Genomic DNA, 57,671 nt, shown 5'->3' on the forward strand with positions numbered 1-57,671 from the left:
TGTGTTAGGCGCTGTATCTGCACCCGCCGTTTCTGTTGCGGGTTGCGCAACTTGAGACTCAACAGTTGGGCGTGTTTCGCCTTCTGTCGCAACTGTTGCGCCGTCAAGTTCGAGCACTGCTGTATCTGTAGGTGGCGTCAAGTCTTGGTTGAACTCGCTCAGGCCTTCGGGCGCAACATCGCTTGCGGCTATCTCGTCGCCTCGGTTCAACCACAAAGCGCCAGCCGCGATGAGAGCAGAAGCGGCCACAAGCCCCCACAGCAATGCAGGGGGACGCTTTTTGTTTGGCTCGCTATTGGCGCTTTGTGCTTCGTGTTCCGTTATCTCTTGCTCATCGGCGTGTCCGCCAAGGCTCTTCGCAAGAGCCGCAGTGTCTGGGAGGGCAGTATCCGTTCCGCCAACTGCTTCACTTTCGCTTTCTGTATGTGTGCCGGTCTCGCTTACAACGATCGTGGGCTTTAGGACACTAACTGGCGGCTCTAAATCAGCGTCATCTAGAGATTTAGCACCGATATCTTCATTGGAAGAGCTGGTTTCCGCTTCTGTGTCGGGCGCTGGGGCATCTTCTTGTGCCTGCCACTTTTTGCCGAAGTGAACCGCCGAAGCCAATGTGGCGAATTTCTTGCCCGAGCTGTCTTCTGAGGACTTCTTAGGCTCTTTTCCTTCGGGCTTTTCGGGCTCCGCAGGTTTCTGCGTGTCTTCTATGATATGTCGAAGTTCTTTCGGTGGCGCTCCCAATTCTGTTGGGCGTTGAGCCGGCCCAAGACTTGGAGCGTTGTTGCGCACCGATTTAAACGGCGAGTCTTTTGCTTCATCCTGCTTGGCAGCAACTTCTGCGAGGTCATCGGGGAGCGCAGTTGTTCCTTTTGCGTTTGCAAACTCTGGTGGTAACGGCGGAACGACAACCTCGGGCGCAGCGTTTGATGATTTGCCGCGCTCTGAAATGAATTGCTCAAGGTCGATTTCCGCTTTAGTGAGGTTAGTTGAGGGGCACTCTTCCTCTTCCTCATCTGCTACTTCATCAATAAGGTCTTCGGACTGAGAGTCTTCCAGTTCATCGAAGGTGCTTATTTCCTCACTCTCTAAAGGTGCTTCATCTTCGGGCTGGTCTTGCGCCTCTGCGCTTGCTGGGACTTCGTCCAACGTCGATTCATCGTCATCAGCAGCTTCCTCTACGTCTATCTCAGCTGTGTCTGGATCAACGAGAGGGGGTTCCTCTGTTTCATCCACATCGGCCCAGAAGTTCTGTTCTGTCCCTTTGTCCAATATTTTGATGGCTTCGGAGTCTGGCTCTACGATGTCACCGTCATCAAGGATTGCTTCAGAATATTTGGATGGACCGAAGAACGGTTCGCCTTTGAATGTGCCCTCTTCAGGGATGGCGACGAATGACAGTGGATTGAAACGGTGGTCACACGCGAAAGCTTCAGCCTCTTCGAGCGTTTCATTCGCGACAGCAGCAACCTGCACGAGGTCGCCGTTCTCCCGCCAATCAAATGTTAGTTCGTCCACGGGATAGGGCGTCATGCCCTCAAGAGAGCTGCGAATTTGTTCGGCGCGGGTGGCGTCATCTGGACCGGGTGCGGTGACGCTTGTGTAAAGAATTTGAGCGTTCGGAATAACGAGTTTGGTGGTTACGCCATTTGCGGAAAGGCGACCGGCTTTGTCGCGAAGATAGGCGAGAGCATCCTTCAGATCGCCAGACTCGAAATCTGTTTCGCCTACGCTCCGCCAACCGCCGGATGCGCGCGACAAAAGTCGGATTCCGTCGAGGGAGAATAGAAGTGCAAAACTGGATTTCATTGTCCTGATCTATCGCATATTTTGGCGTTCTGGTCACCTGATTGGCGATTAAACACGCGCCTCTGGCGGTATATTGCCGTTACTTTTACTGCTTCTGTTATCGAATGGGCAAATCAATTGCCCACTCGTTTTTGTTTTCTGATTATTGAGCCTTTGCGAGGGCCTGATCAAGGTCTGCTTTCAAATCATTTACATCTTCGATGCCAATTGACAGCCGAACCACGTTCGGAGAGGCGCCAGCTTTGATCTGTTGCTCCTCGGTCAATTGGCGGTGCGTTGTCGAGGCCGAGTGAATAATCAGGCTGCGTGTGTCGCCGAGATTGGCGACGTGGCTGAATATCTCGAGATTGTCCACAAGTTTGATGCAGGCGTCATAACCGCCTTTGAGCGCGACTGTGAACAGCGCCCCGGCGCCCTTCGGACAAACCGTTGCAACCCGATCATTGTAAGGCGAGGAGGGGAGACCAGCGTAGGTCACAGCCTCAACACGCGGGTCTTTTTCAAGCCAGCTTGCCAGTTCCATTGCGTTCTCGACATGACGTTCCATGCGAAGTGAAAGCGTTTCGATGCCCATCAAAGTGTAATGTGCGCCTTGCGGGTTCATAGTCATACCAAGATCACGCAGGCCGATCGCGATGGAGTGGAAGGTGAAGGCCATTGGACCAAGCGCTTCGTGAAAGACCAATCCGTGATAGGCGGGTTCCGGTTGCGAGAGGGATGGAAACTTATCGCTCGCAGACCAGTCGAACTTGCCGCTGTCGACAACGCAACCGCCTGTGACCGTACCGTTGCCTGTGAGGTATTTGGTTGTCGAATGAACAACCAACGTCGCGCCGAGTTCGATTGGGTTACAGAGGTATGGCGTTGCCGAAGTGTTGTCGACAATCAGCGGAAGGCCTTTTGCATCTGTGATTTTAGCGATTGCGGGAATGTCAGTGATGTAACCGCCAGGGTTCGCGATACTTTCGCAGAAGACAGCACGTGTATCCTCGTCGATTGCATCCGCAACCGCAGCCTCGTCGTCGAAATCAACAAACTTCGCGGTCCAGCCGAAACGTTTAATGGTTTGGCTGAATTGGGTGATTGTCCCGCCATAAAGGCGCGTTGAGGCAACAACGTTTTTGCCTGGACCCATGAGCGGGAAAAGCGCCATGATTTGCGCCGCGTGTCCGGAAGAGCAGCAAACCGCTCCAACGCCGCCTTCTAGGGTGGCGATGCGTTCGGCAAGTACAGCAACGGTCGGGTTGGTCAGGCGAGAATAGATGAACCCGACTTCTTGAAGATTGAACAGTTTGGCAGCGTGTTCCGCATCGCGAAATGCATAAGCCGTGGATTGGTAAATGGGCGTCTGGCGAGCGCCGGTTGTAGGGTCCGGCGTTGCGCCAGCGTGAATTTGCAATGTGTTGAAGCCGAGCTGTTTTGCGTCGCTCATAATATCCTCCGGTTTGTAATGCCCAGAGCCTAAGCTATTCCCGCTACCGGCAACAACGCTTTATTGTCACAGCGCAGTTCTTCTATCGAAGCCAAAAGCCGTTGCGCTTAAGCGCATTTCGTATGGCTGCTTCGCGTTTGGGGAGGCTATTCTGATCAAAAAGCGCTCGTGCTTTACGGCCTCTTCCCTGATAAATCATGCGCTTAAATGGGTCATATTGCTTTAGTCGCTTCTTAAGCTTGTTTGGTGCTGCGACCTGTTCCAGAAGATCAACTACGCGATCACTTTCCCTTGCGTAGAGAAGCGGCATCAATCGATAGTGGCACGATACCTCGCCATCCAGCAGCCCATGCGGAATCGTATCCCGGCCTCCGCCCAAAGCATGAACGACAAGAGGAAGTGCAACCTGGTCCAGCCAAGGATCCAGCGGCTGGCAGATCAGCTCTTCTGGCGCGTCGTCCCGTATGGCGAGCGCATATTCCAAAAACTTGGCACCAAATCGTTGCGGGCACTCATAAAAGAACCATCCCGCATTGAAGTAGAGGTAGCGCTCCCAAAATTCATCCGGTTTTGCAAGGTCAAGCGAGCTCTCGAAATCAAGGCCGAACTTGTCATAGAGAGACTTCCAGGTTTGAGTATATCCGGGGCCGTACAACTCTTGCTTGGGCCAAGTGTCCTCGCGCTGCATGGAGGCGCTTGGTTTGGCGAAGTCGAAGGGGATATCGGTGATCTCTCCCGTGATGAGCGTATCGGTATCAAAAAATATGAAGGGTTCACCCTCGGGCATGGCAAGCAGAGCTTCGATTTTGTTGCCATAGGGATAATCCGCCCCAAAATGGTGTGCCACAAAGGGGATGATCTCTGCGCCGTATTCTTCCAACCCGTCGCGGATATGCGGTGGCAGGCGTGTGTCTGTGCCGCTCCATTTAGCTTCGGGTTGAGGTTCTGCGACGAGCAGCCTGCCTACAAAGGCTGGCGAATGGGCACGTAGACTTGCCGCAAACAGCAGCGCTTCGTAAGCAAGTCGACCGTTTTGGCCGATTATGACGATGTTGAAATCTTGGCTGTGTTGCGCGCGACCTGTCATTCAATCTGCTTCCGATCTTGGCCCGTTTGGGGCTGTTTTCGCGAATTATAGAGTTTGGCTAGACCAACGAACAGCGGAAATACAGCTATGGCAAAACAGAAAGCCAGAAGCCGATTGTAAGGATCGATGTTGCCGTTGCAATCAGCACCGTCGAAGCTGCCACCCGTTTGGCAACTCCGTACATGTTGGCGAAGATATAGGTGTTAACGCCCGGTGCCATCGCTGCGGCCAATGTAGCGGAACGCAGGCTTGCGTCTGGTAGCTCGAACCAGTTCCCAAGCGTGAAGGTGATCGCCGGATGAAGGACCAGAGATAGAGAAATCGCATAGAGAATAACCCGCATATCACCTTCGGGCTTATATCGAAACAGAACGCCGCCAAGGCCGAACAACGCGGCGGGAAGGGCGGCTCTCGCGATCAAATCGGTTGCCTCATAGACCATTCGCGGAACAGGGATATCAAGCAGATTCGTCGCGAGACCGAGCATGATCCCGATGACCAAGGCATTGCTGAAAATCGCTTTCAGAACCGAACCAAGCGTTGAAATCACACCGCTCTTTTTGTTGCGAACAAATTCCATGACTGTAATGCCAACCGCATAGCAAAACGGGGAGTGAAACGCGATAATTGCATAGTTGGCGCTTAATGAGTCTGGCCCAAAGGCTCGCTCGGTTATCGGCAGCCCGAGCAGCACAAGATTGGAGAACAGCCCGCAAAATCCGATAGCTACGCAATCTTGCCAAGGGCGGACAAACAATAGGCGCGCTCCGTAAATTCCGGCCAAAAAACTAACCGTCGCGCCGGTATAAAAACTGGCCAGCAATCCAAAGTTGATTGTCGCGGCGAGATCCAAAGTCGAAATTACCGAGAAGAGCAAACAAGGGATTGCGAACTTCTGGGTGAAGGTCATCAGGGCGTCGACATCGCGGTCGGAGAAAAGATTGCGCCAAACAACGAGATACCCAGCTCCTATAATCAGGAAGACGGGGAGGGTGACGTGGAGCGCCGCTTGCACCTAACTCTCCAGAGACAGCACCATCCCGTCAAAGGCGGGTGCAATATGTTCGGGCAGTTCGTTGCGTAGAGTCTCGTAGTCCAGATCGATGTGCATGTTCGTGAGCACCGCGTTTTGCGGCGCCACTTTCGCAATCCATTCAAGCGATTTTTCAAGATGGATATGGCTTGGATGTGGTTTGCGGCGCAACGCGTCTAGCACGAATAACTCAAGCCCTTGAAGCCGGTCCCACGTTTGTTCGGGCATGTCGGACACATCGGGAATATATGCGAGATCTTCAATGCGGAAGCCAAGCGCATCAATCCGTCCGTGTATGACAGGAAGGGGCAGGAACGTGATTTCACCGCCAGCGCCAGAAACAGAAAACGGATCATCGCCAATCGCGTTGAGTTCGCAAATCGGAGGGTAATCGCTACCTTTGGGTTGTACGAAGGCATAGCCAAACCGCGAGATAAGCGCCTCTGTTGTGTCGCTATCTGCCCAAACGGGCATGCGGATGCGGGTGTTGAAAACGATCTGGCGGATGTCATCAAGCCCGTGCATGTGATCGGCGTGTTGGTGCGTGAACACCACGCCGTCTAGCGTTCCGACGTTTGCGGCAAGAAGTTGCGCGCGCATGTCAGGAGAGGTGTCGATCAGCGCACGGGTGATACCGTTCGGCCCGATACGTTCCACCAGCATAGAGCAACGTTGACGACGGTTTTTGGGGTTGGCGGGATCGCATTCACCCCAATTGCCGCCAAGGCGTGGCACACCACCAGAAGAGCCACAGCCCAATATGGTGAAGCGATAACTCATGCCGCGCGCCACTCCGCCGCTTTTGTGAATAGCCGCTCGAAGTTTTGTTCGGTTTGCGCGGCAAACTCTTCAACCGACAAGCCGAATACCTCCGCTCCAACTGCGCCTGTGAGCGCACTATAGGCGGGTTCGTTTCGTTTGCCGCGATGTGGCGGTGGGGCAAGATATGGGGCGTCGGTTTCGACAAGGATACGATCAACGGGGGCCGCGGCGAATATCTCGCGCAACTCGCTCGAGCGGGGGAAGGTCGCAATGCCGGACATGGACAGATAAAACCCAAGATCGATCGCCACACGGGCAAGCTCTGCCGAGCTAGAGAAGCAATGCATAACACAGGAATAGGACCCGTTTGCGTACTCTTCGCTCAAAATGCGCGCCATATCTTCATCGGCTGCGCGAGCGTGGATGATTAGAGGCAGGCCCGTTTCCCGTGCTGCATCGATATGAATGTGCAAGCTCTCTTGCTGCACGTCTTTGCTTTCGGCGGTGTAATGATAATCAAGTCCAGTTTCGCCAATGCCGACAAATTTCGGGTGCTTTGCCAATTCAACAAGATCATCAACTGTTGCCATCGGCTCTTCGGCGGCACTCATCGGGTGCGTCCCGCCTGCCCAGAAAACTTGGTTATACGCCTCGGCAATGTTGCGCACCTGATCCGCGTTGCGCAAACGAGTACAGATTGACACCATGCGCGTTACGCCAGCTTCTTTGGCGCGTTCTACAACTTGCGGCAATTCTTCAGCGAAATCAGGGAAATCGAGGTGGCAATGGCTATCCGTAAACCTTGGCGTCATGTCGTGTCCGTTATTGCGATCAGGCCGCCACTTCAGCCGCCGTTTGGTCCATCTTTAAAAGCATATCAAGGATGAGCGCCGCAGGGTCAAGGTTAACTGCACGACCATGTCGAACGCGCGCGCTCAGGCTTTGCTGTAATTCGGCCCATCTCCTGCCGTGTCGCGGGGTTGGTGCGAGCTTGGCGAAGAGCGCGATTTCGCCCTTAGCGGCTTCAATCACAGGCGGCCCCGATACGCCAGCGCGCGCCATACGGCTAAGGAACAGGTCAAACATATCCAGCAGTAACTCATAGCGTTCGGCATTCTTCTTGCCAACGGCGCTTTCGGCCATGGCGAGCGCGCGCGGGCGGTCAAGGCCGGGGGCAGCATGAAACAGATCGCACAATGTCTGGTATGTTTGGTGCCCGCCCAGCGTCACAAGGCGCATTGCCTCGCCAACACTTCCTGCTGCCAGCGCAGCCAGCACTGTCGGGTCGGAAATCTCCTCAACACCCGCAGTGGCCAGAGCCGTTGCCAAGTCATCGGGCGAAAGCGGCGCGCAGCGCAATTCTCGGCAGCGCGATTTTATTGTTGGGAGCAAACCGCTGGGCTGGTGGCTGACCAATAAAAGGATCGTGTCATCTGGCGGCTCCTCAAGCAGTTTTAGGAGTGCGTTGGCGGCGGATACGTTCATCTCGTCGGCGGCATCAACAATCACGACGCGGCGCCCACCATCAGTTGCCGAAAGCGATAGGAAGGATTTCAGCCGCCGCACTTCGTCGACGGTAATAACCGTTTTCAGCCCGTCACCTTTGTCATTCGCGGCGCGGCGCAAAAGGAATAGTTGCGGTTCGGAAAGTGCCGCTATCCGCTGTGAGACGGGATGATCGGAACTGATATCCAAACTTGTTGGGGCAGGGGGCGCGTCGCAAAACAAACCGCTATCACCGCCTGCGGGCGGTTGCGCAATCAGGAAGCGCGCAATGCGCCATGCCAGTGTGGATTTTCCAACGCCACGTGGCCCAGTAATGAGCCAGCCATGATGCATACGGCCCGTGTTAAAGGCCTCCAGAAATGCCGCCTCTGCCTTTGCCTGACCCAGCAGTTTTGTTGTCTCACGCGGATGCGGCGCGCCAGCAATGCGATCCGGCTCTGGAAGGTCACTCATGCCAGTATCTCTTGAGTTTTGCGTAGAATGTCTTGGTTGACCTCGCCAAGGTCGCGCGCGCCGTCAATAACAACGCAGCGCTCGGAGAATTCTTTTGCGAGTGCAAGGAAACCTGCGCGCATTTTGACCTGAAAGTCATTGCCGAAATCTTCGAAGCGCTCTTCGGACGTTTGGCGAGCCTTCGCGCGCGCCAGACCGATGGCAGGGTCCATATCAACAATGAAGGTCACATCCGGTTCGCGGCCAATCATAAGGCTATGGAGATCATCAACGACGGTGCGTAAATCTCCACGGCTTATGCCTTGGTACATGCGAGTTGAATCCGCAAACCGATCACAGATCACGATTTTTCCTGCTCTCAAGGCGGGTTGGATTGTTTTCTCAAGGTGGTCACGCCGCGCGGCAGTAAACAGAAGAATTTCCGTTTCCGCAGACCAGCGGTCAGGATCGCCTTCAAGAACAAGGCTTCTGATTTGCTCTGCACCAACGGATCCACCAGGCTCGCGGGTCAGGATGGTTTCATATCCTGCTTTTCCCAACGCTTCGGCAAGCAGCCTTGCCTGCGTGGATTTGCCGGACCCGTCAATGCCTTCAAAGCTGATAAACAGCCCACCCGCGGGTTTTCCGTTCATAGAGACAGGCCCAGTGCTTCGCCGATGTACCGTTGAAACAGGATGGCGAACGCTGTGCGGAACCGTGGCAAAACACCCCCACCTTCAATGCTTTGCTCCGCTACGAGTGGGACGCGCATCTCGGCCATGTCTGGCAGATTCAAAACAAGTTCACCCACCTCTTGGCCTTCGGCAATCGGGGCTTCAAGCGGACCTTCGTAAACGACTTCGCCTTTGATTTCGCCTTGCACCAATGCAGGGACAAGTAAATTCAGGTCTTCGGACAACACAAGCCCGACAGTGGTTTCATTCCCCATCCAAACCTTTGCATCCGCAAGTTTTTCACCCGCCGGAGCATAGTTTTTCATAACAAATTGGCGAAAAGCCCAGTTAACAATTCGCTCGGCCTCTTCGGCGCGCTCTTTCTCGCTTGTTAACCCGGTAATGACGAATACAACGCGGCGCTTCCCTTGAACGGCGGACCCGACAAGCCCATAGCCAGCTTCACTTGTGTGGCCCGTCTTGAGGCCATCAGCACCGATCCCGAGTTTGAGCAACGGATTTCGGTTGAAGCGGTTGTCCGGTGAGCGACCGTCAAACCCGAATTCTGTTTCACCAAAGAAGCCATAATATTCAGGGAGCTCGACGATAAGGCGCTCGGCAAGAATTCCGAGATCTTTCATACTCATGCGTTGGTTTGGATCCGGCCAGCCTGAGGCATTCGCGAAAGTCGAGTTTTCCATGCCAAGATCAACGGCGCGCTCATTCATAAGCCGTGCGAAGGCCTCTTCCGTTCCGGCCAGACCTTCGGCAACAACGACACAGGCGTCATTTCCCGACAGTACAATAATGCCGCGAATAAGGTCTTTGACGGTTGGACGGTCTGTTTCGTCAAGAAACATCGTCGATCCGCCCATGTTTTTGGCGCGCGTCGATACGGCAAAGGTCGTGTCCATCGTGACGCGCCCATCTTTGAGCGCCTCAAACAGCATGTTGAGCGTCATCAGCTTGGACATACTTGCAGGCGGCAAAGGAACATCCGCGTTCTTTTCCATCAGCAACGTGCCAGTTGTGACGTCAACCACGTAAGCGCCCGTCGCCCGCGTTTCGAATGCGTTCGCCGTAGATGCAATACTAATCAACGCTAAAAGCAGCGCCGCGATCAATGTACGTGAATAGGAAACCAGAGCTAGTCCAAGACGCATAGCGCCCCCTTTACTTGTTTACGAAAAACGCGTCGCTATAGCCCATACCGACGACCTTTTTCTTAAGCGCATCTTTATCGGCAGCACTGGAAACAGGGCCGACAATAACACGCCAGTATTGCTTTTCTTCGTTCGAAAACGTTGTGACTTTTGGCGTCGCGCCAGCTTTGCGCATTTGATCCGCAACCGAGTTGGCGTTGGCTTCAACGCTGAAAATGCCGATCTGGATATACTGCGACTTGCCGGACGAGTCTGCTGCGCTCGCAACATTCGTTGGCTTTCCGGCGTCTTCTACAGCGTCCAAAGCCGCAGCTGCGCTTGCAATCGGATCAAGCGTTGTCTGTTCAACTTCGTTAGCCGCAATCGGCGCGACCTCACCGTCGATAGGCGCATCGCTGGTGGCTTTTTCCGCTTCGACCGGAGCTGGTGCTGGCTCCACGACAATTTCCTTGCGGCGCATCGCAACGACCGAAAGTTCCTGAGGAGAGCCAGCAATCATACCGATTGCTTCTGCGGCCTCCGATGAAACTTGTAATTTCGGACCTGGCGTTTCACGTTCCTTACGGAAGAGGGCGCCAATAACAGATTGCCCGTTTGCTTCGTTGCGGATCATCACGCGTTCTGGATCAACCGCAGTTGGATGCGCAACCCAAATGCCGCCAAGCGACGGGCGCCCATCCCAAAGACCGACTTCCTGCACACTAAAGACTTCCGGCGCTTCAACGTCTTTTTCGACAACCTTCGCTCCCGATTCTGTCGTCGTTACGTCTCCGTCTTGAGACAGAAAGCTGCCGGCCCCTTCCTGACACGCAGAAAGTCCGACCACTGCAGATACACATACCGCGACCTTGAAAAACGAAGATACTGCCATGTTTTGCCCTCACAAATTCGCGCCGCTCAGCGCTCTGCCATTTAATGGCTATTATTTTCAGTGGCTTACGCCTTGTGTGTCCGGCTGCACGTGTTGGCAGTTCCGTCACTATTCCCCACGTCCGTCAATCGAAATTTCGAGACATAAGGGCATAGTAGACAAACTCCCGAAATATTTAAAGAGTCCGCATTCCCGATGGGCGAAATATTGCAATTGGAATAGGGGTTTCAGAATCAGAAAACGCGCGGTAACACAAACGCTGTCGGAGGAGTGGCAGAGTGGTTGAATGCACCGGTCTTGAAAACCGACGTAGGTGAAAGTCTACCGTGGGTTCGAATCCCACCTCCTCCGCCAGCGACCTCGGTCTCTCGCATTCCTGTCTTTTTCGTAGTGATTAGTGTCGTGTTTCCCGCGGCTTACGTTATGTTCTTTCCATCAGAGACTGACCGTGCGCTGAAATTCCCTTAGATAATCTCAGTAGTCTCAGTTGCTTAATTTCGGCGGTGAGGTTTGGCTGCGATTTCCCTGATACAGGTTTATTTACAGGGAATTTCTAGTGAATCCATCAATTTGGGTAGCTAGAGAAGCAATACCTGCAGTAATTACAAGGCGTTACAGTTTATTTCCCTAAACGCAATAACAGGGAAATTAATTTCAGGAACAGGGGATTTTCTGGGCGTTAACAGGGAAGCGTTTGTGGGAGCTGAGATTAGCTGTTTTGGGCGAGACCAAATAGGGTCTCTTGCGCGCGCCATGCCATCGGAATTTTTGTCCGAGTTATGGTTTCTAATGTCATCTCGATAGGGTGAGTTCCATTGAGAATGGCCTCTTGGATTTTGGGTGAGAGAAACGCTAGGGGAATGATGTGCATGACGTAGCTGTCAGAGACAGACACCTTATTTGCAATGGCTTTGACAGAGATGCCCGACTTCATTTGCCCAACCCAGGAGTGAGCGTTATTGAGCGCGCGAATTAGGGTTTGATCCGGCGCGGGTGCATACTCGGCGGCGACAATCCGCATTTCCGCACCACGGCGGCGGCATGTGAAGGAGGTTTCAAACTGGAGAAGCTTCGCGCAAATCAGATCTGCGCTAACGGCGAGTTCCTGCGCAAGGTTATTGCGCGAGAGGTTTATTTGCAGATTGTCATTGCGGACCTTGCCTATTCTGATGAGCGGTGCCACTTCAGCCGCTCCCCTTGTGATAATTCGATCCGCTAAGATTTGTGTAGCTTCACTTGCGGCTCTCGCCGCAACGGCGTCCGCTGCGTCCAAGAGTGTGTGGCGCTTCGCGTTGGTTGCTAAATGCGCTGCTATTGCTTTTGCGACGAGGCTTTCAAAGCTTTTTGCTGGGAGGCGCCAACCTGTTCGATCAGGCGAACCTGAGATCAACCGGTTCGAAACATAATAGCCATGTCGCTTTGTACCTTTCTGGGTATGTGTCGGGGTTAGGATATCGCCTGTTTCGTCCCGGAATTTTCCGAGAAGCGGAGCAGGACCGTTTTGAGAAGATAGAGTCTGTTGTGGTGTTGTAAGACCACGTCGACGCATGGCGGCCGCCTCGAGCTTACCTTGAACGCGACCCCATTGGGATTGATCGATGATGGCTGCATGCTGGCCGGGGTAGGATTTATCCTTATGGCGGATCCGTCCGAGATAAGTCGGGTTGCGCAGGATGTGATAAATCTGTCCGCGGCTGAACGGTTTGCCGCCCTGTGCACGGCCCGTCGCAAAGACATGGCGCTTGGAAACAAGACCTTCTTTACGCGCTTGGCGCATGACGGCATTCAGGCAGCCTAAGTCCTCATACATCGTAAATATTTGCTGTACGGTCTTAGCCTGTGCTTCATTCACCACCAGTTCACGCCGCGTATTGTCTGGGTGGGCTTCATATCCAAGGGGCGCCACTCCGCCCATCCAAAGGCCTTTTTTCTTAGAGGCAGAGATTTTGTCGCGAATACGCTTAGCAGTGACTTCGCGCTCAAACTGCGCAAAGGACAGAAGAACATTCAACGTGAGCCGCCCCATAGAAGAGGAGGTGTTAAAGGCTTGGGTGACAGAGACAAAGGAACAATTGACTTCTTCAAAGCGATCCACAAGCTGTGCGAAGTCTGACAGGGAGCGGGTAAGCCGGTCGATCTTATAGATCACAACCATGTCGATCTTACCGGCCTCGATATCTTTAAGCAGGCGCTGCAGGGCGGGGCGTTCTAAAGACCCGCCGGACTTACCGCCATCGTCATAGCGTGAAGGTAGAAGTTTCCATCCCTCATGCTTTTGGCTGGCGACATAGGCAGCGCAGGCCTCATGCTGAGCATCCAGTGAGTTGAAATCCTGATCCAACCCTTCTTCTGAAGATTTGCGGGTATAGATGGCGCAACGGATTTTACGCGCGACAGTCATTGGGCGGCTCCAGAATTGAGGCCAAAGAACCGTGGCCCGGACCAATGGGTGCCGGTTATGGCACGTGCGATGGCGGTAAGGGAGCGATAGGTTTCTCCCTTCCAGATAAACCCGTCGTCCGTGACGTCAACAACGTGCGTGATCCCGTTCCATTCGCGCAGCAAACGCCCGCCCGACTTTAGCCCTGGGCCTGATTTTACTTTGGGAGCCACCACGTTTGGTTTTGACAGGGCCTTGAGCGTCGCTTTTGACAGCCCGCCGTCGCTCCGAGCCTGCACTTCAAAGGCTAGGACGCGGCGCATAAACGGCTGGCTCATGCGCGGTGGCGGCGATTGGCCGAAAGCCTCCTTCCATGCTGCACAAAGAGCTGAACGTTCTAACGTCTCAAGCTCGCTAAGTGTAGGTAATGACATGTCGTTCTCCTCATATAGCGGCGCAATTCGCGTGTACTGAAGAGAGCCCGATCTCATCGGGCTTGAGAGCAGTAATGCCTGGTCTGCTCGCGTAGTCCAGTTCTTTTTGAGGAGACCGAAATTCCTGCGAAAATGACCGATATTTCTAGAGTGATCTGATTATTCGTCAACAATAACAATTATTTAAAACAACCGTGGGCTTCTTTTCCCTCTTGCGAGTTTTTTCTTACGTCGATAATGATTTGGGTGCAGCTCGGACGGAGATAGGGCCTAAATAGGACATTGCTGCATCGTCTGAAGGCGCGTTAATGCGATCATTCAGACACGAAACGAAAACGGGCAAAACAACCGGATCCATCGGTCCGGAGGTGACTGCCGTCCTCTCCTATTTGCCGCTGCGATCCATCTTTGAAGCTTGTCACCATAGGTGGCGTCAAAAATGGAGGCGCAAATGCGCACATCTACTCTACCTCTCGATATGTCCGTATCGGCCAAACCTGTTTGGTTGGCTGATAAAGTGGTCCTAACCCAATTAGGGGATCTAAAGCCCTATGCAAATAATAACCGGTTACACACGGCCAAGAACATTGGAAAGCTCAAGAAATCTGTTGCCCAATTTGGTTTCGTGACCCCGATCCTTGTGGATCAAGGGGGCATAATAATTGCTGGTCACGGTCGCTTTGAAGCGGCAAAGGCGCTCGGGCTCAAGTCCGTTCCGACGGTGGTTATTGAGCATTTGTCTGCGGCAGAAGTCCGTGCCTTGCGCATAGCAGACAATAAGCTTGCGGAACTTTCTGACTGGAATGAAGACGCCCTGCAAATTGAGTTCGCCGATTTGATGGAACTAAAGCTAGATGGAGATTTGGAATTAGATCTCGACATCACCGGTTTTGAGATGCCTGAAATTGATCTCATTATTGGCGGAACACAGGCGGATCAGCCGGCAGAAACCATAGAGGCGCTTGATCCTGGGAAGCCGGCGATCACGGAACTTGGGGATCTTTGGATCCTCGGTGAACACCGCCTTTTATGTGGCAATTCACTTGAAGCGGCAAGCTACAAGCGAGTTATGGAAGGCGCGCCGGCGCAGATGGTCTTTACGGACCCACCTTACAATGTTCCGGTTCAGGGGCATGTCCGGTCGGGGAGCGGTGGAGAGCATCGCGAGTTTGCCATGGCCTCTGGGGAAATGAGTGATGATCAGTTCCTTTCTTTTTTAAAGACCTTTTTAGCCCATGCTGTGGAATGGTTGCCGAAAGGTGGCATTGCCATGGTTTGTATGGACTGGCGGCACCTTGGGGATCTTATGTCGGCCGGAGAATCATCTGGTTTTGATCTCATCAACTTATGCGTCTGGAATAAAACCAACGGCGGCATGGGAAGCCTCTATCGCTCCAAACATGAAATGGTCTGCATCTTTAAGAAGCCGGGTGCATCGCACATAAACAATGTCGAACTTGGAATGCATGGCCGCAATCGCACCAATGTTTGGGATTATGCGGGTGTGAACAGTTTTGGCAAAGGGCGCACCGCAGATTTGGTAGATCATCCCACGGTAAAACCTACGCCTCTCGTCGCGGATGCACTTATGGATGTGAGCCACCGCGGCGATGTGGTTCTGGATGCTTTCGGTGGATCTGGGGCCACCTTGCTGGCGGCGGAGAATACCGGCCGAAAAGCCCGGCTCATAGAGCTGGATCCCTTATATGTGGATGTCGCCATTCGCCGGTGGCAGGAACTGTCCGGTAAGAAGGCTGTCCACGCCGAAACGGGCGAAACTTTCGAGGCGCGTTCCGCGCACCAAGTAGAAGCTTGCGCGAAGGAGACGAGAAATGTCTGATCCCAAAAAAGAATACGAAGTTGGCTATAGAAAACCGCCTAAAAGTACACGGTTCAAGAAGGGCCAATCCGGCAATACGCGGGGGCGACCTAGGGGGGCGAAGGGATTCAATGCAAGTCTGCAAAAGGAATTGGAGCGCAAAGTGCCTGTGCGCGAAGGTGGGCGCGAGGTTCGATTATCCAAGGCCCAAATAGCGGCAAAGCGGCTTGCCGAAAAGGCGATGAAGGGTGACATGTCAGCGCTGAAAATGCTTGGGCTATTTGATACGGAACTTAGTCATCGGGCAGAGCGTGAGGCGAGATACGTCGCCCGATCCTCTGAGCCGGACGAAACGGATGAAGCCGTCCTTGGACACTTCTTTGAGTTAGCCGCGCGCGGCCAATTTGAACCTGATGAACTTGTGGAACCAGTTCTGTCTGAAGACGAGGGGGATACAGAATGACGTATCTTGATCGAAAGCAGAAACTGCGGATTTCAACCGCACTTTATCGCAAGGACCTTTTTGCTTTTACCTGGAAGGTATTCGCTACCTTGCATCCAGGAAAGCATGATGAATTCGTACCAGCTTGGCACGTACAAGCGATGTGTCATGAGTTGAACAATATCCGGTCCGGCGAGAACCGGCGATTGGTCATCAACGTACCACCGCGCCACTTAAAATCGATCACCGTCGCCGTCGCTTTTGTCGCGTTCTTAGTTGGTCATCGTCCTGAAGCCAAAATCATTGTGGCAAGTTACGGTCTCGATCTCGCACGTTTGCATTCAAGTGCGACACGACGAGTTATGGAAACGGACTGGTATAAGCAGATGTTCCCAAATGCGCGCCTTGCAAAGGTCGGCAATACGCAAGATGAAATTCGTACCACCAAAGGAGGCAGCCGCAAGGCAGTATCCATCGGAGGTGCGGTCACAGGGCACGGAGCGGATTACATCATAATTGACGATCTCATGAAGGCCGGTGATGCGGGTTCCGAGGCGGAACTTATTAGGGCGCAGGAGTTTATTGAAGGCTCTTTACTCTCTCGCTTCAACAATCCCTCCGCTGGGTGTGTGGTCATGATAGCGCAGCGGCTTCATGAATTGGATCCGGCAGGATATCTTCTTGATAAAGGAACATTCCGACATCTGAATTTGCCCGCGATTGCGGAGGAAGATGACGTGTTGAGAATAGGTCAAGGTCGCAGTCACCACCGCAAATCGGGCGACATTCTGTTTCCGGAGAGGTTCAACCGCGAAACGCTAGATCGCATGCGCCGTGAGATGGGGGTGGCAACATTCAACTGCCAATATCAGCAAAACCCCATTGCGCCAGATGGTTCTCCGCTTCGTTGGGAATGGTTTGGTACTTATGAAGAGATAGGTGAACGGCATGAATATCAGTTGGTCGTTCAGAGTTGGGATACGGCAATGTCTGCGGATCCACGTGCTGACTTCTCGGTTTGCACGACTTGGGGATTCAAAGAAAATCGCTGGCATCTGCTCGATGTGTTCCGAGAACGGATGGATTATCCTGACTTGCGCAAGAAAGCGCTTTTCCTGGCAGATAAATGGCAATCAGATAAAGTTCTGATTGAGGATGCGGCGTCAGGCAAGCCGCTACTGCATGATTGCCATGGAGAACACCCTCGTCGTTTCCGATCTATTCGTCCCGAAAAGGATAAGGAAACGCGTTTTGGCGCCGCCTGTGCACCTGTAGAACAAGGTAAAATATATTTACCAAAAGAAGCGCCGTGGTTGGCGACCTTTAAACGGGAATTGCAAGGGTTTCCTCGTAGTCGGTATGACGATCAAGTTGACAGTTTTAGCCAATTTGTGAACTGGTCCAACGGGCCCGGCTTTTGGAGGGCGTTGGGCCGAGAGCATCCTCTTACTGTAGAGCGGCGAGTAAGGAGTAAGGAACGGCAACGGCGGTAATTTTGAAAAACGGCGCCGATACTGCCCGGCGACTACCGTCATGCCAATAGTGTTCCAGAAATTTAGCATTGCAGTTTGGCGGCTTGTCAGGCTCATAACCTGAAGGTCGTAGGTTCAAACCCTACTCCCGCAACCAAAATTTAATACAATAATAATATAAACACGTTACACACCTCCTTCGGGAGGTTGCTCGCGCGTGATCAGCCCCAATTGAGTGGTCCAATTTGATTGCTAGTGCATGATCGGCCTATGGTCCATCTGGACGATGGTTTCGGGGGGCGGTGGGCGGTAGCGCAAAGCACTGTGTGGTCGTTTGGTGTTGTAGTGTTTTCTCCATTTTTCGATCAGTATTTGGGCTTCGCGCAAACTGTAGAAGATTTCGCCGTTAAGGAACTCATCTCGGAAACGGGCATTGAAGCTTTCACAGTATCCGTACTCCCAGGGGCTTCCCGGTTCGATATAGGCCGTTTTTGCGCCAACAGCCTTGATCCAATCCTGCACGGCCTGAGCGATGAACTCCGGGCCGTCGCCCATTGGGCTCGAACCAATGGCGCCATCAATGGGCAACTCTGAACGAATGAACGACGGGACACCGCGCAGGATGAACAGATCACTCAGGGCATCGATGACATTGCCAGAGTTGAGCTTGCGATCCACACGGATGGCGAGACATTCCCGGCTGTATTCGTCGCTGATGTTCAGTGTGCGGAACGCTTTCCCGTCGTCGGTTCGGCAATGTACGAAGTCGTAACTCCAGACATGATCACGATGCTCTGGTCGCAATCGAACGCACGATCCATCATTCAGCCAAAGCCGCCCCTTCTTCAGTTGTTTCATTGGCACTTTCAGCCCCTCTCGTCGCCACAACCTTTCGACCCGTTTGTCGTTCACATGCCAGCCAGAATCTCTCAGTAGCGCTGCGATCCGACGGTAGCCGTATCGGCCATATTGGCGGGTCAGTTCGATCATGTCGGCCACCAACTGCTCTTCGTCTGGACGACCAACTGGCACCTTACGCTGTGTGGATCGGAGTTGCCTCAGAACGCGACACGCTCGACGTTCTGAGACATTCAGTTCAGATCGAACGCGATCAATGCAGGCACGACGACGAGCGGGGCTTAGAAGTTTCCCTTTGCGGCCTCTTTTAGGATCAGCTTGTCCAGCGTCAGATCCGATACTAATCGGCGAAGGCGCTCATTCTCTTTCTGTAGCCGTTTTAGTTCCTTGAGTTGTTCCGTCCCATTCCGCCGTACTTCTTCTTCCCATTGACCGGCAAGCGATGCTTTGCATCGCTGAGAGGGGGCGATAATAGGTTTGTTCAGTCACTCCGATCTGACGGATCGCTTCCAGACGCGGCATTCCTTGCCCCGTCAGAACCTCAACCTGCCGTAACTTAGTGACAATCTCTTCAGGCTTCGGTCGCTTGTTTGACATGTGTTTCCTCCGTTTTCCTAAACATAGCGGAGGACCACTTCAGTGGGGGAGGATCAGCTAAACCGGATAGACAATACGAAACCCCGTGTGGGACGAGGTAGAGTCAGGCGTATTTCCGGTACGTGCCGCGATCCTGTATCGGTAGCAATAGCTGATATGACAGAGGAACGACCCGCCTTTGAGCAAACGTTGGGGGGCTGCAGTGCTCTGTCGTGCGGTCTTTTTCAGCGTTCGGATGCGGAAGGGCGCGGCTGTCCATTCCCAGACATTGCCGACCATGTTGTAGAGCCCATAGCCATTCGGCGAAAAACTGATCGCAGGGGCGGTTGCGGCGTATCCGTCTGCGCAGGTGTTTTCATGTGGGAAATTCCCCTGCCAGATATTGCAGGGTTGGAACGTGTCATCGTTCGGCTCTTCGGTTCCCCACGGGAAAGGAACATCACCAAGCCCGCCACGCGCCGCATGCTCCCATTCGTGCTCTTGCGGGAGCCGACCACCTGCCCATTTGGCATAGGCGGTGGCGTCGTTCCAAGACACATGCACAACGGGGTGCGACTCTTGAGCGGGCGCGCCATGCGGACCATTGGGAAAGGCCCACGTCGCGCCGTCAACCTTGCGCCACCATTCCAGCCCGTCAATTCCAAGCGTTTTGGCGTTTTCTTTGGGGAGATGGCTGTAGAAGACAAACGACCAACCAAAGCGCTCTGCTTCGGTTTGATATCCGGTGGCGTCGATAAACCGCCGAAAGGCCGCAACAGTGACTGTTCCGCGCTCCCAATCCAAAGGCTTAACGCGTTTCTCTCTGAGGGGGGATTCCCCGTCAACCGCAAGAATAGGATGCGCTGTTCCGAGCAACGCCTTGCCACCCGGAACGCGCACGGTGTCGCGCTGACAGGCAGACCCCGTTGCTGGGGTGATCTTTGCTGACTTAACAGGCGTTGCTGGGGATGTTGCCTCGCGGCTGACGCAGCATTTGTTTGAATGGCTCTCCACGGATCCTATGTCTTCTGATTGCGCTGCGCGATGCTAAGACGGTCAACCAGATGGCGCCCTGCGTCGCGCACGTGTTGATAGAGCGTTTGACTCGTGGCATCGGCGTCTTGACGTTTGATACACTCGATGAGTTTGCGATGTTCCTGAAAGATTGCTTCACGGCGGCCGATTGCAACAGGGACGCGCGTGGAAATTGCCCAGAGAATTTGGCGGTGTTGTTGCCATAGCTTATAGGCAACGCGGTTGTAGTGATTCCCGTAGAGCGTAGAATGGAATTGGCAGTCTAGATCGGCGTGCTTGTTTTTGTCAGAGAAGTTGAGCGCCTCCATTTCGTCCTGAATGGCCTCAAGCTGATCGATATCTTCCTGGCTAGCGGTTTCGACAAAAAATCTTACGAGATAAGGCTCGAGTTGCTGTCCCACTTCGCTAACATCGCGGACAAAATCGGTGTCGATTGCACGGATACGAGCGCCTTGGTTAGGTACAAAAATTACCAGCCCTTCACCGCGCAATTGTTGCAAAGCTTCCCGTACAGGATTGGTGGATACACCATATTTCTTAGCCAGTTCGCTAACTTTAAGGCGTTCGTTCGCGGTTAGATCTCCGGCAAGGATTTCGTGGCGAATTTTATGATAGATAGAATTATCGCCTTCGCCATCGACATCTGCACTGATCGAAAGGGGGTATTCGTAAGCTGTCATCTGTGTGTATGCCCTAAATGGTGGAGGTTTCTGCGCTAATAGCCATCTAAACTTATCATATCCTGTATCATCTGCGTCAGATTTGCGCAAATGTAGAGTAGATGACTTGTCACACCGGCGTCAAACATATTATGTTTGCTGTGCGGTGGCGTATCACGCCGATTATCCGCGATAGCCAAACTAAGTCGGAGAGCCAACCTTGACCCGCAAACCCAATGTGATCCTGATTTCAACAGACCAACAACGGGGCGACTGTATCGGCCCAGAGGGTCGCGGTGTGAAAACCCCCGCGATTGATCGAATTGGAGAGCGCGGTGTGCGTTTTTCCAAATGTATTACGCCGCACCCCATGTGCCAGGCTGCGCGAGCGTCAATTTTGACCGGTAAACTGCCTTATAGTCACGGCGTGCGGGATAATGGACGCGATCTTGACTACAGCTTTGGAGCGCAGGGTTTGGCGGGAATATTTAAGGCTGGGGGCTATGATACGCATTTCATTGGCAAGGCGCACCTTTCCAGCCAACAGACCTTTGAGCCAACAGGCAGACCAGAGTGTTACTCCAGCGCGAAGGATTTTGATGCCAATTGGCACGGGGAGTATTTCGGTTTCGACAACGTCCAACTGATGCTGAGACCGCATCACCATACGAAATGGTATGACGCACCGGAGACATTGCATTACGAGAACTGGCTTGATTCCGACGGTAAAGGGGGGGAACGTTGGGCGCGCGCCAAAGACCCATTGCCACCTGAACCTCGCAATTTTCAGGCGTGGCGCTCGGCACTTGAGGAAGAATGGCATTCGACGCCGTGGGTGGGCAATCGGACGCTAGAGATGTTGGATGAGCAGGGTGACAAGCCGCTGTTTGCTTGGGTGTCTTTCCCTGATCCTCATCCGCCTTTCCTTGCACCGGAACCTTGGTGTGACATGTATGACCCTGAAGAAGTCGTGGTTGCTAAACACATTGAGCTAGATCTTGATAATCGACCATGGTGGCATCGCGAATTTTTGGCGGGACGTGACAAGATAAAGCAAGGGGCGGAGCACAACGCTGGCGGAAAAGACTGGGGGCAGCGCGGTGACATGTCGGAAGCGGCGATCCGCGAGATTACGGCGATTTACTTCGGTATGATCTCGGCTGTGGACAAGCAGGTTGGCAGAATTCTCGATGCACTTGAGGCACGTGGCGAACTGGATAACACGATATTGGTATTTATTTCCGATCACGGTGAGTGGTTGGGCGATCATGGCCTGCTGTTGAAAGGCCCGATGCTATATGACGGGTTGCTGCGTGTTCCTTGCTTGATTTGTGGCCCAGGTGTTGCAGCGGGCAAAGTGATTGATGCGCCTGTGGGAACGATTGATATTCGCAAGACACTGGCAGAACTATGCGGCTTGGAGGCGGAAGACGACAATGGGACGTCTTGGCTCGGCCTTATTGATGGGACTGAGGGTCGCGACTACGCGCTTAGCGAGTTTGAAGTAGATGCGCGCCGCAGTGCGATTGACCTCGATTTGAGAACTGTGCGGAGCCAACGTTATCGCATGTCGGTTGACCTGAACACGAACACGGGTGAGCTATACGATTTGGTGAATGACCCCGATGAGATGGTGAACCTGTTTGACGATGCCGGTGCGGCAGCGATCCGACGCGAGCATATGGATATGATCCGCGCACGTCAGGGCGACGAGATTCCGCGTTCGCCACGGGTTGGCTGGCACTGATCTGTTGGAGATCTCAAACGGGATTGTGACGTTGCGGTTGGCGCCGAACTTTGGTGCGCGGATAACTGAGCTGACGGATTTGCGGAACGCGCGTAATTGGATTGTCTCTGGCGCGTGCGAAGGGTCAGCCTCGGATGCGGCGAACTACCTCGACGTAGCGCCAAGTGGTTGGGATGAATGTTTCCCCACAGTTGCGGCGTGTGACGTCGATGAGTGGGGCGGGCGTCTGCGTGATCACGGCCTGCTATGGGGGCGCCCTTGGCGTTGTGTTGCCACCAATACAGGTATTGTTGCCACCTATGAGGATCGGCGGTTTCGATTTCGGCGCGCTATCCGTTTGGCGGGTGAATATGTGCTGGTGCGATATACGCTTACTTCGCTTCATTCAGCACCGCTGCCGTGGCTTTGGAGCCAGCATTGCCTGCTTGCGTGTGAAGCGGGAGAATTTATCGAAACGTCAGGTCTCGAAGCGTGGCAAGACGCTGATCGCAAACAAGTATCGCTTACTCCTGTTTTGGGACCAGACGCGGGCGTCGCTGGGAAATACTTCGCACCTGTAGGGAAGCGAGCGAAGGTGGCGCTATGTGGGGCGCGTGGACGGTTTGAAATCTCTTGGCGACAATCTGATGCATGTTGGGCCGGGTTTTGGTTTTCATATGGCGGCTGGCCTGTTGAACAACCTCTCTATCAGATCGGAATCGAGCCAGCTTCAGCACCGCATGGCCGTTTATCTGAGGCGATAGAGGAGCGAAACGCCAAGCGGCTCTCAGCAGGACAAACGCTGCATTGGCATTGCAGAATGCGTGTCTCCACTGATGAAATTGATGCGTTTTGAGGGAATTAATATTAAATCGTACATTATTTGAAAAAATAGTGTACGAACTGATTTGTTAATGATAATACAAATGCAAGGAGGATTCTAAAAATGACACGAACTATGACATCTAAGTTTGCAATGATGCTCTCAGTGGCACTCTTGCCGGTTGCGGGGCATGCGCAAACCGTTCTCGACGTAATTGCTTGGAAAGGCAGCGAGGCTCAGCCAGCAGGTCTGCCTCAGCTTATTGAGAAGTTTGAATCTGAAAACCCCGATATCGACGTTGAGCTGACGTATGTCGCTCGTAAGGATATCGACAAGGTTATTCCGCCCCGTTTGCAAGGCGGCAATCCACCAGATGTTACGATGGTTGATAGCTCATTGGTTGATCTTTGGGGTGGGGCGGGCCTTCTCACGGACCTAGGAACCGATAGCCCTTGGTATGACACAATGATTCCAGCTGTGCGCGATGTAATGTCGTCTGGGGATGAGATTCTTGTCTACCCGCTGGAAGTTGTTGGGATGGGTAACTTCGTAAATATGGATCTGCTTGCTCAGGTCGGGATTGATAAAGCCCCCGTGACACTTGATGAGCTGAAAGCAGCCTGTCAGGCGTTGGCGAGCGAGGGAATTTCACCGATGATCTTCGCGGGCAGCTTCCCTGCGATGCTCTATGTCGGCGCCAATGGTATCGATCCGGCCGGAATTTCTCCTGCGGAATACGGCACGGGTGAGCGCACTTTCGTAGATGACGAGAACTTTAATGCGTCGCTTGACAGTGTACGAGACCTCGTAGAGGCAAAGTGCTTTGATCCCGAACTGCAAGCAGGGCTCGACCCTTGGGCGACAGCGCCGCAAGAATTCCGGTCCGGCAATGTTGCAATCCTTCCGCAGGGTGCATGGAACATCGGTAATTTCTCTGACGTCGAGGGGCTTAACTACCAGTTTGCGCCAATGCCGTCGGTGTTTACCGAACATGGCCTCGCGCTTGATCTTGTTGGTCCGGGTTGGTCCATTCCGCGTGATGCCAAGAATGCCGAGGCAGCCCGCAAATGGGTCGACTTCTTTACTGTTGAGGAAAATCTCGCGGTTTTCTTGAAGGAAGACGGTGCCTATAGCCCTTACACTGGCGGCACACCGACCATGCCAGAGCTTACAGAGCCTTATACCAAAGCTCGCGATGCCGGCAGCCTGATCCTTTGGCCATTCTCGACGCTCGAATTCCCGAAGCCGCTTCAGTCGGAATGGGAAGACAGCCTGACAGGGTTCCTATTGAACATCGACAAGCGGAATGAGGATACGCTGCAACGCTGGGACGACGTGGTTGAGGACAACATCTAATATGCATGTGGCCCGTACAGTGCGGGCCACATCACTCAGGACTTGAGGAGGCAATCATGCGTGCGCGACATTCACTCTACTGGTTTACATTGCCAGCAATTTTGGTGATCGGACTGTTCTTTGTCTATCCGGTTTTTCTAACCTTTGACATGAGTTTGACCAATTTTAGAGGCATTGGCGAGGCCAAGAGCGTTGGTTGGCGCAACTATGAACGCATCTTCAGTCGAGAACGCTACATTCGCGAGATATGGCTGACTTTGTGGTACACGGTAATTGTTGTGTCATCGCTCACTGTGACCGGCCTCTTCTTTGCCGCGATGTTGCATCGGCTACCGCTGATCCGAAACTTCAGCCGCGCGGCTCTCTATACGCCGGCAATGATGTCATTCGTGGTGGTTGGGTATGTATGGCAGTTCTTATACTCCCCGATAAACGGCGGCATTAACGTCGCGCTGCGTGATCTTGGGCTTGGGGCATTTGAGCAAAATTGGCTCGGCGACCCTGCCATCGCTCTCTATTCCGTTGCATTCACGCAAATATGGATGTTCACCGGCTTCACGTGCGCGATTTTTCTCGCCGGTTTTGCAGGCATTCCTGAAGAAATTAATGAAGCAGGCCGTCTTGAAGGAGCTTCTAGCTGGCAGAGGTTTCGCTATCTCGAACTTCCACTTTTGGGACCATCCATCACGGTCTCTGTCATGCTGACGACAATCGGGACACTCAAGACTTTTGAGTTGCCCTTCATCCTGACCAAAGGCGGGCCAGACGGCGCGACGCGCCTTATGTCCATCGACATTATCGACAACCTTTTCGGCCAATATAAATTCGGTTTCGCCAGTGCGTTGTCGATTGTTATGCTCGTTATCGTGCTGGCAGTGTCCTTCGTTCAAAACAAGGTCCTGCGTGATCGGGAGAATGCATCATGAGCCATTCAGACGCACATTCCGCAATCAGCAACACGCGAAGTGTTGATTGGGAACTTATGAAACGCAAAGCAAAATCCATTATCGTGCATGGCGTTGTTCTTGCACTCGTTGCGATCATGCTCCTACCGCTGTTTTACATGGTAATGATGTCATTCAAGACATCAACAGAGCTTGCGCAAGATCCTCTGGGTTTGCCGGATAGCCTTTATTGGGGCAACTATATGAACGCGCTCTCGTCAATGGGGTACGTGCGTTCTGTCCTGAACTCGATGGGAATAACGATTTCGGTGATCGCCGTAGTTGTTTTTGCTGGCGCTATGGCGGCATATCCTCTTGCGCGTTTGCAAAACCGCATAAGTCGCCTGATTGTGATGGTTATGGCGCTCGGTCTCGCAACGCCGAACTTCGTTACGATTACACCGATCTATGTAATTTTCCGCGACATCGGATTGCTCGACAGCTATCTCGGGATCGTGCTGGCCTTTGCCGCATTGAAGCTGCCTCTGGCGGTCTTCTTCTATACCAGTTTTATCGCTGCGATCCCGTTGGAGCTGGAGGAGGCCGCACGACTTGATAATTGCAATAACTGGCAGATATTCTGGCACGTGATCCGCCCACTCCTCGCTCCAGTGACGGCTACATTGTCGCTGTTTGTGATGATCATGGTTTGGAATGATTTCATTTATCCGCTGCTTCTTCTGACGGATAAAGACAAGCTTACCGTGATGATTGCTGTTTACAAATTCGTAGGCAACACAGGTATTGATCCAACAAAGCTGTTTCCAGCGGCTGTTCTCGGGTCTCTTCCTTTGCTGATTATGTTTGCAGTGTTCCAACGTAAAATTATGGCTGGCGCAACGGCAGGAGCAGTGAAATGAATCTCGACAACAAGCATATCATTGTTACCGGTGCGGGCGCGGGGATTGGCCTTGGCATTGCGAAGGCATGCCGCGCAGCAGGAGCAGAAGTTACAGGATTTGATGTTAAACCGGATGGCCAACAAGCGCTTGCTGAGTGTGGCGCAAAGTTTGTGCAGGTTGATGTTACAGATCTGGATGGGTTTGAAGCCGCCATTTGCGATGCCAGCGAGAGAGTTGGGCGTCTCGATGGGTTGGTCAATAATGCGGGCGTGACCATAAAGGTGCCTTTTCTTGAGATGACGCGTGAGCAGATGGAGTTGCTCTGGACCGTTAACCAGCGCTCCGTTCTTTTGGGCTGTCAGGCCGCCGGAAGAATTATGGTGAAGGCAGGCGGGGGCTCGATTGTGAACATTTCTTCGGTTCATGCGCGCGCAACCAATCCGGGTCATGAAGGCTATGCCGGTACAAAAGCCGCTATTGCAGCTATGACCCGTGCAATGGCTTGGTCTCTGGGACCGCAGGGCGTGCGCGTGAATGCGATTTGCCCTGCGCTTACTCGAACTGAGATTGTCGATGCCGCCATGGAAGACCCCGAAAATGCGGCATTGTTTCGCTCTTGGACAGCCGATGGCGAGGTGACTACCGTTGACGAAATAGGTGCATTGGCGGTGTTTCTACTGTCGGATGCAGGGTCCGCATTGAATGGGTCTGAGATTGTTGCAGACCGTGCGATGTCTGCGCTTTTGGATATTTTTGACGTGAAGGGAAACAAGTAATGGCCGAACTTGCGCTTAATGATGTGATAAAGCGTTACGGCGCGACACAGGTTGTCCATGGTGTGGACTTAACTGTTGAGGACGGAGACTTTTGCGTCTTTGTCGGTCCTTCAGGATGCGGCAAGTCAACATTGCTGCGCATGATTGCGGGACTTGAAGAAACCACGGAAGGCCGCATGACGATTGGCGGTCGAGATGTGACGCACGCGGATCCGGCCAAACGCGGCGTAGCGATGGTGTTTCAGACATACGCCCTTTATCCACATATGACCGTGCGAGAGAACATGAGCTTCGGTCTTAAGATTGGCGGAGCAGATAAGGCCGAGATCAAGCAAAAGGTTGATACGGCTGCGCAAATTCTGAAACTTGAAGACTACATGGAACGCAAACCCAAGGCGCTCTCTGGCGGGCAACGGCAGCGTGTTGCTATTGGTCGTGCAATCGTTCGACAGCCTGATGTATTTCTCTTTGATGAGCCGTTAAGCAACCTTGATGCGGAACTGCGTGTCGAGATGCGTGTCGAGATCACGAAACTGCATAAGAAACTCGGCGCAACAATGGTCTATGTGACGCATGATCAGGTCGAGGCCATGACGATGGCAGACAAGATTGTCGTGCTACGTGACGGGCGCATAGAACAAGCTGGTGCGCCGGTAACGTTATACGAAGATCCAGACAATCTGTTTGTTGCCGGTTTTATCGGATCGCCGCGCATGAATCTCTTTGATGGTACTGTCATCAAGGCCGCAGAAGGCATCGCGCATGTTGTTGTGCCGCGCCTTGGCGGGGTGGTTGTTCCGGTTGCGGTCCAAGACCCGACGCAGGAAAACCAGTCGGTAAAGCTAGGGCTGCGTCCTGAGCATTTTAGCGCCGAGGGCAGTCTGCGTGCGGATTTGAATATTGATGTTGTTGAGAACCTAGGCGGTGTTTCTTATGCTTATTCGTCGCAAGAGGGGGACACGCATTCGGTAATTGTTGAGCTGCGTGGCAAGTCTCGCCCTGCGGCTGGAGGCGCGCTGTCGGTCGGGTTTGAAGCAAGCTCGGCTCTTTTGTTTAATGCCGAAACAGGGCTGCGGATACGTTAAACTATTGCTCGGGCAGGGCGACTGTGCCCGAGCGTACCGGAGTGCTGGGAAGCCCTGCGATTTCGACATCAAGTGTGAAAAGACCACCATCAAGGTCAGGTGCTTCGATGCCAAAGGCAGCGCTGGTTATATAGAGTTGCTTCAAATCTGGCCCTCCAAAACAACAGCTTGTTGGGCGTTGGACAGGTAGCGGGACCTGCTGCAGAACCTCGCCGCGGGGTGACAGTTGTTCCACGCGAGCGCCATCCCAAAATGCCACCCAGAGGTTGCCAGCCTGATCAACGCAGAGACCATCCGGTTTTCCATTTTCGGGGGAATAGTGCGCAAGAGTTGTCTGATTGCTTAACGCGCCGTTATCCGGATCATATGTAAAGGCGAAAATTTTGCCTTTTGGGCTATCGACGAGGTAGAAACGGCGCCCATCTGGGCTCCAACCAAGTCCGTTACTAATCGTTAATCCTGAAACCAATTTTTGTGGTGCTAAACCGTTATAGCTCCAGAGGCTGCCAGTTGGGCCTTTAGCGCCTTCGCTCATAGTTCCGGCGAAGATGCGGCCGCGAGGGTCGGCTTTGCAATCATTGAGCCTGTTGCCGGGAAGCTCTGGCTCCGGATCGTGCAATAGATCTAGTTTGGCCGTTACCAAGTCAAGTCGGGCGAGTCCTCGAGCTGTTGCAGCGATGAGCGACTCGGGGTTTTCCATCAACAACACTGCGCTAACAAGATACGGCAATTGGATTGTAGTGTTTGTTCGCGTGGCGGGGTCGTAGGTATGCACCGTTTCGCGTGTGATATCGACCCAATGCAGCACCTGACGTCGTGGATCCCAAACAGGGCTTTCACCACACAGCGCACCCACATTGGCAACGCAAACAGGCATGTTGTTTGGGCTGGTCATCTCATGGCCTCAAAAAGTTGATGGGTGTTGGGATATTGTAGTTATGTGTCGAACAATATTGAGTTTAGATCTGTTTGGATCCTGTCTCATTCACAACCTTCGACAGACGCCGAGCAGAATCAGCGAGATGTTCTTGCATCCGTTCCCGTGCTGCCGCTGGGTCCTGAGCCTCAATTGCTTGGGCAATCGAGCTATGTAGAGGAATGGATTTCCGATTGCGTTGCTCGTCTGGGTTCGTGATCCGGATCGAAAGCATAAGACCGGCAAATATCGCATTCTCAAGGGCATCGAGATAGGGGTTATTTGCAGCATGTAAGACCGCGATGTGAAAGCGTGCATCGCTTAGAACATATTCGCTATTGTTAGCAGCGTTTTTTTCCATTTGCATGCAAGCATCAAGAATGCTCGCAAGCTGGGCATCGTTGCGGCGTGCGGCGGCAAAGTATGCGGCGTCTGGTTCAATAGACTGCCGTAGCTCCATCAAGCTAATCAGTCGGGCGTTATCGACAGTTATCGACTGATGCCACATCAAGACGTCTCGATCGAGCATTTGCCAATTCCGCACATCCAATACACGTGTGCCAATTCGCTGCCTAACCTCAAGAAACCCTTTAGCGACCAACATCTTGATCGCTTCGCGCACAGCCGTACGGCTTACACCAAATTCATCACAAAGAGCGTTTTCATCAGGTAGCAATTGGCCTGGTTCGAACTCACCACTCAGTATGCGTTCACCGAGTTTACGCGATATCTGCCCCGATAGAGACCGAGACAGCGTATTGGAAGTTGGTAGCAGCACATCTGTATCTTGAGGGTTCACTGACGGGGTCTCCTTTTTGGTAATCATATGACCTTTGGCGAAAAAGACAACAAAAACTGCACTTTTGTCGTTTAAAATTCTGCTTTTGGAGGAATTGGCCACCCTATGCGTTCTGCACGCACGCTATTCCTGCGGGCCAGCCGCTAACACATGAAATCTTCATCATTCCGAAATCCGAAGAAAGCCTAGACGAGTTGTTGAGGCTTTTGGGGTGTCAGCTCTGCCTTGCGGATTTCTATTGATATTATGTTTGGGTATGATGTACATGTTTATCGACAAAAGAGGAGATTACCGATGTTATCAACGAATGAACGATCCGAGGCCGTCGCGACCCTGCTAGAAGCAGAGCGCTCGCGCCAACAGGCAGAGCGCTTGTCGCAGAGCTATCCCTCTATTGATATCGATGACGCCTATGCAATCAGCCGTGGTGTTGCGGAAGCACGGGCGGACGCAGGGGATGTATTGATTGGCCATAAGGTGGGTCTGACGTCAAAAGCGATGCGTGCCGCATCTAAAATCGACGAGCCCGATTACGGCCACGTCTTTGCCAGCATGTTGATCGAGGATGGCGCAACCGTCTCTCATGCGGATTATTGTGTTCCGCGCGTAGAACCAGAACTTACCTTCATTTTGAAGACGGCATTACGCGGGCCAAACCTGACGCTTGAAGACGTGCTTGCTGCAACCGAATGGGTTGTACCGTCAATCGAAATTATCGATGCGCGCGTTACCGAACCAAGACGTATCTTTGATACGGTGGCGGACAATGGTGCGGCGGCTGGTCTTGTTCTTGGTGCAAAACGGTTCCGCCCGGAAAGCGTTGACTGGCGATGGGCGAGCGCACTTTTCCGCCGAAATGACGAAATCGAAGAGACGGGCGTTGCCGCTGGTGTAATGGATCACCCCGCGAACGCTGTCGCATGGCTTGGAAACAAGCTCGCTGATTTTAATGGCAAGCTCGACGCGGGCCACATGGTGTTATCGGGATCGTTCACGCGTCCTGTTTGGGCAGACCGTGGTGACAAACTAGAAGCCGATTTCGGTCCGCTTGGCTGTGTCACCGTTTCGTTTTCATAATTTTCAGGAGCAATTTATGCCGACTTTAGAACCGAAATATCTTATTGGCGACACGTGGCGGATGGATTCTGATCTTCCGCCAATGGCGGTGATAAACCCTGCAACTGGCGAGTCGCTTTATGACGTGCCTTGTTGTAGCCCCGATCATGTGGCGCAGGCGTTGGAATATGCCGAAGCAGGGTTTGCTGAGTGGTCGGCAATCCCGGGGTGGAAGCGCGCGAAATATCTACGCCGTATTGCCGAAGAAATCGTCAAACGCCGTGAGGAGTTTGGGCGCGCTATTGCGACAGAGATGGGACGCGTACATTCCGCATGTGCTGGAGAAGCGGATTCCGCGGCCGAGCAGTTCATCTGGATGGCAGGGGAGGCCGAACGGTTGTTCGGTAAATCGATGACGTCGCGGTTTGGCGGTGAACTTAGCATTGTACCAGAGCCCGTCGGTATTGTGGCGGCCTTTAGCCCGTGGAACTTTCCGCTTGGGCTTCCGGCGCGCAAACTGGCCCCCGCATTGGCGGCTGGGTGCGTTGTGATTTTGCGACCGTCAGAGCAAACGCCTCTTGTCGGGACAATCTTGGGCGAATGTTGTCAGGCAGCGGGATTACCAACAGGCGTCGTGCAGGTTTTGCAGGGGCACCCCGATGGCGTTTCCCCCGCACTGATGGAGGCTGAACAAGTACGTAAAATCTCTTTTACGGGCTCAACACGCGTCGGTCGTTTGTTAATGGAACAAGCCGCCCCGACAGTGAAACGTGTATCGCTTGAATTGGGTGGTCATGCGCCACTGATCATTTGTCCTGATGCCGATATCCCCGCGGCAGCGAAGTTATCGGCAAAATTCAAGTTTATGAACACGGGACAAATTTGTGGTTCGCCAAGTCGTTTTTTCCTGCACGAAGACATCGCGGCAGAGTTCACCGAAGTCTTTCTAACCGAAGCAGAAAATATCCGCATGGGCGATCCTATGTCCCCTGAAACGACAATGGGGCCGATGGCTAGCCCTGCGCAGTTGGATAAACTGGAGCGACTTGTGTCGGATGCTGTCGACAAAGGGGCGACCCTTCGTTTGGGTGGTACGCGCGCGCCAGATCAGAACAAAGGCTTCTTTTTCTCTCCCACGGTTCTTGAGCATGTTCCCGATGATGCGACGATTATGTCGGAGGAACCTTTCGGCCCCGTCGCGTCGCTAACCACCTATTCCGACTTAGGCAACGCCATCGCACGGGCAAATAGTACGCAATATGGACTCGGGTCATACGCGTTCACCCGTTCACAGGAGGTTGCGCGGCGTCTTTCGAAAGAGCTTCAATCGGGCATGGTAGGGATCAACAACTTTCTTCTATCGCATAACGAGGCACCCTTTAGCGGCGTGAAGCATTCTGGTGTGGGGATTGAAGGCGGACAGTTGGCGATCAATGAATATCTGACATTCAAAACCACCCATATAGATTTAGAAGTAGCTGCCGTCTAAGTCGTCTGGAACAAGAGCATAGGCCTTCTGTCTATGCTCAATAGGGTAGGGGAGACCGCGTTGCTGCGGTCTCCTTTTTCGTTTAGCCCTTGAGGGGCAGCCAAACCGCCATTGTATTGTCTTCGCGGTTATTCCAGGCGAAATAGGGGATCAGCGTGGTTTCGACCGAACCTTGATCGCTGGTGGCCAGCGGCGCATAGAGTGCGGACGAAGTCCAGGGTGTACGTCGTGACATTCGGGTCTTCAGTAGCTGAACGCCGGCGAATAACCCGCTGCCGGCGATCGACGTAAATTCTGAATCTGCTTTTAAGGCGACGTCATTGATTGTTACGTCGTCTGGCAAGTCCGAGCCTTCAAGGCAGTAGACCACTGGTCCCGCCATAACAGCGACTTGGTTTCGTGTCTCCTCGACTTCAGGGCGAGCGGCGAGGAGCTGGGGTCGGATATCCAATTCCAGTTCGATCTTATCACCTGCTGACCATTGCCGCGAAATCGCAAGGTAACGTGGTCCGTCACCCGTCACCTCAACAGGGTCGCCGTTAATGCATAGTTTGGTCTCATTGCTCCAGCCAGGGATGCGCAGGTTTAGGGTGCATTCGCTGCTCGGGGCTTCTTCTATTTCGATCTTCACTGTGCCTGACCACGGGAAATCCGAGACTTGGCGTAAAGCGATCTTTTCTCCGGCGCATTTCGCTTCAAGGGTATTTGATCCAAACAGATGCACCCAGACGGCATCATCTGAAATTGAATAGGCCCATCTGTGCAGCCCGGCGATGGTGCGTGTTACTTGAGGCGGGCAGCAATAACAGGTCCAACGAGTCCACCGACGCGGGGAATCATTGTTGCCGATGAACTGTGCCTCACCATTGAAACGCAGCGGGTTGGAATAGGTAAAATGCGTTCCAGTGAGAGACATGCCGGACAGGCCGGTATTGTACATTACCTGCTCGATCACGTCCGCATAGCGCGCATCGCCAGTCAGCTGGAGCATCCGCCAGCTCCACATTGCATTGGCAATATTTGCGCAAGTTTCGTTATAGGCAGTGTCAGAGGGAAGTTGGTAGGGGCGCCCGTAAGCCTCGGCGATCGGCTCATAGCGAGGATGGCTGCGCTCGGAGCTGCCTTTGTGTAGCGCGCCAATGCCTCCTGTGATGTACATTTTGCGATAAGTCGAATCCTCCCAGATACGCGTGATCGCTTGCATCAGTGGCGCCTCGTCGGTTTCCATCACAATATCCGCCGCACCAGCCCAAAGATAAGGTCCAGTGACCGCGTGACCTACGGCTTCTGTTTCTTCCAGAACCGGGACGCGCGCTTGGCTCTGGTCGCCGTTGTTACCTGGCAGGTGAGGGTGAGCGCCGCGATTTTCGACGAAAATACGAGCGAGCTCTAGGTATTTTTCGTTTCCTACTTCGCGGAATAACTCAACAAGACCCATAATCTGGGAGGGGTTGAAACCGAAGCGTGCGAGATCAGGATCACGAGATATGAATGTTTCATAGAGGTTGTCGGCCGCTCGAATCGCAATATCCAGTAGATTGCGTGCGCCGGTTACCTGATGGTGCAGGCAGGCCGTGGTAAATAGATGGCCAAGATTATACATTTCGTGGTGTTCGATATCCGTCCAGCGGCCCAAGCCGGTGAGGGTGATCTGGGTGTTAAGATAGCCGTCGGCTTCTTGAGCGGACGCGATGTCGGCGATGTAGTCCTCCATTTTCTGTGACAGTCCGGCGTCGGGTGTGACATCGGTCAGCAGCAGGATAGATTCTAGCGTTTTGTAGCAATCACCATCACTCCAGTACCGGCCGCAGAAACTGCCGCCGCCCGATGCCACTGTGCGGAAGTTTCCGAAGTAGGCGGCGTTCTTTGGATCTTCCATCGCTTCCAAGACGCTGTGAATCGACTCGCTTCGGACCAGATTTTGCTTGTTGAACCACAGGCCGCCTGTCCAGCGGACGGCGCGGTCAGCGGGTTTATGTAATCGGGCGTGGGGTGAATTCGGAATGGGGGAAATTTCATTCATGTCTTTGATCTCCAATGATTTTGGGTCGGCTTAATGTCGTTGCTTTTGGGCAGTTACGTTCGAAGCCAGCGACGTGAGTACCTAGAACTTTGATCGCACTTGACGTGAACCGCTTAAAGATAATATGATTGATTTTGTCGATAAAACGCAATACCAACGACAAAACATATTTGGAGGAGGAACAAGATGAAGAAGTTCAAGCAAAGTGTGGCGGCCACCTGCCTGAGCCTGCCGTTGGCCCTTGGGGGGGTCATGTTTACGGCAGCACCAGTTGCAGCAGAAGGGGTGGTACATCTGTTCCATCGCTCAGCGGCTGAGCCGATGCGGGTGCCGCGTATGGCAATGTGGAATGCATGCGCCGAGAAACTCGATATTGAGATCATCGAAAACTTTTCTCCGCCCAAGCAATACGAAGTGCAGCTTCCAGTGCAGCTTTCCAGCTCTACGCCACCTGACATTTATGCTTACTGGGCCGGAGGTCGGTCGCAGTTTCAGGCCGCAACCGGCAAGATTCGTGCAATGAATGACATCTGGGATGAAATCAAAGACAACTATCCGGCAGGCGTTCAGGCCACGAGCACAGAGCCAGACGGAAATGTGTATACAATCCCTACAACATTCCAACCGAACGTCTTCTGGTACAATAAAAGTGTATTTGCGGAGCATGGACTTGAGCCACCAAAGGACTGGCCAGAGTTCCTTGATGTCGCGGCTAAACTGAAAGAAGCTGGTGTAACGCCATTCCTTCTTGGCTCGAAGTCCGGCTGGGAACCGCTCTTGTGGTTCGATTATATGGTGCTTCGTGTAGCTGGCTCTGATTTTCGTAACGGCCTGATGGCGGGTACTGAAAGTTACCTTGATCCACGTGTTGTCGAAGCGATGGAGCTTTGGAAAGACCTTCTGGAGAAGGGTTACTTTAATGATCGAACCTCATCTCTTGGTTGGCAGGAGATGGCAACCAAATTCGTCAACGGTGAGGGGGCGATGGAGCTGATGGGTACATGGACCGTCGGAAACTTTATTCGTGCGGGGCTTGAACCTGGTCAAGACTTCGACGTTTTCGATTTCCCTGTAATCAACGAGGGCATTGAATTGGCTGTGGAAGGTGCGGTCGAAGGCTGGGCCGCTAGCGGCGCCGGAGAGAATACAGAAAATGCACTGGCAATGCTGAAATGTGTCTCGGAACGCGGACCTCAGGAACTCTTTGCCAAACAGGCTCAGCGGATGGCGGCGAACAAGGATGTCCCAGTTGAGATTTATGAACCCGCATCATTCCAGCCAACCATCGAGAAGTTTCAAGATATGCTCGATGCACCGTTCCACCAGAATCTTGAACTCGCGACCCATCCCGGCGTGACCGAAGTCGCTAAACGTGAACTTCCGCGTTTCCTCGCATTTCCGGATCAATATGAAACGGTTCTGAAGCAGCTTGAAGAGCGTCGCCTTGAGGTCTTCGGAGATTCTTAAGGGAAAGCCCCTGTGCGGTTTCTCATCGCGCGGGGGCATACGCGCCTTAGTCCAGCTTAGTTTTATGTTTTGAACCTAAGTGTTCTGGATCTTAGCGCCGAGACTATTCGGCGTACCGAGGCGAGTGCCTTGACGCGCTATGTCTAAACATATTATGTTTGATATCAGTCGAGACAATCCAGCTCTATTTTATCCTAGATTGAGATGGATTCTTATTAAGTGTCTGATTGTAAACGTAAAATCGTTTTCTGGCGCGGATGTAGAAAGAGGAATGCGCTGGCTCAGTTCCATGTGCTGGTTGAGATTCCACATACCACGGAGAATTTTTTGGACATGTGCACTGCACCGCTCCACCAGAATTTCGAGTTTCCCATGCCCTACATCGGGCGAAATATATGGAGGACACTACAATGAATGCTCGGCTCACGCCTTGGCTTTTTTTAATGCCCGCAATTGTGATCTACGGCGTCTTTGGTGCCTATCCGATTTTTCAAACCTTTGCGATTAGCCTGACGGATCAGGTTGGTGTCGCGGAGCCAGGGAAATTCATCGGCCTGCAAAATTACGTGGCGCTGGTACAGGATGCATACTTCCTGAATGCGCTGAAAAACACGGGTATTTGGGTAATCGCCTTTTTAATCGTGCCCAACTCCCTCGCCATTACCATTGCGTTGTTGGTGAAGCAGACTTTTTGGGGAGCGAGTCTTATCAAGACGGTGTTCTTCCTTCCGCTTGCGCTGTCCTTTGCAATTGTTGGTGTGATCTGGGGTTGGATTTACGAGCCTGACGTGGGGCTGCTTGATCAATTGCTTATTGGTCTTGGGCTCGACGGGTTGATTGTAGAATGGCTCGGCCCAGATGCCGCGACCTATTCTGTGATAGCGGCGGCGGCATGGCGTCAGACGGCGTTCGCAACGGTTGTTTTCCTTGCAGGCCTTTCGGCAATTCCAACGGAACTCATCGAGGCAGCAAAGGTCGATGGCGGTACGCGGCGGCAAATCTTTTTCCGTATCACATTACCACTCCTGAAACCGGCAAGTACGATCGCCGTCTCTTCGGCGCTGATCCATGCGCTTCTAGCGACAGAGATCGTGTTGACCATGACGGAAGGCGGCCCGTTCGGCACTTCTGAAGTGGTGGGTTACCGGATGTATATGGAGACTTTCTGGAACTACAAATTCGGCTATGGCGCTGCGATCGGGGTAATCGTCACCCTGATGACAGCAACCATGGTGGTGCCTTATGTGCGCCGCATGGCCAAAGCCCAAGAACGTGACTGGAGCTAAGGCTATGACGGATATGTCCACGAATATTACCGCCACGCGCCCCGATGTAATTGACCGCGGCACCCTGCGCGAGCGTATAGAAGAGCCGCTAATGCGTGGCGGTCAGATAGGACTGCTTTTGCTTCTCGCGACGGTCTTCTTCCTGCCGGTACTGGGAACATTGCTGACTGCAGTCCGCACCATTCCCGACATTACCCAGAACGGTGCATGGGCGCTGCCCTCTTCCTATGAATGGGGCAACTTAGGTCGCGCTTTCATAGAAATGCTACCTTACCTCAAGGCTTCTGTGATTATCACTTTGCCTTCGGTAGCGGGCACGTTGCTGGTATCGATGATGGCAGGGTATGCGTTGTCACGGATGCGGTTCCAGGGTCGAATCTGGATGTTCCTCGTGATTGTTTCGCTGAGCTTCGTACCAATCCACACGCAGCTTATTCCAGTGTTCCGGCTTATGTCTGAGCTTGGGTTGCATGATACCTTCGTGAGCCAGATCATCGTCCACATTATGCGCCAAATTCCATTTGCGGTGCTGATCATGACCAATTTCTTCAACACTGTTCCGGGCGAGCTGCGTGAAGCGGGCCGGATCGACGGTGCCAGCGAATGGACGATCTTTAGGCGCATTTATGTACCGGTGGCGCGACCTGCGCTCTCGGCGCTGATTGTATTGGAGTTCACTTGGATCTGGAATGATCTGCTTTGGGGGCTCGTGCTGACGCAAGGTGCAGGCAAGAAACCTGTTACGGTCGGTATCCTTTCCTTCGAGGGAGAATACGAAATTGCTTGGAATATGGTCGCATCCGGCGCGGTGGTTGCCGCTATCCCGACGTTGGCCGTTTTCCTCGCCTTCCAGAAACACTTCATCCGTGGAATGACAATGGGGTCGGTCAAGGGCTAAGCCCTCGCCCCGATAAGGAGAAACACATGGCACATGTCACTATTAACAATGTCATTAAGAACTATGGCGCGGTTCGCGCAATCAAAGGCATCGATGTGGGTATAGAAGACGGCGAGTTCGTCGCTCTCGTCGGCCCCTCAGGCTGCGGAAAAACCACGCTCCTGCGGATGATTGCAGGGCTTGAAGACATCACCGGCGGCACGATCGAAATCGGCGGTAAAGTCGTTAACGGGTTGCAACCCAAAGCCCGCGACATCGCGATGGTGTTCCAGAACTACGCGCTTTATCCACATATGAAGGTGGCCGATAACATGTCGTTCTCAATGCAGCTAGCGGGTGCATCAAAGGACGAGATCAAAGAAAAGGTGCAAGACGCCGCTCGGATCCTCAATCTTGAGGCTTACCTTGATCGCTACCCTCGCGAGCTTTCGGGGGGGCAGCGCCAACGGGTCGCCATGGGGCGGGCAATCGTGCGTAATCCCAAAGTGTTCCTGTTTGATGAGCCGCTGTCGAACCTTGATGCGAAGCTAAGGGTGTCGATGCGGGCCGAGATCAAGTCGTTGCATCAGCGTTTGGGAACGACGGCAGTCTATGTAACTCACGATCAGATCGAAGCGATGACAATGGCTGATAAGATCGTTGTTATGAGCGCGGGGAAGATTGAGCAAGTTGGCACTCCGCTTGAGCTTTATGACGAGCCAGCGAACTTGTTTGTTGCCGCCTTTATTGGTTCTCCCTCGATGAACTTGTTGGAGGCGAAGATTTGCAACGGCGGCGTTCGGTTTGCTGACGGCACCGTTCTTGCGCTCTCTGGTACCGAAGGGTACGAGACCGACCGTCCTGTGATCGTTGGCATCCGCCCCGACACTTTCGAACTGGCTGAACGAGGCCTCGCGGTTCAGGTCAACGTCACGGAGCCCACCGGTGCGGAAACTCAGGTTGTTGGCCAAATTGGTGACAAGCCTGTTACCTGTCTTATGCGCGAACGGATCAGCGGCCGCTATGGTGATGTGCTGAACGTATTGCCTCAAGGACCAGTACACCTGTTCGATCCTGAGACCAGCCTACGCCTTGGTACGGCACTTGCGGCGACATTAAATTGAACTGCACGCAAGAAATATCATCGGGGGCAGTAAAGATTGCCCCCGCATCACGCACCATGCTCGCGGGCATGGGCTTGGTGGCGCTGGCGGGTTGTATCCTCGCCACGCAGGACGCCGCTATTAAAGCGATGACTGCACGGCATTCTCCGATTCAGATCGCGTTTGTCCGATATGGCTGGCACTCTATTTTCATCGCCGTCTTTCTTCTCGCCACCGGCAAGCGCGGCATCTATCGCACGCGGGTCTTGCCACTTCATTTGGTGCGAGCCGGTTTGCTGATGACGGCCTCTCTCTCGATGTTTGTTGCCATCGCTTATATTCCACTATCGCAGGCAACCGTTATTCAATTTCTCAGCCCACTCGTGGTGACATTGCTCTCGGTTCTGTTGCTCGGGGAACGCATTGGTTGGCGGCGGATCACCGCGCTTTGCATGGGGTTTACTGGCGTTCTGGTGGTGATCGGTCCGCAACTTACCGGTGCAGAACCGTCATTGGTTTGGCTTTTGCCGTTACTCTCGGCCTTTGGCGCAGCGGGTTATGTTTTGATGACTCGCCGATTGTCAGCGCCCGAGGAGGTCGCGCCTTCAATGGCACTGATGCCAGTGATTTGCTTCTTCGCATTATTGCCTGCGCAAGCGGTTTTCTGGAGTTCTGTTGCCCCAATTGACATGTTGATCCTTGCTTTACTCGGCCTGACTGGAACGCTGGCCCATGTCGCCATTCAGTTTGGCATGCAGGCCGCTCCTGCCTCTATCTTGTCACCCTTCCTCTACAGTCAGGTGATTGTTGCAGGCTTGTGGGGCGTAGTCTTTTTTGACGATCCTATGAGCTCTGGCTTCTACTTTGGCACGCTCCTCATTGTCGGCGCAGGTCTTGCGATCTGGTGGATCGAACGCCCACGCCCAACCCCGTAAAATCCTTTGATACTCGAATACTCCAATCCGAAAGCAGACGAATGACAGCCAAGAACATCATCCTCTTCATCACAGATCAATGGCGTTGGGATACGTTGAACCAACCTGGCCATCCTTGTAAGTTGCCCAACTTGCAGGCGTTTCGTGAAGAGTCCACTAATTACACCAACGCCTTTACTTCGGTTCCGCTCTGTACTCCCGCGCGCGGCAGTCTGTTTACCGGCAAATGGCCGCATCAAACCGGCACAATGGACAACGTACAAGGCTCGTCATTCTACCCACATGGCAAGCTGCACCCGAGCCATCCGACCTACATGGAACGGCTACAAGATGCAGGCTATGAGGTCAGTTTCATTGGAAAATGGCACCTTGGCGCCGGGACACTGAGCGAGCGCGGCATTGACGCACCGCTTAGCGATGGCGGAGCCGAAGCGTTGATTCCGGCGGATGATCTGGAGTTCGCAACTCCGCGCAAGACTCCATTCTATGGAACGATCACAAAGGGCGTTCATATGGATGAAAAGCGGGTGCGTAAGGGGATCGAGCGGCTCGAGCAATTGTCGGCGGGGGACAAGCCTTTCTGCCTCATCGTGTCGCTTCCGGGTCCGCATTTCCCGCATCATGTGCCGCAAGAATGGGTCAGCTTGTATGATGATCTGCCTGAAGATTACATGCCTGACAACTTCATTCCGCAGTTTACTGAGAAGGGCAAACCCGCCGCCCAAGGCGCGCCTTACTGGCCGTGTCAGGATACGCGCGACCTAAACCAGCAGGATTGGCGGCGCACCGCGCAGCATTACTTCGGTTTCTGCTCTTTCGTCGACGATCTCTTTGGTCAGTTTCGACGCAGGGTGGCCGACCTTGGATTGGACGGTAGTGCGCGGCTCGCCTTTACCGCCGATCACGGCGAGATGCTGGGCGCGCATGGCTGGTTCGACAAGGGGCCTTTCTTCTACGAAGAGGTGATGCGCATCCCTATGATGATCCGCGATGCAGCACAGACTGACGCAAAGATTGATGAAAGTTTCGTCAATTTTCGCGACCTCTTTCCGACTCTTCTGGCCGACAGCGAGGCGGCGGCAGTCCTGACCCAAGGCGAAGCTGCGCGCAGTTATAGTGCCACAGATAATGATCACGTGGTCTATGGCTACGATGCCTATCAGGGCCGCCAGTTCAAGTTTCGCGGTATCCGTGAGGCGCGCTACAAGTATGCTTGGAGCCCGCATGATCTTGAAGAGCTCTATGACCTCGAGTCTGATCCGCAAGAACGGATTAATCGAGCCTCGGATCCCGCGTTGAAAGCGGTGAAGCAACGGCTAATGACGCGGCTCTTTGATTGGATGAAGACCGAGGGCGATGCGTTGGCCTATGGCGGGTATCAGTTGCCGGTGGGTAGCTACATCGATGGACGCCCCGCGCATGAACAACACGATCACCAGCAACATTTAAATCCGGCGTTGAAACAATGAAAATTACAGAAATCACAACTTATATGCAGCGCGTTGACGATCGCCCTAGGGTGCTCGTTGCAGTCAAGACGGACGAAGGAATTACAGGCTGGGGAGAGACATATGCTCATGGACCCGAGCGAGCTGTTTCCCCGATCCTTGATTACTTCGCAACTCATCTTTTGGGTGAAGATCCGCGTCGCGTTACATACCTGCACGAAAAACTTATGCATGTCGCCCGCTTCCCACCGGGTGCGCTTGGATTGGCCGCGTTTTCTGCGATCGACCACGCCCTGTGGGATATCGCGGCCAAGTCGCTGGGAGTGCCAGTTTATCAAATGCTCGGTGGACATATGCGCGACAAAGTACGTGTTTATTGCACCGCGATCGGTGCGCCGGACAATGGCGTGAAGGTTTTGTCTGATTTGCATGACGAGTTTGGATTCACCGCGTTTAAGCTCTCTCCCTATCGCAAGCACCCGTTCAATCATCGTTGGGGTGAGGTATGCGAAGCGACGGCAGATTATTTCAGAGGCTTGCGTGAGGGCCTTCCCTCCCATTTCGAAATTGCCTTTGATGCACATTCGGTCCTGATGGAAGGGATAGATGCAGTGCGTCTTGCCCGTGCCATCGAACCTTATGACCCATTCTTCCTTGAGGAGCCTCTGCGCCCCGAACACATGCCGGCATGGGGGCAGATGAAAGCCAAGATGAACATTCCATTGGCTACGGGTGAAGCTCTCTATAACCGTCACCAGTTCCTTGCACTACTGAGCGAAGGAGGTGCGGATATTGTTCAGCCCGACATCGCAGTGGTTGGCGGCCTAACTGAAATGCGTCGAATTGCGGAGGTAGCAGATGCTCACTCCGTTCCTGTTGCGCCGCACAACCCGATGGGGCCGCTGGCGACAGCGCATAACGTGCACTTTTCGGCCGCGTGTTCCAATTTCAAAATCCTTGAATACAAAGTCCATCGTGATGTGCCTTGGATTGCAGATCCATACATTCCTGTTGATGGATATCTCGAATTACGTCCCGACCGTCCGGGTTGGGGTGTTGAGATCAATGAAGATGCACTTAAAACAGAAGAATATAGCCATTGGTCGCGGCCACTTATGCGAAAACCCGACGGGGCTACGAGCTATGCATAGGCTGAAGAGTTCCACGGTTGGGTTCTTAGTACGCCGAAAATTGGCTTCTCCATGGACCTTACTTCGCCATCGCTTGGACAGCGGCGATCGTCGTCAGCTTGATGTGTTGCGCGGTCAGTCGGCAAGTTTCTTCGATGTCTCGTGCCATCGCGGCTTCAAAAATAGCAGCATGTTCAGCGGGCGTGTCGCGCACACTCGGGCCAAGGCTGCGCGACAGATGTCGATAGCGTTCATGATGGGAGTAAACCTGCTCGCGCAAGTCAAGCAGCCATTGCGACGGGGTTGCCGAAACGAGCGTGTCGTGAAAAGTGCGGTTGCGCAGCTCAATCTGATCTTTCCCGGTCCCGCGATCTTCGGCCAAACGCAGGCTGTGATACGCGGCGACAAGTTGCGTCTCCCAAGCGTCGTCGCCTCGGCGCAAACTGTCGCGCAGGGCTTCGTTTTCAAGCTGAATGCGTACGCGACCAAGATCCTCGACGTCTTCTGCCGAAACTTTTCGCACGTAAAATCCACGGTTGGAGTGTTGAACCACAACTCGTTCACCGAACAGACGCGACAAGGCCTCACGCAGGGGAGCGGCCCCAAATCCAAATTGTTTGCGCAGATCCGCGATCTTGAGTTTGCGATCAGGCGGCAATTCACCGGTAACGATGGCCTGTCTAAGCGCAAGATAAGCGCTTTCAGCATCTGTAACTACAATTGGTTGTTTCATGAGATATCTGCACGCTTTGGTTGCTCAGGTAGCCCATGTTTACAGGTCGATCCCTGACAATCCAAGCCCGGGAGCGGCAGATGTCGGCTGCTTTCCTAAAGATAAGATGATTTCGAATGATACTCGGCAATAAAGAGGCGCTCTGGCCATGAAATATAAAGATAACCGCTTCACCCATGCCCTTAGAAATAAGGACAAACAAGTTGGGCTTTGGATAACTCTTTGCAGCAACTTTGCCGCTGAGGTGGTCGCGCCTGCTGGTTACGACTGGGTGTTGCTTGATATGGAGCATAGCCACAACGACTATGCCAGCATATTGGGGCAGCTGCAGGCATTTGCGGCATATGAGACCGTACCTATCGTACGTGTTGAATGGAATGACGCAGTTGCGGTCAAGCGCCTGCTCGACCTTGGTGCGCCCGGCATTCTGTTTCCGATGATTCAGACGGTTGAAGAGGCCCGCGCAGCAGTCGCGGCCACGCGGTATCCGCCAAAAGGCATTCGGGGTGTGTCCGCGAGTACCCGCGCTACAAAATTTGGCCGTGTCACGGATTATGCCTCGCGTGTCGAAGAGGAAACGGCAGTTCTTCTGCAAATTGAAACCAAAGCCGCGCTGGAACAAGCCGAAGACATCGCCGCTGTTGATGGGGTGACGGGCGTATTTTTTGGCCCGGGAGATATCGCCGCTGATCTCGGAATGTTGGGGCAGCCAACATCGCAGGCGGTTTGGGATGTGATACGGCCCGTAGCCCGCCGCTTGATTGAAAAGGGTGTTTCTGTGGGGACCTTGGTTTCCGATGTGGAGTTGGCCGCGCAGCTACTGGACGAAGGGTTCAGCTTTGTCGCCTGTGGAACAGATACCGGTTTGCTGGTGCGGGGGAGCGATGCCTTGCTTGCTGATCTTAGGAAACAGCTTGGTGCGAAATGAACGCGGGAAAACAACACAAAATCAGTCTTGGACTTTGAAATTAAGTAAGTGGAGTTGGTCATGACCCAACACAAAAAAATGTACATCGGTGGTGAGTTGGTTGACGGCGAAGGACGTCTGGATGTGATCAACCCAGCCACCGATGCATGTGTGGCGACAGTCGCTGCTGCGGGTTTGTCAGATGTTAATAAGGCCCTGAATGCTGCGCAGGATGCGGCAGAGGGATGGGCGGCAACGTCGGTCGCCGAGCGACAGCAGTGGATGCTAAAACTGCGTGATGCAGTTATCGAAAACGAAGAGATGTTGCGCGATCTTATCCATCAGGAGATGGGAAAACCGTGGGGCGGCACCCAAGAAGATTTCGATCTATTGGAACGTGCGCTGCAATACTATTCCGAGGAAATCGCGCGCGTTCACGATGAAACTCTATGCGACAGGGAGGGCACCCATGATCACCGTATCGTTCATGAGCCCGCAGGTGTTGCGGTGGCATATTTGGCGTGGAATTTCCCGTTGCTTAATCTGGCCTATAAAATTGCACCAGCAATGGCAGCGGGTTGTCCGATTATCATTCGTCCTTCTGCAGCCACGCCGGTTTCAGCTTACGCCGTAGGCGAACTTTGTCATCAAATTGGCCTGCCAGCAGGTGTTGTTAATATTTTGACGACTGACGGCTACGCTCCGTCTGATGCGCTTGCGGCATCAACTATCCCCAATCTGATTACTTTGATCGGCTCGACGAATACAGGCAAGCACCTGATGAAAGTCGGAGCCACTTCGATCAAAAAGATGTCGATGGAGTTGGGCGGCAACGCGCCCGTGATGATCTATAAGGATGCCGATCTCGATCTCGCAGCCGACATTGTGACAACTGTGAAGTTCAACAATGCAGGTCAAATCTGTGTAGCGCCGAACCGTGTATTTGTGGAGCGCGAGGTCTATGAGGCTTTCCGCGACAAGGTGGTGACGCGCGCCAAGTCCACTAAGGTTGGATTTGACAGAGATGCTGACATTTTGACCGGTCCGATGATTGATGGTCGCGCTTGGTCTCGTGTGAAGGGTCTCATCGACGATGCTGTTGAAAAGGGCGCGATTGTGCGAACTGGCGGTGGGCGGCCTGAAGGGCTGAACAAAGGGCATTTCCTTGCGCCAACGGTGCTCGATGGTGTGACGCCGGAGATGCAAATTTACCAAGACGAGATATTCGGCCCGGTCGTGAGCCTCATCCCCTTTGATGACCGAGAAACGGTTATCGAGCGCGCAAATGACGGAGAAGATGGCGGGCTTGCGTCTTATATTTTCACCGCTGATTTAGCGCTGGCCGAGCGCGTAGCAAAGCGACTTCGCTATGGTGAAGTTCAGGTGAACGGCGTCAAGTATGACATTTATCTACCGCACGGCGGTATCGGACAATCAGGTATCGGACATGATTGCTCGCGGCTCGCTCTAGACGACTACCTCGTTGTTAAACGCATCAGCCGAGGGCTGACCTGATGGAGGATTTCATGAAAATCGAAACGATCACCAACACCTTGAAGATCACGAAGATCACCAGCCATGTGCTACAATGCGACATGCCAGAAGAGCTGGGCTATTCGCAGCAGTATTACGCTAAGCGGACGGCGCATCTCGTTGAGGTAGAAACCGATCAGGGCATCACAGGGTGGGGCGAATGTTTCGGGCCGGGCAATGTGGCGCTGGCCAACAAGGCCATTGTCGAGAAGGTCATCCAGCCGATGATCCTTGGTATGGATGCAATGGACCGAGATGTAATTTGGCACAAAGTTTACAACCTTCTGCGGGACCACGGCCAAAAGGGGATGCCTCTGCAATCTCTTTCGGGTGTTGATATCGCACTCTGGGATATCGCAGGCAAAGTCACAGGCCAGCCGATCCATAAGTTGATCGGCGGAGCGCATCGGAGCCATGTGCGATCCTATGGATACGGTATGATGCTAAAACGCGAGAGTGTGGAGGATCACGTTGCGCGGTTTGTGGACGAGGCCGCAGCGATCAAAGATATGGGTTTTGCCGCGACTAAGATGAAAATCGGGCTGGGCGCAAAGGATGATGTGAAACTCGCGGAAGCCGTGCGACAAGGTGTCGGTGATGATTTCGATTTCATGGCAGATGCCAACCACGCTTATAACACCTCGGACGCCTTTTATGTTGGGCGGGCGCTTGATGAATTTGGTGCTTTCTGGTTCGAGGAGCCTATTGCGCCTGAAGACCTTGATGGCTACCGTGAATTGCGCGCAGGATTGAAGGTTAATATTTCGGGCGGCGAGGCAGAGTTCAACAGATGGGGATGGCGCGGATTGTTGGAAAGCCGCGGTCTCGATATTGCGCAACCAGAAGTGTGCGCTCTTGGAGGCATCTCCGAATATTTGCGTGTTCTTGCATTATGCCACGCGCATTTTACGCCAGTCTTCAATCACGTTTGGGGCTCTGCCGTTGCTGTGGCCACCAATTTGCAACTGCTGGCAGCGATGCCGCCAATGCCGGGTGGACTATTTCCACGAGAGCCTTGGTTAGAGTTTGATACCACCGAGAACCGCTTTCGCGACCAACTTTTGGCCGAACCGCTTGATATACAGGGGCAGGTTAAACGCAATGACGGGCTGATCGCGGTGCCTACGGGGCCAGGAATTGGCGTTGAGCCAGATCGCGACTTTATCAAGGCCTACGAAATAGACGCCTAAGATGCGCAAATCTTTTCTGCGGTCCAGTTTTGCTGGGCCGTAGAATTACGAATTGATTGATGCGGGATAGGGACGTTGCCAGTAAGGATCGTGAAATGGACCGTTTGGAGGAGAGCTGGCCTCTGGAACAGCTTTATCTGAATGGCCATCTACCATCCCTTTGAGCAATGACGTGGACATCAAGCCGTCAAGCTGTGCACGGATGTCGGGCCGTTGATCGATAAGGTTTTCCTGTTCGCCAGGGTCCGCTTCCAGATCAAAGAGCGCTTCGCTTCCACAATAATAGCGAGACAGTTTCCAGCGCCCTTTGCGCAACATCATCCCGCGCGCCGTTACACCAAAAATTGCGCGGTCGGACTTGGCTGTTCCCAAAATACTGCCGCGCGATTGAGCCAAAGAAGGCAATCCAGCCCAAGACAGAATGCTTGGGAAAATGTCGATCAATGAGACTGGCGCATTTTCTACCTTCGGTGTTGGGCATCGGAAATCAGTAACTATCATGGGCACTCTAATCGAAGGTTCGTGAAAGAAGCCTTTTCCCATAAGACCGAAATCACCGAGATAATCACCATGATCAGACGCAAAGACAACAATTGTGTTTTCGAGTTGGTTCGTCTCGCGCAGTGTATTGATCAACATTGCGATGTCTTGATCCAGCCGCTCAACTGACGCGGCATAATGATGCCGTATGGCGCGAATTTGCGACTCGGATAACTCGGAATAGTCAAGACCCGCCCAATCCTGTTTATAACCGGCAACCAGTTCGGGGAGCACTTTATTGCTTTCTTCAGTGCGTTTCAGGGCAGGGGGAAGCAAAGACGGGTCGATGTGGTCGAGCGCGTCGTGAGGTGGGTCGTAAGGACAATGGGGCCCCGGAAAACCAACCATCATTGCAAATGGCCGGTCGTCGTTAAAGCTACGTATATGGGCGGCGGCCTGGTTGGCGACCCAGCGATCAACATGTAAGTGATCGGGAAGTGGGTTGAGTGCGGCTCCCTTGGTTTCTGCATAACGTTCCATGTCATGGCCATGCAGCTTTTCAAATCCTTCGGCGGCTAGGGCATGATGATAATCGTCTCGTACATGAATGTGCCGTTTGTCTTCTGCTATCACGCGATGTTGGAAGCCTTCGCCGATATCCCACGGATAAAAGTGCATCTTGCCTATGGCAGCTGTTTGATAACCGTGGCGTGCAAGATGTTCCGGCCATGTGACAATGCCCATCTCATGGCGGTCGGGGCGCAGCCAACTTGCATTGTTCAGAATGCCAGTCTCGTGAGCAGGTTGCCCTGTTAGCATTGATGCGCGTGCAGGCACACAGATGGGTGACGGAGAAATTGCGGTTTCGTACCGAGTGCCTTGATCGGCCAAAGTATCAATCGCCGGCGTCTGTAAGAAGTCCGCACCGTAACAGCCTAGGAAATCGTGGCGCAGTTGATCGGGGAGAAGAAATAGGATGTTGGGTGCGCGGCTCATTACAAGTCTCCTTACGCGAGCAGGGACGAAACTTATTTAATTATAATATCTTTATACAATTGGAAGAGCGATTGTCTATACGCGCGCCAATTGAACGAGTTCGAGATCGAAACACTCAGAATAGTTGCATGTATTGACCGATTGCACTGGTTTTTGACGCTTTCTCGGTTGTCCGAGGCGTGAAGTGGCGGCCTGTAAAAAGTACTAAACTTGCTTTTGGAATACAAAAATTAGTTAATAATGTACTATTTTTTACATTTGGAACATGATAAGACATGTTATGAAACTAGATGGAGATGTTGATCGTGGACCCTAAAACGACTTCCACCCTCACTGCGCCGGCAAAAGGTGCTATCACCAAAGACACTTGCATTGCCGCGATTGAGCCTATTCTCGCGAGGGTTGGCGGGCGAAATCAACTTCTTGTCCGCGTGGAAACGGAAGATGGTTTGGTCGGCTGGGGGGAGAGCGGTCTCTCAAGCCGAGAGGCGGCGGTATCTGCGACCGTCAAGGATTACGCTGGTTTCTTAATCGGCCAAGATTCGCGCCGTATCGGGCGTATTTGGCAACAATGTTACCGTAGCCAGTACTTCGAAGGTGGACGTGTTTTGACGGCTGCGATCTCGGCGATTGATATCGCTTTGCATGATCTCTTGGGAAAACGTTTAGGTCTTCCTGTGTATCAGTTGCTAGGGGGAAAACAGCGCGACGTAATTCCTACTTTTGCCAGCTTCTTAGCAACATCTGACAAGCAGGCGATCGATGCGACCCAGACGTTGGTAGATGCGGGTTGGGATTGCGTTCGGATTTACCCTTCTGGCTTTGTTAACGAGTGTTTTTTGCCTCGTGCATCCTTGGCAAAAACGGCGCAAACGTTGATCACTTTACGCGAAACATTTGGTCCGGATTTGTGTTTGGGTATTGATCTGCACCATCGATACAGTCCGGCCGAGATTTCTAACTTGTGCGCAAAATTGCCAGCCGGGGTGTTGGACTTTCTCGAAGAGCCGATCCGTTGTGAAAGCCCAGAAGCTTATGCAGCATTGCGCCAGCAAACAGACATTCCTTTTGCTGTAGGCGAAGAGTTCGCTTCGAAATGGCAGGCGGCGCCCTATTTGGAACACGGCCTTACGCAATATATGCGGCTCGATATTTGTAATATCGGTGGCTTCACCGAAGCTATGAAGGTCGCGGCAATGGCTGAGCGTTACTACGTCGATTTGATGCCACACAATCCGCTGGGTCCAATTTGTACAGCGGCCAGCGTTCACATGTCGGCGGCGGTTCCAAATTTTTCTTGGCTTGAGACACGTCAGTCGCCTGTTGAAAATCTGGGCTTCCATGATCCAGAAATCTTTCCTGTTCAAGTAGAGCTGGAAGGGCCTGTTTACCGCGTACCTGACACACCTGGACTTGGTGTCGAGGTCAATGAAGCAGCCATTCGCGCCAGCGTTCCGGAGCATGTGGAAACGCCGCATCTCGTTCGGCCCGATGGGTCCGTCACCAATTGGTAATTGGGCGCTGTCAGAAGAAACTCGGTTGAGACGGGCAGGGCGCTGATTTAGCGTGTGCGGATGACAAAACGCTCCCCATTTCGCTATTTCAAAACCAGCCCTGAGATCATCCGCCTTGCGGTGATGATATATGTCCGGTTTCCGCTTTCGCTTCGGAGTGTCGAAGACTTGCTGCATGAACGCGGCGTCGATGTGAGCCACGAAACGATCCGTTTTTGGTGGAACCGATTTGGTGGCGCTGTCAGAGGAAACTCGGTTGTGAAGCGTAGGGCGGGACATTAACCTCATTCCATGACAAAACGTTCCCCTTTTCGTTATTTTAGAACCAGTCCTGAGGTCATCCGACTTGCGGTGATGATGTATGTCCGGTTTCCGCTTTCGCTTCGGAATGTCGAAGACTTGCTGCATGAACGCGGCGTCGATGTGAGCCACGAAACGATCCGTTTTTGGTGGAACCGATTTGGTCCAATGTTCGCCTCCGAAATCCGTCGAAAACGGGTTCAACAACTGCGGTGTTACTCGAATTGGCAGTGGCACTTGGATGAGGTGTTTGTGAAGATTAACGGCGAGCGACATTACCTCTGGCGGGCAGTCGATCACGAAGGCGAAGTGCTGGAAAGCTATGTCACCAAGCGCGGGATCGCGGTTCAGCCCTTAAATTCTTGAAGAAAGCGATGAAGCGGTATGGTCAGCCACGTGTGGTCGTCACGGATAAATTGCGTTCCTACGGCGCGGCGATGAAAGAAATTGGTAATGCGACTAAGCAGGAATCGGGACGCTGGAAGAACAATCGCGCTGAGAATTCTCATCTCCCGTTTCGACGAAGGGAACGCGCTATGCACCGCTTTCGCAGGATGCGAAGTTTGCAGAAATTCGTCTCCGTCCATGCATCCATTTTCAATCACTTCAATCAGGATCGCAGCCTTTCCCAAAGAGATCATTTCAAGCTGAATCGCACGGTCGCTCTTATCGAGTGGCGGGGTCTTTGCGCGACATAAAGGGCAGCGATGCTGGCCTAGTAGAGACGAGTTCGAATTCGTCTGACAGCACCCACATAAGTGTTTCTTGACAGCGCTTACGGTTCACGCAGGCGGTAAGGTAGATGAAGTGTTTGATCATTTAGAGGTCGGTCAAATGGTAGAAAACGTCATTAACTTATACTAGGAGATTTTCATGGGTGATCCAACTCGATCAAATTCGGAATTTGACATCTATGTACCGGAAAAACCGGATTTCGATCCTATTGATGCAGATATTGAACTATTTGTTTGATCAACCTACCAACAGGAGGTGTCATGGGAAACTCGGTTGTGAAGGGCAGGGCGGCTATTTAGCGTCGAAGCATGATAAAACTATCCCCTTTCCGCTATTTCAAAACGAGCCCAAAGATCATCCGTCTTGCGGTGATGATGTATGTCAGGTTTCTTCTCTCGCTCCGGAATGTGGAAGACTTGCTGCAAGAACGGGGCATCGACGTGAGCCACGAAACTATTCGGTTTTGGTGGAACAGATTTGGCCCGTTATTTGCTTCAGAAATCCGCAAACGGCGGGTTCAGCAACTCCGTTCTTATTCAAACTGGCGATGGCACCTGGACGAGGTTTTTGTGAAGATCAACGGTGTCCAGCATTGCCTTTGGCGGGCGGTTGATCACGAAGGTGAGGTATTAGAAAGCTATATCACGAAACGACGAAACCGCGTTGCTGCCCTTAAATTGTTGAATAAAGCAATGAAACGGTACGGCCATCCGGAGATCGTCGTTACTGACAAACTACGTTCCTATGGTGCGGCGATGAAGGTTGTCGGAAATGCTGCTAGGCAGGAGACAGGGCGCTGGAAGAATAACCGAGCTGAGAATTCTCATCTCCCGTTTCGACGAAGGGAGCGAGCACTGCACTGCTTTCGCCGGATGCGAAGTTTGTAGAAATTCGTTCCGTCCATGCATCTATTTTCAACCACTTCGATGAGGATCGCAACCTTTCCCAAAGAAACCATTTCAAGCTGAATCGCACGGTCGCTCTCATCGAGTGGCGCGGTCTTTGTGCGACATAAAGGTAGCGTTGCTGGCCTAGCTGAGACGAGTTCGAATTTGTCTGACAGCACCGCCATATTTCCTGCGCTTCGCCGAGTTGTCCCTCATCGTCCCCGAACAATATTTGAGTAGGGAAAATTCGGATCACCCGTATTTGAGAACCGATTGTTGAGCATGTCGCGGCGTTTGTTTTCACAGTTAACGTTTGGTCAGCTTCTAGTTCCGTGTACAAATGCTTCTTTTTTAAGACCAAAGCGTATTAATTAGTGCTCTACAATTTTTTATGGGGATTACAGGCGAAGTGGCGCTTATAGTTTTTGTTTTTCACTAATTTCGTGACGAATGCGGTATCTGAGGGTATCGCTATTCTGTTTATGACTGCGAGCAGTATTATGTCCAGAACTTATGATGACACTTGGTTGTGTGAAAAACTCAAGGATCTGCCGTACTCGGCATGTATCACGGATCCAAATCAACCGGACAATCCGATCGTTTTTGTGAATGACCAATTCTGTGAGCAAACGGGTTACACGCGTGAGCAGGCGATCGGACGAAATTGTCGTTTTTTGCAGTGTGTCGAAAGCGATCAGGACGAAGTCCGGCGGATTCGTGAGGCGATTGATGCGGGTGAAGAAGTCTCGGCTGACGTGTTAAACCGGTTTGCCGATGGCGGCTTGTTTTGGAACCGTTTGTCGATCAAGCCGATCCATGACGACGCAGGGCAGATTCAGAGGTTTATGGCTGTCCAGATGGTGCTCAAGGATAATCCCTATGAAACTTTGGCGGAGGACAAACGGCGTTCTGATACTGCCCTTTCCGAACTGCATCACCGCCTTAAGAACCATCTGACTCTCATCCATTCTTCGGTGAGACTCCAGATGCGCGATACTGGCGAGACAGACGGCTTGGTTGGAGTATTGAACCGTATCCAATCGCTACAATCTTTATACTCTGGTATGCGCCAAGGTATCGAAGCGCCTTCAGAATTGGATGACGTCGATTTTTTCAACTATCTGAGTTCAATTTGCACTGCGATTGCTGGGCTTGATGAAAATATTACGTTTGACCAATTAGTCCCTGAAGAGCCGTTGATGATGGACATTGATACGGCCTCACAGGTGGGAATGATGGTTGCCGAGCTTGTGACCAACTCCATGCGCCACGCTTTTGATGACAATGGCGGAAAAATCGTGCTGCGTGGTGAGGTTTCTGATGGCAAGGTGTTGGTAGGGATTGAAGATAACGGCCGCGGACTAGGGGCAGATCAAGAAGAAAAGCTTGGGTCTGGTTTGGGCGGGAAAATTCTAAAGCAAACTGCCAAGTCGCTTTCAGCGGAGTTGGACTTTAATCCAAGCTCAGAAGGTATGTCCGTTTCGCTATAGTTGCCTTTGGATCGTCCGAAGGAAGATGACTAGAGGCATTAACTAACGCCTGAGTTCTACAGAGTTTATTCTTACGTAATTGAGAAGAGCAGCGTGCGACCCAAAGTAATGATCAGCGCGATAGCCGCAGTCAAAACTGTTAGTCCCAATAGAGCAAAAACACCGTCTTTACTGATGAGCGCCAAAGCAAGCATTGCCACAACGCTTGCCAATAGGGTCGAGGTCATTGGCAATAGCTCAAGAAATGGCATCGCAGCACCGCAAATCATGCAAACCAGATAAAGACCGTGTGAGATAGGCGGCTTCGTCAAGAATGCCAGCCGCCGTGTGGTGATCGACTGCACCCAATCCAACGGCGTTTCGATCTGGCACAAGGCGTTGCTCAAGCGATCTGAATCAAATTTGTGGCTGGTCAAGAATTTGGGCAACCAGAGTTCCTCACGGCCCAGCAAGAGTTGCGCAGAGATCAACATGATCATCAAACCGCAAAGCGATGAAAGACCAGGTACACCACTCAGCGGCGTTACGATCACCAAGCTGATGAATAAGAGAACAGGCGTGAAAGAGGCATACCCCAGCCGCTTTATCAAAGCGCCAATCGACGTGATGTCGTTGTCCTGAATATCCTGCACGGTATCAATGATTTCAGATATTTGGTTGTCGTCGGCTTTTTCGTTCGAGGTGGGCTCGTTTGTGTCTATCATTCCAGTTCTGCCTTCTCTGCGACAGGTGACAGGCGGGTTGCTGCGAGTGCTCCTGCTGCTGACAAAATAGCACAAAGGAGCAAAGCCGCATTCGGCCCAGCAAAATGGGCGATTGCACCCAGTCCAAGCCCCGCGACCAGCACACAACCGATAACTGTGTTGCTGAGTGCGGTATAGTCTAATCGCGAGTCGTCGCTGGTCGCATCGGTTAGATAGATTGACCGCCCTGAGCGAACACCCTGATAACAAACTTGCGCTCCGAACATGAAAAGGCCTGCGAGCCAAAGGTTCATCTCGTCAGAAATCGATACCGAATAGAAAACGATCAACGCGTAAACAAGGGCCGCACCAGCACCCGCAAGAATTAGGGAAAGTCGACTGGATTTGTCCGAGATTTTACCCCAGCCATATGCAGAAACAACCGCCGCGAGAGAGGATGCAACAACCAGTGGCCCCAAATCGGTAAGGCTGTTTTCGGACGTGCCGATTGTTGCCATAACGATAAAAGGCGGCGCGAGGGCCGTTGATGTTAATAGTGCGCGGGCGAGAATGAAAACCTGTAGCTCACGATCTTCTAGGAGCGGAGCGAAAAAGTCTTGAAGGCTTTTCCTGCTGTTACTTTTGGGCTCAAATTCACCTTCCTGAAGTGAGAGAAATAGAAACGCTGCAGCTATAAAAAGAGTGCCCGCTAGTAGTATAAAATTCGCTACAATCGTTTGGGAAACACCTCCGTATACCCCAAGTGCAAAGGATGCGCCGTAGGCAAGGCCAAGCGCGGCGGCGATACTTCCTGCTGCACCTTTGACCGCTCCGCGTTCGCCCTGAGCCACGGAACGGGCGAGGGCGTCTTTGTAGGTTGTTGAAGCAATTGAGCGACCAACGGCGAGTACGCCAAGCGCTAGAATAATCGCCCAACCTGCAGTAACGCCATCAAGCAGATATGCCGACAGTCCGATCGCAATCGCCATAGCGCCCTGAATTGCCGCCCCAAAAGACCAGAATTGTTTTCGACGTGTGGATTGCCCAACGATACGGGCGACCAGCAATTGCGGGAGCAAAGCCCCAGCTTCGCGGATCGGAACAAGCGCCCCAACAAGATAGGCAGGCGCACCTAATGCGTTCATGAGCCAGCTTAAAACCAGTTTTGGATCAATCAATGCGTCGGCCGTTTTCGTAGCACTTAACGAGATGATATGGATGACCTTATTGCGCGCCGCGAACTGGCTCCCCTGATCTTGGGGCTGTTCGGCATCTTTTTTTGCCGTGTCGCGCATATCGGGATTGGTCATCGTTCAACGGATCCGATTCAGGAAAAAGCACGTGCAGAATGAATAATTCGGCACGTGCTTCAGGGGAGAGGAGTGCGAGTTGCGGTCGCTATGCTGAGCGGCGGAACAGCGAAAGAACAAACAAGACAAGGAAAACGACAAATAGAACTTTTGCGATAGTTGCAGCGGTGCCGGCGACACCTCCAAATCCGAAGAATGCTGCAATCAACGCAACGATAAGAAACGAAATGGACCAACCAAGCATAATGAAACTCCTATGTTGTTATGATGGTGGTTCAACGCGGTGTGCGCGAAATGGTTCCCAAATTATTAACGTTGACGATTTACCCTGTGGATTGAACCATGGCTGGTGTGAATTCTGGGGTCATAACGATTTCAATTCCCTCTGCGAGTAAAGCATCCCGTCCGCGCTGGGTAAGGTCGGTTATGAAATCGAACTGCTCGCGCATTTCAAAAGGGTAAGCTTTGAGCTGTACTGTCGTCGCGTGGGGTGCATTTTGAAGAATAACCGATACAGGTTTTTCCCAATCAAGATAGGGGCTTGTGAAGGCAATATCACGCAGAAGCTCAACGATGTTGTCAGCGGGTTTATCTGCAGCAATCATAAAGGAAGCGACGCACAACAAGGTGTTTTTCCCGTTGTTGGCATTGATGATATTTTCGTCCCAAATCCGTGAGTGCGGAATGGTTACAACATCATCGTTCGCTGTCCGCAGCTTAATCGAGCGCGTTCCGAGTTCAATTACTTCGCCGTAATCTTGATCAATTCGCACCCAATCACCGGAACGGTAGGGGCGTTCAAAAATCGCGACGAAACCCGCCACCGCGCTTGTTGCCCAATCTTTGACGGCAAAACCCAAGGCGACGCCAAGTGTACCCAGAACAAGCACGAAGTTCTTCAACGTGACGTTAAAGATGAGCGGGACAATCAAACCGACGGCAAAAACAAAAATGGTTACCCGCGCCAACGGCAGGATATTGAGCGCAATCAAACGAAATCGCGCGGGTAGCATCTCTGCAACGCGCGGTATCAGAAAGCGCAAGATCAATGTGCTCGCCAAGCTGACCAAAACGATCATTGCGATCTGGACAAAGGTCCAGACCGAAAACTCGTTGAACAAATTCATCAGCGCTTCGCTGTCGGTGTTCATCTCGGCCCCCTAAAGCTGGTCAGCAGGGAAACCTGCCTTGGTGAGTATGTCGCGGACATGTGGATAGTTGCGGCTGACGATTTGTAACTTGTCGTCCTTAAATTCGACGAGGCCCAAGCGATCCAGCGCGACGGCAAGGCCAACCGGCAAATGCAGAGGCAGCGCTTGAGCAATCTCGTCTTCTGTCAATGGGCCATGGATCAAAAGCGTATGCAGAAGGAACTCCGGCGCACGCTTTAAATGTTCGGGGATATTGGGTGGGGAAGGGTCACAAACCCAGCGTATATTTTCGGTGGACTTGTCATCTTCATCTTGTTTTTCAGAACCGTTGGTTTGTTGTGCTGCGGCGTCTTCAAGCATTTGAAGAGCGGCCCAAGGGCATCCGTTTGCAGTAGCGGCGAGGGCGGCGAGATAGTTGTCTTTGGGGTCTCCGTCATCTTTGCAGGCAAGTATATCTTTTCCGGTTTCTACCGATTTTAGCTGCACCGAGCCGATGTGGTCGGAGATCAGTTGAGCGAGAGATTTGCAATCGTAAGCCGGAAAGCAATAGGCCTCGGATACCACCGCTTGAATGGACGAGGTCTGGGCCAAATAGGTCCAAGTCCAGCTTGACCCAAACAACAACAACTCACCACTGTCTGAGCGCCGCGTTGCGTTTGCAATTTCGCTTAATTGCCGACGAGCGGCGGCGCGAGCTGGAACTGTTCGCCACGCCATTGACGCAAGCGGGATTAGGCTTCGGGGAGTTTGAACTTCGTCAGCGGCACCGTCTTGTTTTAGCGATAGCCCGTTAATCTTTGCCCAATCCTCGACAAAACCTTCAGGCAGGCTCGGCATCGTTACAAGGGCTTTCACGCTCGCATTATCAGTGGCCCCAAGAAACCGAGCATCAAGGAGGGTGCGATAGCGTGCCTCTAATTCTTCCCAAATACTCTGAGGGAGCAGCTGCCCTTGTAAGCCTTCAAGCGTGTCCGGCGCTTCGTCGGCTGGGTTTTGCCCGCCAAAACCGGTCCTTTCTCGGAGCTGTCGAAATCGCACGCGAAGCGAACTTGTCGGGGGCGGGCGGGGCCAGTCAAAGCTGCCGACCTTTATCATTTCGTCAGGAAAACTCTTGGTCATTCGCGGTCCACATGTTGCACTGGCAGCGGTTCTGCAAAGGTCATTGTACGATAGGGGAATGGAATCTCAATCCCTGCGCTATCCAATGCGCTCTTGATTGCAGCAACAACCTGATCGCGGCTTT

At 52.9% G+C, this 57,671-nt stretch carries 49 protein-coding genes, 1 tRNA gene and 4 pseudogenes (2 of these 54 running past the window's edge); 28 read left to right on the forward strand and 26 right to left on the reverse strand.

What is annotated here, in order from left to right:
• The 10 genes from OU789_RS03905 to OU789_RS03950 all read right to left on the reverse strand — a co-directional run.
• Positions 1 to 1,803 carry the 5' portion of a hypothetical protein gene (locus OU789_RS03905; protein WP_274653487.1) on the reverse strand. 1,014 nt of this gene lie to the left of the window's left edge, so only the first 1,803 of its 2,817 coding nucleotides appear in the window; the start codon lies at positions 1,801 to 1,803; the stop codon falls past the left edge of the window.
• Positions 1,804 to 1,945: 142 nt separating this feature from the next.
• Complete coding sequence (locus OU789_RS03910; RefSeq protein ID WP_274653489.1) at positions 1,946 to 3,235, reverse strand: O-acetylhomoserine aminocarboxypropyltransferase/cysteine synthase family protein; 1,290 nt, start codon at positions 3,233 to 3,235, stop codon at positions 1,946 to 1,948.
• A gap of 82 nt (positions 3,236 to 3,317) precedes the next feature.
• On the reverse strand, positions 3,318 to 4,322 hold the full coding sequence (locus tag OU789_RS03915; protein WP_274653491.1) for a hypothetical protein: 1,005 nt from the start codon (positions 4,320 to 4,322) through the stop codon (positions 3,318 to 3,320).
• A gap of 85 nt (positions 4,323 to 4,407) precedes the next feature.
• Positions 4,408 to 5,337, reverse strand: coding sequence for an AEC family transporter (locus tag OU789_RS03920; RefSeq protein WP_274653493.1), 930 nt, complete (start codon positions 5,335 to 5,337; stop codon positions 4,408 to 4,410).
• Entirely contained in the window at positions 5,338 to 6,135 is a 798-nt protein-coding gene (locus OU789_RS03925; protein ID WP_274653495.1) for an MBL fold metallo-hydrolase, read from the reverse strand. It lies immediately after the preceding gene.
• On the reverse strand, positions 6,132 to 6,929 hold the full coding sequence (locus OU789_RS03930) for a TatD family hydrolase (protein ID WP_274653497.1): 798 nt from the start codon (positions 6,927 to 6,929) through the stop codon (positions 6,132 to 6,134). Before OU789_RS03930 ends, OU789_RS03925 begins: the two co-directional genes overlap by 4 nt.
• Before the next feature lie 19 nt (positions 6,930 to 6,948).
• Entirely contained in the window at positions 6,949 to 8,076 is a 1,128-nt protein-coding gene (locus OU789_RS03935; RefSeq protein ID WP_274653499.1) for a DNA polymerase III subunit delta', read from the reverse strand.
• Positions 8,073 to 8,708 carry a dTMP kinase gene (gene tmk, locus OU789_RS03940; RefSeq protein WP_274653501.1) on the reverse strand — a complete coding sequence of 212 codons (636 nt, stop codon included), beginning with the start codon at positions 8,706 to 8,708 and terminating at the stop codon, positions 8,073 to 8,075. The genes OU789_RS03935 and tmk overlap by 4 nt, the downstream gene beginning before the upstream one ends.
• Positions 8,705 to 9,892 carry a D-alanyl-D-alanine carboxypeptidase family protein gene (locus OU789_RS03945; protein ID WP_274653503.1) on the reverse strand — a complete coding sequence of 396 codons (1,188 nt, stop codon included), beginning with the start codon at positions 9,890 to 9,892 and terminating at the stop codon, positions 8,705 to 8,707. The genes tmk and OU789_RS03945 overlap by 4 nt, the downstream gene beginning before the upstream one ends.
• Positions 9,893 to 9,902: 10 nt before the next feature.
• Positions 9,903 to 10,763, reverse strand: coding sequence for an SPOR domain-containing protein (locus OU789_RS03950; RefSeq protein ID WP_274653505.1), 861 nt, complete (start codon positions 10,761 to 10,763; stop codon positions 9,903 to 9,905).
• A 264-nt stretch (positions 10,764 to 11,027) separates the two neighbouring features.
• On the opposite strand from OU789_RS03950, the gene OU789_RS03955 reads away from it, so the two are divergent.
• A tRNA-Ser gene (locus OU789_RS03955) sits at positions 11,028 to 11,117 on the forward strand.
• 355 nt (positions 11,118 to 11,472) lie between these two features.
• Here the strand turns inward: OU789_RS03955 and OU789_RS03960 are convergent.
• Positions 11,473 to 13,164, reverse strand: a complete 1,692-nt coding sequence (locus tag OU789_RS03960; RefSeq protein WP_274653507.1) for a recombinase family protein — start codon at positions 13,162 to 13,164, stop codon at positions 11,473 to 11,475.
• A complete protein-coding gene (locus OU789_RS03965) occupies positions 13,161 to 13,577 on the reverse strand; it encodes a DUF2924 domain-containing protein (protein ID WP_274653509.1) in 417 nt (138 codons plus the stop codon). The genes OU789_RS03960 and OU789_RS03965 overlap by 4 nt, the downstream gene beginning before the upstream one ends.
• Before the next feature lie 451 nt (positions 13,578 to 14,028).
• On the opposite strand from OU789_RS03965, the gene OU789_RS03970 reads away from it, so the two are divergent.
• From OU789_RS03970 to terL, 3 genes are read left to right on the forward strand one after another with little or no spacing between them, the layout of a single operon-like run.
• Complete coding sequence (locus tag OU789_RS03970; RefSeq protein ID WP_274653511.1) at positions 14,029 to 15,417, forward strand: site-specific DNA-methyltransferase; 1,389 nt, start codon at positions 14,029 to 14,031, stop codon at positions 15,415 to 15,417.
• The gene (locus OU789_RS03975) at positions 15,410 to 15,859 is read left to right on the forward strand and encodes a DUF5681 domain-containing protein (protein WP_274653513.1); all 450 of its coding nucleotides are present in this window, start codon (positions 15,410 to 15,412) and stop codon (positions 15,857 to 15,859) included. Before OU789_RS03970 ends, OU789_RS03975 begins: the two co-directional genes overlap by 8 nt.
• The gene (gene terL / locus OU789_RS03980) at positions 15,856 to 17,331 is read left to right on the forward strand and encodes a phage terminase large subunit (protein WP_274653515.1); all 1,476 of its coding nucleotides are present in this window, start codon (positions 15,856 to 15,858) and stop codon (positions 17,329 to 17,331) included. Before OU789_RS03975 ends, terL begins: the two co-directional genes overlap by 4 nt.
• Positions 17,332 to 17,562: 231 nt before the next feature.
• Here terL and OU789_RS03985 read toward each other — a convergent pair.
• The 3 genes and pseudogenes from OU789_RS03985 to OU789_RS03995 form a co-directional block, all read right to left on the reverse strand.
• Positions 17,563 to 18,765: pseudogene (locus tag OU789_RS03985) on the reverse strand (IS3 family transposase).
• 57 nt (positions 18,766 to 18,822) lie between these two features.
• Entirely contained in the window at positions 18,823 to 19,758 is a 936-nt protein-coding gene (locus OU789_RS03990) for a formylglycine-generating enzyme family protein (protein ID WP_274653517.1), read from the reverse strand.
• A 5-nt stretch (positions 19,759 to 19,763) separates the two neighbouring features.
• Complete coding sequence (locus tag OU789_RS03995) at positions 19,764 to 20,459, reverse strand: GntR family transcriptional regulator (RefSeq protein ID WP_274653519.1); 696 nt, start codon at positions 20,457 to 20,459, stop codon at positions 19,764 to 19,766.
• A 199-nt stretch (positions 20,460 to 20,658) separates the two neighbouring features.
• Between OU789_RS03995 and OU789_RS04000 the strand changes: the two genes are divergently transcribed.
• The 7 genes from OU789_RS04000 (at position 20,659) to OU789_RS04030 (ending at position 27,990) form a co-directional block, all read left to right on the forward strand.
• Positions 20,659 to 22,185, forward strand: coding sequence for a sulfatase family protein (locus OU789_RS04000; RefSeq protein ID WP_274653521.1), 1,527 nt, complete (start codon positions 20,659 to 20,661; stop codon positions 22,183 to 22,185).
• A gap of 25 nt (positions 22,186 to 22,210) precedes the next feature.
• Positions 22,211 to 23,020, forward strand: coding sequence for a hypothetical protein (locus tag OU789_RS04005; RefSeq protein WP_274653523.1), 810 nt, complete (start codon positions 22,211 to 22,213; stop codon positions 23,018 to 23,020).
• A 90-nt stretch (positions 23,021 to 23,110) separates the two neighbouring features.
• Positions 23,111 to 24,343, forward strand: coding sequence for an ABC transporter substrate-binding protein (locus OU789_RS04010; protein WP_274653525.1), 1,233 nt, complete (start codon positions 23,111 to 23,113; stop codon positions 24,341 to 24,343).
• Between the two features lie 56 nt (positions 24,344 to 24,399).
• A complete protein-coding gene (locus OU789_RS04015) occupies positions 24,400 to 25,269 on the forward strand; it encodes a carbohydrate ABC transporter permease (RefSeq protein ID WP_274653527.1) in 870 nt (289 codons plus the stop codon).
• Positions 25,266 to 26,147 (forward strand): carbohydrate ABC transporter permease, encoded by an 882-nt coding sequence (locus tag OU789_RS04020; RefSeq protein ID WP_274653530.1) that lies wholly within the window; start codon positions 25,266 to 25,268, stop codon positions 26,145 to 26,147. Before OU789_RS04015 ends, OU789_RS04020 begins: the two co-directional genes overlap by 4 nt.
• The gene (locus tag OU789_RS04025; RefSeq protein ID WP_274653532.1) at positions 26,144 to 26,905 is read left to right on the forward strand and encodes an SDR family NAD(P)-dependent oxidoreductase; all 762 of its coding nucleotides are present in this window, start codon (positions 26,144 to 26,146) and stop codon (positions 26,903 to 26,905) included. The genes OU789_RS04020 and OU789_RS04025 overlap by 4 nt, the downstream gene beginning before the upstream one ends.
• Positions 26,905 to 27,990 carry an ABC transporter ATP-binding protein gene (locus tag OU789_RS04030; protein WP_274653534.1) on the forward strand — a complete coding sequence of 362 codons (1,086 nt, stop codon included), beginning with the start codon at positions 26,905 to 26,907 and terminating at the stop codon, positions 27,988 to 27,990. The genes OU789_RS04025 and OU789_RS04030 overlap by 1 nt, the downstream gene beginning before the upstream one ends.
• A 1-nt stretch (position 27,991) precedes the next feature.
• Here OU789_RS04030 and OU789_RS04035 read toward each other — a convergent pair whose 3' ends face one another.
• The gene (locus OU789_RS04035; RefSeq protein WP_274653536.1) at positions 27,992 to 28,885 is read right to left on the reverse strand and encodes an SMP-30/gluconolactonase/LRE family protein; all 894 of its coding nucleotides are present in this window, start codon (positions 28,883 to 28,885) and stop codon (positions 27,992 to 27,994) included.
• A 64-nt stretch (positions 28,886 to 28,949) separates the two neighbouring features.
• A complete protein-coding gene (locus OU789_RS04040; protein ID WP_274653538.1) occupies positions 28,950 to 29,705 on the reverse strand; it encodes a FadR/GntR family transcriptional regulator in 756 nt (251 codons plus the stop codon).
• A gap of 294 nt (positions 29,706 to 29,999) precedes the next feature.
• On the opposite strand from OU789_RS04040, the gene OU789_RS04045 reads away from it, so the two are divergent.
• Entirely contained in the window at positions 30,000 to 30,782 is a 783-nt protein-coding gene (locus tag OU789_RS04045; protein ID WP_274653540.1) for a 2-keto-4-pentenoate hydratase, read from the forward strand.
• A gap of 16 nt (positions 30,783 to 30,798) precedes the next feature.
• Entirely contained in the window at positions 30,799 to 32,250 is a 1,452-nt protein-coding gene (locus tag OU789_RS04050; protein WP_274653542.1) for an NAD-dependent succinate-semialdehyde dehydrogenase, read from the forward strand.
• An 82-nt stretch (positions 32,251 to 32,332) separates the two neighbouring features.
• Here OU789_RS04050 and OU789_RS04055 read toward each other — a convergent pair whose 3' ends face one another.
• Positions 32,333 to 34,273 (reverse strand): glycoside hydrolase family 127 protein, encoded by a 1,941-nt coding sequence (locus OU789_RS04055; protein WP_274653544.1) that lies wholly within the window; start codon positions 34,271 to 34,273, stop codon positions 32,333 to 32,335.
• Positions 34,274 to 34,459: 186 nt separating this feature from the next.
• Between OU789_RS04055 and OU789_RS04060 the strand changes: the two genes are divergently transcribed.
• The 7 genes from OU789_RS04060 to OU789_RS04090 all read left to right on the forward strand — a co-directional run bounded on the left by OU789_RS04060 (position 34,460) and on the right by OU789_RS04090 (position 42,540).
• Positions 34,460 to 35,740, forward strand: a complete 1,281-nt coding sequence (locus OU789_RS04060) for an ABC transporter substrate-binding protein (protein WP_274653546.1) — start codon at positions 34,460 to 34,462, stop codon at positions 35,738 to 35,740.
• A gap of 410 nt (positions 35,741 to 36,150) precedes the next feature.
• Positions 36,151 to 37,026: a carbohydrate ABC transporter permease gene (locus tag OU789_RS04065; RefSeq protein WP_274653548.1), complete on the forward strand. Its 876-nt coding sequence runs from the start codon at positions 36,151 to 36,153 to the stop codon at positions 37,024 to 37,026.
• A gap of 4 nt (positions 37,027 to 37,030) precedes the next feature.
• The gene (locus tag OU789_RS04070) at positions 37,031 to 37,924 is read left to right on the forward strand and encodes a carbohydrate ABC transporter permease (protein ID WP_274653550.1); all 894 of its coding nucleotides are present in this window, start codon (positions 37,031 to 37,033) and stop codon (positions 37,922 to 37,924) included.
• Between the two features lie 26 nt (positions 37,925 to 37,950).
• Positions 37,951 to 39,027: an ABC transporter ATP-binding protein gene (locus tag OU789_RS04075; RefSeq protein WP_274653552.1), complete on the forward strand. Its 1,077-nt coding sequence runs from the start codon at positions 37,951 to 37,953 to the stop codon at positions 39,025 to 39,027.
• Positions 39,024 to 39,941 (forward strand): DMT family transporter, encoded by a 918-nt coding sequence (locus OU789_RS04080; protein WP_274653554.1) that lies wholly within the window; start codon positions 39,024 to 39,026, stop codon positions 39,939 to 39,941. Before OU789_RS04075 ends, OU789_RS04080 begins: the two co-directional genes overlap by 4 nt.
• A 41-nt stretch (positions 39,942 to 39,982) precedes the next feature.
• Positions 39,983 to 41,410 (forward strand): sulfatase-like hydrolase/transferase, encoded by a 1,428-nt coding sequence (locus OU789_RS04085; RefSeq protein WP_274653556.1) that lies wholly within the window; start codon positions 39,983 to 39,985, stop codon positions 41,408 to 41,410.
• On the forward strand, positions 41,407 to 42,540 hold the full coding sequence (locus OU789_RS04090) for a mandelate racemase/muconate lactonizing enzyme family protein (protein ID WP_274653558.1): 1,134 nt from the start codon (positions 41,407 to 41,409) through the stop codon (positions 42,538 to 42,540). The genes OU789_RS04085 and OU789_RS04090 overlap by 4 nt, the downstream gene beginning before the upstream one ends.
• 58 nt (positions 42,541 to 42,598) lie before the next feature.
• Here the strand turns inward: OU789_RS04090 and OU789_RS04095 are convergent, their stop codons facing one another.
• Positions 42,599 to 43,252 carry a GntR family transcriptional regulator gene (locus tag OU789_RS04095; protein ID WP_274653559.1) on the reverse strand — a complete coding sequence of 218 codons (654 nt, stop codon included), beginning with the start codon at positions 43,250 to 43,252 and terminating at the stop codon, positions 42,599 to 42,601.
• A 148-nt stretch (positions 43,253 to 43,400) separates the two neighbouring features.
• On the opposite strand from OU789_RS04095, the gene OU789_RS04100 reads away from it, so the two are divergent.
• Genes OU789_RS04100 through OU789_RS04110 form a run of 3 tightly spaced genes read left to right on the forward strand, consistent with a single transcriptional unit; the run spans position 43,401 to position 46,882 of the window.
• Entirely contained in the window at positions 43,401 to 44,180 is a 780-nt protein-coding gene (locus OU789_RS04100) for an HpcH/HpaI aldolase family protein (RefSeq protein WP_274653561.1), read from the forward strand.
• 60 nt (positions 44,181 to 44,240) lie between these two features.
• Positions 44,241 to 45,674, forward strand: a complete 1,434-nt coding sequence (locus OU789_RS04105; RefSeq protein WP_274653563.1) for an NAD-dependent succinate-semialdehyde dehydrogenase — start codon at positions 44,241 to 44,243, stop codon at positions 45,672 to 45,674.
• Between the two features lie 38 nt (positions 45,675 to 45,712).
• Complete coding sequence (locus OU789_RS04110; protein ID WP_274654508.1) at positions 45,713 to 46,882, forward strand: mandelate racemase/muconate lactonizing enzyme family protein; 1,170 nt, start codon at positions 45,713 to 45,715, stop codon at positions 46,880 to 46,882.
• A 45-nt stretch (positions 46,883 to 46,927) separates the two neighbouring features.
• On the opposite strand, the gene OU789_RS04115 is transcribed toward OU789_RS04110, so the two are convergent.
• Positions 46,928 to 48,358 (reverse strand): sulfatase family protein, encoded by a 1,431-nt coding sequence (locus OU789_RS04115; protein ID WP_274653565.1) that lies wholly within the window; start codon positions 48,356 to 48,358, stop codon positions 46,928 to 46,930.
• 290 nt (positions 48,359 to 48,648) lie between these two features.
• Between OU789_RS04115 and OU789_RS04120 the strand changes: the two genes are divergently transcribed.
• From OU789_RS04120 to OU789_RS04140, 5 genes and pseudogenes are all read left to right on the forward strand, one after another.
• Positions 48,649 to 49,872, forward strand: a complete 1,224-nt coding sequence (locus OU789_RS04120) for a mandelate racemase/muconate lactonizing enzyme family protein (RefSeq protein ID WP_274653567.1) — start codon at positions 48,649 to 48,651, stop codon at positions 49,870 to 49,872.
• A 60-nt stretch (positions 49,873 to 49,932) separates the two neighbouring features.
• Positions 49,933 to 50,112 (forward strand): annotated as a pseudogene (locus OU789_RS04125) (IS6 family transposase); the annotation flags it as partial.
• Positions 50,113 to 50,163: 51 nt separating this feature from the next.
• Positions 50,164 to 50,870, forward strand: a pseudogene (locus tag OU789_RS04130) (IS6 family transposase).
• Positions 50,871 to 51,215: 345 nt separating this feature from the next.
• Positions 51,216 to 51,922 (forward strand): annotated as a pseudogene (locus OU789_RS04135) (IS6 family transposase).
• Positions 51,923 to 52,294: 372 nt separating this feature from the next.
• Positions 52,295 to 53,284 (forward strand): PAS domain-containing protein, encoded by a 990-nt coding sequence (locus tag OU789_RS04140; RefSeq protein WP_274653569.1) that lies wholly within the window; start codon positions 52,295 to 52,297, stop codon positions 53,282 to 53,284.
• A gap of 71 nt (positions 53,285 to 53,355) precedes the next feature.
• Here OU789_RS04140 and OU789_RS04145 read toward each other — a convergent pair whose 3' ends face one another.
• The 6 genes from OU789_RS04145 to OU789_RS04170 all read right to left on the reverse strand — a co-directional run.
• Positions 53,356 to 53,988 carry an exopolysaccharide biosynthesis protein gene (locus OU789_RS04145; protein ID WP_274653571.1) on the reverse strand — a complete coding sequence of 211 codons (633 nt, stop codon included), beginning with the start codon at positions 53,986 to 53,988 and terminating at the stop codon, positions 53,356 to 53,358.
• A complete protein-coding gene (locus OU789_RS04150) occupies positions 53,985 to 55,277 on the reverse strand; it encodes an MFS transporter (RefSeq protein WP_274653573.1) in 1,293 nt (430 codons plus the stop codon). The genes OU789_RS04145 and OU789_RS04150 overlap by 4 nt, the downstream gene beginning before the upstream one ends.
• A gap of 88 nt (positions 55,278 to 55,365) precedes the next feature.
• Entirely contained in the window at positions 55,366 to 55,521 is a 156-nt protein-coding gene (locus OU789_RS04155) for a DUF1328 domain-containing protein (RefSeq protein WP_263953714.1), read from the reverse strand.
• Between the two features lie 79 nt (positions 55,522 to 55,600).
• A complete protein-coding gene (locus tag OU789_RS04160) occupies positions 55,601 to 56,428 on the reverse strand; it encodes a mechanosensitive ion channel family protein (RefSeq protein ID WP_274653575.1) in 828 nt (275 codons plus the stop codon).
• A gap of 9 nt (positions 56,429 to 56,437) precedes the next feature.
• On the reverse strand, positions 56,438 to 57,547 hold the full coding sequence (locus OU789_RS04165; RefSeq protein ID WP_274653577.1) for a hypothetical protein: 1,110 nt from the start codon (positions 57,545 to 57,547) through the stop codon (positions 56,438 to 56,440).
• Positions 57,544 to 57,671, reverse strand: the 3' end of a protein-coding gene (locus tag OU789_RS04170) for a mechanosensitive ion channel family protein (protein WP_446719157.1). It continues 820 nt past the right edge of the window; only the last 128 of its 948 coding nucleotides appear in the window; its start codon lies off the right edge, out of view; it ends in the stop codon at positions 57,544 to 57,546. The genes OU789_RS04165 and OU789_RS04170 overlap by 4 nt, the downstream gene beginning before the upstream one ends.

The sequence above is a fragment of the Halocynthiibacter sp. C4 genome (genome assembly GCF_028823805.1).
Taxonomy (GTDB): Bacteria; Pseudomonadota; Alphaproteobacteria; order Rhodobacterales; family Rhodobacteraceae; genus Falsihalocynthiibacter; species Falsihalocynthiibacter halioticoli.

Coding starts and splice junctions, on each gene's coding strand:
- OU789_RS04115 (WP_274653565.1), bottom strand. CDS start 48,358: ATGAGCCGCGCACCCAACATCCTATTTCTTCTCCCCGATCAACTGCGC.
- terL (WP_274653515.1), top strand. CDS start 15,856: ATGACGTATCTTGATCGAAAGCAGAAACTGCGGATTTCAACCGCACTT.
- OU789_RS04105 (WP_274653563.1), top strand. CDS start 44,241: ATGACCCAACACAAAAAAATGTACATCGGTGGTGAGTTGGTTGACGGC.
- OU789_RS04065 (WP_274653548.1), top strand. CDS start 36,151: ATGAATGCTCGGCTCACGCCTTGGCTTTTTTTAATGCCCGCAATTGTG.
- OU789_RS04035 (WP_274653536.1), bottom strand. CDS start 28,885: ATGACCAGCCCAAACAACATGCCTGTTTGCGTTGCCAATGTGGGTGCG.
- OU789_RS03970 (WP_274653511.1), top strand. CDS start 14,029: ATGCGCACATCTACTCTACCTCTCGATATGTCCGTATCGGCCAAACCT.
- OU789_RS03950 (WP_274653505.1), bottom strand. CDS start 10,763: ATGGCAGTATCTTCGTTTTTCAAGGTCGCGGTATGTGTATCTGCAGTG.
- tmk (WP_274653501.1), bottom strand. CDS start 8,708: ATGAACGGAAAACCCGCGGGTGGGCTGTTTATCAGCTTTGAAGGCATT.
- OU789_RS04045 (WP_274653540.1), top strand. CDS start 30,000: ATGTTATCAACGAATGAACGATCCGAGGCCGTCGCGACCCTGCTAGAA.
- OU789_RS04140 (WP_274653569.1), top strand. CDS start 52,295: ATGTCCAGAACTTATGATGACACTTGGTTGTGTGAAAAACTCAAGGAT.
- OU789_RS04155 (WP_263953714.1), bottom strand. CDS start 55,521: ATGCTTGGTTGGTCCATTTCGTTTCTTATCGTTGCGTTGATTGCAGCA.
- OU789_RS04090 (WP_274653558.1), top strand. CDS start 41,407: ATGAAAATTACAGAAATCACAACTTATATGCAGCGCGTTGACGATCGC.
- OU789_RS03965 (WP_274653509.1), bottom strand. CDS start 13,577: ATGTCATTACCTACACTTAGCGAGCTTGAGACGTTAGAACGTTCAGCT.
- OU789_RS03960 (WP_274653507.1), bottom strand. CDS start 13,164: ATGACTGTCGCGCGTAAAATCCGTTGCGCCATCTATACCCGCAAATCT.
- OU789_RS04100 (WP_274653561.1), top strand. CDS start 43,401: ATGAAATATAAAGATAACCGCTTCACCCATGCCCTTAGAAATAAGGAC.
- OU789_RS03925 (WP_274653495.1), bottom strand. CDS start 6,135: ATGAGTTATCGCTTCACCATATTGGGCTGTGGCTCTTCTGGTGGTGTG.
- OU789_RS04120 (WP_274653567.1), top strand. CDS start 48,649: ATGGAGATGTTGATCGTGGACCCTAAAACGACTTCCACCCTCACTGCG.
- OU789_RS04095 (WP_274653559.1), bottom strand. CDS start 43,252: ATGAAACAACCAATTGTAGTTACAGATGCTGAAAGCGCTTATCTTGCG.
- OU789_RS03910 (WP_274653489.1), bottom strand. CDS start 3,235: ATGAGCGACGCAAAACAGCTCGGCTTCAACACATTGCAAATTCACGCT.
- OU789_RS03935 (WP_274653499.1), bottom strand. CDS start 8,076: ATGAGTGACCTTCCAGAGCCGGATCGCATTGCTGGCGCGCCGCATCCG.
- OU789_RS04075 (WP_274653552.1), top strand. CDS start 37,951: ATGGCACATGTCACTATTAACAATGTCATTAAGAACTATGGCGCGGTT.
- OU789_RS03995 (WP_274653519.1), bottom strand. CDS start 20,459: ATGACAGCTTACGAATACCCCCTTTCGATCAGTGCAGATGTCGATGGC.
- OU789_RS03945 (WP_274653503.1), bottom strand. CDS start 9,892: ATGCGTCTTGGACTAGCTCTGGTTTCCTATTCACGTACATTGATCGCG.
- OU789_RS04030 (WP_274653534.1), top strand. CDS start 26,905: ATGGCCGAACTTGCGCTTAATGATGTGATAAAGCGTTACGGCGCGACA.
- OU789_RS04015 (WP_274653527.1), top strand. CDS start 24,400: ATGCGTGCGCGACATTCACTCTACTGGTTTACATTGCCAGCAATTTTG.
- OU789_RS04020 (WP_274653530.1), top strand. CDS start 25,266: ATGAGCCATTCAGACGCACATTCCGCAATCAGCAACACGCGAAGTGTT.
- OU789_RS03975 (WP_274653513.1), top strand. CDS start 15,410: ATGTCTGATCCCAAAAAAGAATACGAAGTTGGCTATAGAAAACCGCCT.
- OU789_RS04055 (WP_274653544.1), bottom strand. CDS start 34,273: ATGAATGAAATTTCCCCCATTCCGAATTCACCCCACGCCCGATTACAT.
- OU789_RS04160 (WP_274653575.1), bottom strand. CDS start 56,428: ATGAACACCGACAGCGAAGCGCTGATGAATTTGTTCAACGAGTTTTCG.
- OU789_RS03915 (WP_274653491.1), bottom strand. CDS start 4,322: ATGACAGGTCGCGCGCAACACAGCCAAGATTTCAACATCGTCATAATC.
- OU789_RS04010 (WP_274653525.1), top strand. CDS start 23,111: ATGACACGAACTATGACATCTAAGTTTGCAATGATGCTCTCAGTGGCA.
- OU789_RS04150 (WP_274653573.1), bottom strand. CDS start 55,277: ATGACCAATCCCGATATGCGCGACACGGCAAAAAAAGATGCCGAACAG.
- OU789_RS04145 (WP_274653571.1), bottom strand. CDS start 53,988: ATGATAGACACAAACGAGCCCACCTCGAACGAAAAAGCCGACGACAAC.
- OU789_RS04050 (WP_274653542.1), top strand. CDS start 30,799: ATGCCGACTTTAGAACCGAAATATCTTATTGGCGACACGTGGCGGATG.
- OU789_RS03930 (WP_274653497.1), bottom strand. CDS start 6,929: ATGACGCCAAGGTTTACGGATAGCCATTGCCACCTCGATTTCCCTGAT.
- OU789_RS04060 (WP_274653546.1), top strand. CDS start 34,460: ATGAAGAAGTTCAAGCAAAGTGTGGCGGCCACCTGCCTGAGCCTGCCG.
- OU789_RS04025 (WP_274653532.1), top strand. CDS start 26,144: ATGAATCTCGACAACAAGCATATCATTGTTACCGGTGCGGGCGCGGGG.
- OU789_RS04085 (WP_274653556.1), top strand. CDS start 39,983: ATGACAGCCAAGAACATCATCCTCTTCATCACAGATCAATGGCGTTGG.
- OU789_RS04165 (WP_274653577.1), bottom strand. CDS start 57,547: ATGACCAAGAGTTTTCCTGACGAAATGATAAAGGTCGGCAGCTTTGAC.
- OU789_RS04070 (WP_274653550.1), top strand. CDS start 37,031: ATGACGGATATGTCCACGAATATTACCGCCACGCGCCCCGATGTAATT.